The following is a 57,671-nucleotide window of genomic DNA, read 5'->3' as shown; positions in this document are numbered from 1 at the left end:
TTCTCACCAATCAAATTGAAAAATTATGGGATGTTCGCAAGGTAGCCGTTACCCAAATCGCGAACGACCAATTACCCAACAACAATTTACAACAAAAAATTTGTGCATAAGGAAGGCAATACAATGGCAACAAAAACTGCAGACTATATTTGGTTTAACGGTGAAATGGTTCCTTGGGCAGAAGCGAACGTTCACGTACTGACTCACGCAATGCACTACGGTACATCTGTGTTTGAAGGGGTACGCTGTTACAACACGCCAAAAGGCCCGATTGTCTTCCGTCACCGCGAGCACGCACAACGACTCAAAGATTCCGCAAAAATTTACCGCTTCCCTATTCCTTACTCTGTTGAGGAGATCATGGAAGCGACCCGCGAAACTCTGCGCCAGAACAAACTCGATAATGCGTACATTCGCCCACTGGGCTTTGTGGGTAATGTAGGGCTCGGTGTATGCCCACCAGCAGATACCGAAATGGAGCTCATCATTGCCGCTTTCCCTTGGGGTTCTTACCTTGGTGAAGAAGCGCTAGAAAATGGCGTTGATGCAATGATTTCTAGCTGGAACCGCGCCGCACCTAACACTATCCCAACCGCAGCTAAAGCGGGTGGTAACTACCTTTCTTCTCTATTAGTGGGCGGTGAAGCTCGTCGCCACGGCTACGATGAAGGCATTGCACTCAGCGTTGATGGTTACCTATCAGAAGGTGCCGGTGAAAACATCTTTGTCATCAAAGATGGCGTTATCACGACGCCTCCTGCGACCAGCGCAATCCTGCCGGGTATTACTCGTGATTCCATCATGACGCTAGCGCGCGAAATGGGTTATGAAGTACGTGAAGCAAACATTGCTCGTGAAGCACTGTACCTTGCGGATGAAGTATTCATGACGGGTACAGCAGCAGAAGTCGTACCGGTAAGTACAGTAGATAAAATTGAAGTGGGCAGCGGTAAGCGCGGCCCAATCACCAAAGCGGTTCAAGAGGCATACTTCGGTCTGTTTAATGGCACCACAGAAGACAAATGGGGTTGGTTAGATTACGTCTACCCTGAAAAACAGAACTCAGCCAAGTAGTAGAGGAACTTAATATGCCTAAATACAGATCGGCCACCACCACCCACGGCCGTAACATGGCGGGTGCGCGCGCATTATGGCGAGCAACAGGTGTAAAGGAAGAAGATTTCGGTAAGCCTATCATTGCTGTTGTGAACTCATTTACCCAATTTGTACCGGGCCACGTGCATTTAAAAGACATGGGTCAACTGGTTGCGGGTGAAATTGAAAAAGCTGGCGGTATTGCCAAAGAATTCAACACGATTGCAGTTGATGATGGCATCGCGATGGGTCACGGTGGCATGCTTTACTCGCTACCATCACGTGAGCTAATTGCTGACTCAGTAGAGTACATGGTCAATGCCCACTGTGCTGATGCCATGGTATGTATCTCCAACTGCGACAAAATCACACCGGGAATGATGATGGCGGCGATGCGCCTTAACATTCCGGTTATCTTTGTGTCAGGTGGCCCAATGGAAGCGGGGAAAACCAAGCTTTCTGACCAACTGATCAAGCTCGACCTCGTTGATGCCATGATTCAAGGAGCTGACCCAACCGTATCTGATGAACAAAGCCAACAAGTAGAACGCTCTGCATGTCCAACTTGTGGTTCATGTTCAGGGATGTTTACCGCCAACTCAATGAACTGTTTAACCGAAGCGCTTGGTCTGTCTCAGCCGGGTAACGGCTCAATGCTAGCAACGCACGCCGATCGTGAGCAACTGTTCATCAATGCCGGTAAGCGCATTGTTGAACTCACCAAACGTTACTACCAACAAGATGATGAATCAGCCCTGCCACGCAACATTGCTTGCCGCGCTTCTTTCGAGAATGCGATGGCACTGGATATTGCCATGGGCGGGTCAAGTAACACGGTGCTTCACTTATTGGCAGCCGCTCAAGAAGGTGACATCGATTTCAACATGACAGATATCGACGAGATGTCTCGCCGCGTACCACACCTTTGTAAAGTTGCACCATCAACCCAGAAATACCACATGGAAGATGTACACCGTGCAGGTGGTGTCATGGCCATTCTTGGTGAACTTGATCGCGCAGGTCTTATCAATGGTGAAACCCATACCGTACTTGGTATGACCATGCAGCAACAGCTCGCTGAATACGACATCATGCAAACAGACAACCCTGACGTATTGCAGTTTTTCCGCGCAGGCCCTGCTGGCATTCGAACCACTAAAGCTTTCTCACAAGATTGTCGCTGGGATCGCTTAGATGATGACCGTGAGAATGGTTGTATTCGTAAACGCGAACATGCCTTTAGTCAAGAAGGTGGCCTAGCGGTACTTTCAGGTAATATCGCCGTTGATGGCTGTATCGTAAAAACGGCCGGGGTAGATGAAGAAAACCTAACCTTCCAAGGCCCTGCAATTGTATTTGAAAGCCAAGATACCGCGGTTGAAGGCATTCTTGGTGGCAAAGTAAAAGCAGGCGAAGTGGTCGTGATTCGTTACGAAGGGCCAAAAGGTGGCCCGGGCATGCAAGAAATGCTCTACCCAACCACTTACCTGAAATCGATGGGGCTTGGTAAAGCTTGTGCGCTGTTAACTGATGGTCGCTTCTCTGGTGGTACATCGGGCCTATCAATCGGTCATACCTCACCAGAAGCAGCAAGTGGCGGTACAATTGGTTTAGTAAAAGACGGCGACATCATCACAATTGATATTCCTAACCGTTCGATCACCTTAGATGTACCTGAAGAGGAATTAGCTGCACGTCGTGCTAAACAAGATGAGTTAGGCTGGAAACCTGCCAACCGTCAACGTGAAGTTTCTTTTGCACTAAAAGCGTATGCAAGCATGGCAACCAGTGCCGATAAAGGCGCGGTGCGCGATAAGTCTATCCTTGAGGGCTAGCCCATGAGTGATGCTAATTCACAACCCAAACAATCTGGCGCAGATTATCTGCGTCAGGTTCTACGCGCCCCTGTCTATGAAGTCGCGACGGTCACTCCACTGCAAGAGATGCCTCGCCTTTCAGAACGGATTGGTAACTCAGTACAAATCAAACGTGAAGACCGCCAGCCTGTTCACTCGTTCAAGTTACGCGGTGCATACAACATGGTCGCTAGCCTAACAGAGCAGCAAAAAGCCGCAGGTGTTATTGCTGCTTCTGCCGGTAACCACGCTCAGGGCATGGCGCTGTCTGGCACAAAATTGGGTATCAAAACGACTATCGTGATGCCGAAAACCACACCCGATATCAAAGTCGACGCGGTGCGAGGCTTTGGTGGTAATGTGGTCTTGCACGGCAGCAACTTTGATGAAGCCAAAGCAGAAGCCGAACGTCTATCCGCGCTTCATGGTTACACCTTCGTGCCTCCTTTTGACCACCCATTAGTGATCGCAGGCCAAGGAACAATTGGCATGGAGATGTTGCAGCAAAACGGTCATCTCGATTACATCTTTGTTCCTGTCGGTGGCGGCGGCCTAGCCGCTGGTGTCGCGGTATTAGTTAAACAGCTAATGCCTGAAATCAAAGTGATTGCCGTTGAACCAGAAGACTCTGCTTGCCTAAAAGCGGCATTAGATGCGGGAGAGCCAGTGGTGCTTGACCAAGTCAGTATGTTTGCAGATGGTGTGGCGGTTAAACGCATTGGTGAAGAGACCTTCCGTCTTTGTCAGCAATACATTGATGGCCATATCAGCGTTTCAAGTGATGAAATCTGCGCCGCTGTGAAAGATATCTTTGAAGACACCCGAGCGATCGCTGAACCGTCAGGCGCTTTGGCGCTAGCAGGATTGAAGAAATATGCCGATCAACAGCAACTTCAAGGTAAACAATTAGGCACGGTACTTTCAGGTGCCAACACCAACTTCCATGGCCTACGTTATGTTTCTGAACGATGTGAACTTGGTGAGAAGCGTGAAGGTTTACTGGCCGTGACGATTCCTGAACGTCAAGGTGCGTTCTTTGAGTTCTGTAACATCATTGGTGGCCGAGCCGTAACAGAGTTTAACTATCGCTACAACGATGACTCACTGGCGAACATTTTTGTTGGTGTACGTCTCAATGGCGGCCAAGAAGAACTGGATAATATCATTCAAGATCTTCGCGCTGGCGGTTACCCAGTGGTTGACCTCTCAGATGATGAAATGGCGAAACTACACGTTCGCTACATGATTGGTGGTAAGCCATCTAAACCACTCAAAGAAAGACTCTATAGTTTTGAGTTTCCAGAATATCCGGGCGCATTACTTAAGTTCTTAAGTACACTCGGAACGCATTGGAACATCAGCTTATTTAACTATCGCAACCACGGCGCAGATTATGGCCGCGTATTGTGTGGTTTTGAGCTAGACGACAGCGACTTAACCCGCTTCTCTGCTCACTTGCGCGAACTGGGTTATCAATGCAAAGACGAAACCGATAATCCTTCCTACCAGTTCTTTTTGTCTTAATCTTCGTATAAAAGCCAGTCGATTGACTGGCTTTGTTCTATTCTCAATAAGTTAGCTAAACACTCCATGCGCTTAACGCATAAACAAAATGATAAAGTTTCATTTCAGTCATAGACAAAACACGACTAAACTAACCCTAATTTAATTGCTGCATACATGCGGAGATATCTAATGTTTAACGCTCTGATCCTAAATCAAGAAGACAAACGCACTCTAGCGACCATCGAGCAAATCGAAGAAGAACAACTGCCAGAAGGCGACGTACTGATTGATGTCGATTACTCTTCTCTGAACTACAAAGATGGCCTAGCTATTACAGGTAAAGGTAAAATCATCCGTAACTTCCCTATGGTTCCGGGCATTGACCTAGCTGGTACAGTCGTCAGTTCTGAAGATGGTCGTTACCAAGCGGGTGACAAAGTGGTATTGACTGGTTGGGGCGTTGGTGAAAACCATTGGGGTGGCATGGCACAACGTGCGCGTCTAAAAGCAGATTGGTTAGTACCACTACCTAAAGGTCTAGACAGCAAGAAAGCGATGATGGTCGGTACAGCAGGCTTTACTGCCATGCTTTGTGTTCAAGCCCTTTTAGATGCTGGCGTAAAACCAGAAGCAGGTGAAGTTCTTGTTACTGGCGCAAGTGGCGGCGTTGGCTCAGTAGCAGTATCACTACTTTCAGCTCTAAGCTACAAAGTTGCAGCGGTAACAGGTCGCATAGAACAGAACGGCCCACTACTAGAGAAGCTTGGTGCAAGCCGCATCATTGACCGTGCGGAGTTTGAAGAGCCAGCTCGCCCGCTTGAGAAACAAGTATGGGCAGGTGCAGTGGATACTGTAGGCAGCAAAGTACTAGCAAAAGTTCTCGCTCAAATGGATTACAACAGTGCAGTGGCAGCATGTGGCCTAGCAGGCGGCTTTGATCTACCAACCACTGTAATGCCATTCATTCTGCGTAACGTTCGCCTACAGGGTGTTGATTCTGTTTCATGCCCAACAGAGAAACGTATTGCTGCCTGGGAAAAGCTGGTTGAACTACTACCAGAGAGCTACTTTGAACAGGCGTGTACAGAAGTGGCACTAGAAGAAGCACCGAAATACGCAGAAGACATCACTAATGGCCAAGTAACAGGCCGAGTAGTGATCAAACTATAATCGATAGCGTATTGAGTTAGATTAAGAGCCAGCAATGCTGGCTCTTTTGTTATCTGAATGATTTAGAATTACACGCTACTCTAATCCCATATCTTCAATACGTTTGGCAATCAGGCGGCTACATTCTTCTTTCACAATGCCTCTCAACCATTCTTGGGCTGGAGAGTGCTCACAGCGCGCATGCCAAATCATCGAATAATCAAAAGGCGTAAACTGGAATGGTAATGGCTTAACCACCAAATCATAACGCTCTGATACCAAATACGCTAAATCGGCTGGCACAGTAATAATCAGCGGCATGGTATCGACAATCGCGAGCGCCGCTTCTAAATGATACGCGCGTAACACCATCTTACGTTTAGGCTGGTCGACCAAGGCTTGCTCAATCAGCGCTTTTACGCCATCACTGATTGCAATCATCGCATGGGGATAACTCAGGTAATCCGCCAAGTTCATCTCTTTATCCGCTAAAGGATGTTGTTTCGATAGCAAACAAAATACGCCAACTCGACCTAAGTTTTCACTGCGTAATGGATCAACAGGACCGGTAGGGCGACAAATGGCTAAATCAGCGCCTTCGTAGGTAAGTTGATCGGCTAAGCGGTCATGTTGCAAAGGTAAAAAGTTAAACGATACATTGGGCGCTTCTTGATAAATACGAGGCAGCGCAAATGGCAAGATGGTTTGCATCGCATAGTCAGTGGTCGCAATCGTGAATGTTTGGTCGCAGCTTTGTGGGTCAAACTCCATTGGCGCTAACAACTGACGCAGAGACTCTAGTGGCTCACCTAATGCTGCATCAATTTCTAGCGCTTTTTCAGTTGGAATAAGTTGCTGCCCTTGCCGAGTAAACAAAGGATCATCAAGTAACGTCCTTAAACGTCCTAGCACACGACTCATGGCTGACTGACTCAAATTGAGACGAGTTGCCGCCTTGCTAACACTGCTTTCTTCAATCAGCACGCGCAGTGCGACTAACAAATTCAAATCTCGACGATAGATGTCTTCTAGTTCCACTTTAGCGACCCACTCAACATGATTAGACTAAGTGTATGCTTTAGGGAAAAAAAAATCCCGCCTTTCGGCGGGGAAGCCCAAGAAAACTGGGGATAGTGTCGGAATAGAGTTTTGGCGGAATTAGTAGCTACTATCTTGTGTCGGTTAGTCAGCACTCTTTAGAAGAAGATTCTTGCCACTGGCGTATTTCAAGCCAAATCCCTACAATTGTGGCTGCAACGCCAACTAATGGCATCAAAGAACCTTCCGTTGATGAACGTGTGACAAGAGTGCACAAAGCAATAAAACAAAGAACGGAATAAATAGAAAGCCTATCGAGCGTGGTTAGCATTCCAGTTCCTTTTTATTTTTGTTACCAGCTTGTTAATTAAATTAAAACAAAATGATCCTTTTGCCAAGTGATTATTGAATATTTTTTCTTCACTAGTATTATCTACCGCCTAAATCGAGCAACACAGATATGACCATGACAATGAATTCAGAGCAGGTAACACATACCCTAGAGGCAGAAGGATTACGCTGCCCGGAGCCCGTAATGATGGTCAGGAAGACAATTCGCAACATGCAAGATGGTGAAGTGCTGTTAGTTAAAGCAGATGACCCATCAACCACTCGAGATATCCCAAGCTTTTGTCGCTTTATGGATCACCAATTAATTGATGCACAAACGGATCAACTGCCTTATCAGTACCTAATTAAAAAAGGCTTAAGCTAAGCAATTCTAGTGGATTAGCAGATAGCAAAACGGCTGCCCGTGGCAGCCGTTTTTGTTTGTTCTGTTATCAATTACTCATCATACTCAAGAGTGCGAATTTCAGATTGCAGCTTGTTGATCTGCTTTTGCATCGAACGCATCTCCTGATGCATCGGAATAATATGTGCAACGCGAATCCAAGATTCTACCGTCAATCCAGCTAAGATAATCGCTCCTGCTACCATAGGTAGCCACATATCTGTCAGCACCATTCCGAGTAATGTAAGCGCCAAGCCAAATGTGAACAAATAGCTCTGACTTTTTGGGGTCATCCCCATGTAACGTGTCAGCATAATGTTGCCCTCCGCCACTGTTGTTATGATTAAAGTAGCATGACAATTGTGACACTAATATGTCAGCGGTCACGCATTTCACCGAATTTACTTAAGAGTTTGAACAAACTCACTTTTCTTATTTCGACACCCGATTATCAGGTATAAAAAAGACCCTAATCTAAGATTAGAGCCTTTTAGGTTTATATGTTGAGCTTTTGTAAGCTAATGAATTAGCTACGTGGTTTTAGGTCTAGCACGTGTAATAGGCGTTCTGGTGTGCCTTCCCAAACCATTGGACGACCTTTTGGATTATCCTCTGTCCACCAGCCTGTAAAGCGAGTGGTGTTGTATTGATAGAAGTTAGGTCCTGACAATACAGGCACCGTCACTTGGTTTTCGGCAATCAGCTTCTGAATGTCATGAGCAATGTTTTGCTGCTCTTGGCTATCCGCTGTTTTGTAAAAACTATCAAGCAAGCTATCTAGCTTAGTATTCTTCCAGTGGTGCATCGCAAAGCGCGGCATACCTTCAGACGCTTGTAGGCGCGAGTGGTAACCACTATCCCAGTATTTGTGCGGAGTTGGACCATGGAAGTAGTTGGTGTAAGCGATATCGTAATCCGCACCTAGCATGCTCTTATTGTAGATAGAGAAATCAGGTGTACGCGCTTTCACTTTAATACCGACTTCAAGCAACTGCTCAGAAGCCAGCATGACTGTGTTGTTGAAGTCAGTCCAACCTTGAGGCGATTGAATGCTTAGCTCAAACTTCTCACCAGATGGCGATTCAACAAAACCGTCATTATCAATATCTTTATAACCCGCCTCTGCCAATAGCGCTTTCGCTTTCTCTGGTGAGTAAGTCATAAATGGTTTGTACTGATTGTGAACAGCTTCATCAGACCAAGTTTCAAACGCATAGCCTAGACCAGACGCAAAGTCGTTTAATACCGCGTTGCCGTAGTTCGCAATATCAATCAGAGTTTGACGGTCAATCGCCATTGAGAAGGCACGACGGAAATTAATGTCGTTCAGTACTTCATGTTTCACTTTGTCTTTTGATGCGTAGTTAAACATAAATGCCTGAGTTCCCGCTGGTGGATACCAGTAACCGTGGTTCTTCGAGGCTTTAAGATAGGTCTGATCAATATCAGGAATGAATGAGCCCGCCCAGTCGATGCGAGAGTTCATCAACTCACCCAACACTTGGTCATTGTGGTTCATTTGAGGCACACGCAGACAATCTACATCAAGATTATCATTGTCCCAGTAGTTCGGGTTACGACATTGAAGGAATAGCGTAGAAGTAAACTTAGGCAGCTCAGTAAATGGCCCTGTTCCCACTGGATTCGGGTTCATAAATGCCGCAGGGTCTTCAACTGACTTCCATTGATGCTCAGGCACAACCGGAACTTGCGCGATTTCATAACCAATATTGGTGTTCACTTTATCTAAGTTGAAACGCACTTTGTAAGGACCTAGCTTTTCAACCGACTTCACTTTGCTATTGATCCCGCGATCATCAATATTTGGGTTTTTACGCACCAAATCAAACGTGAATACCACATCATCTGCGTCGAACGTTTCACCATCAGACCAAGTCACGCCTTCACGCAAATCAAACGTAATACTCAGCAGGTCTTCACTTAGCGCAAAACCTGTCGCCAAACGATACTCAGGCACATTGCCTTTAAGCTCGTTGAAAATCACCAATGGCTCAAAGATAAAGTCTCGAGCGGTATGCAGACGAGACACAGCATAAGGGTTGAAGTTACGAATAAGCGATGGGTTGTGGTTTGGGATGATTGTCAGCTGAGACATCTTATCTAAATCAGCTGCCACAACCGAACTTGCAGAAAACGCGATTGCTGATGCAACCACGGTAGATAAAAGCGTTGTTTTCATAGCGATACCTTATGAATAAAATCGCATAGAAAATAACGAGATTAATTTACGACATCAATATGACGAAAATCTAATAAAAAACATGGCGTTGCAGGTTTATTGCAAAATTTTGCTGTTTGATAATTGAACAACAACTTTGGTCATCAAATTGAGGAATATTTGAGCACTAAGTCATCTATTTCTGTCGAGTTTGATGAAAGATTACAACAAATCGCACTTACTCGAATTAGACACAATTCTGATTAAAATGCGACCAGATTAAAATATCCACCTGACCGCACGTCATTCATTATCAATGATAAGGCAAATTTAAGAGAAGAACGCTGCACCAATGGCTAACGCAACGAAGATGGCGCAAGTTATTTTACGAATGAGAGCTAAAGGCAATCTCTCAGCCGAGAAGTTACCCATCAACACCACGGGTACGTTCGCCACCATCATACCAAGCGTCGTTCCTATCACGACCAATGCCAAAGCATCCGCATATTGCGCGCCGATAATCGAAGTCGCAATTTGCGTTTTATCGCCGATCTCTGCGATGAAAAAAGCCATAAAACTGGTCAAGAAGGCACTTTTACCTGAGTAGGTTTCATTTTCATCAATTTTGTCTGGTACTAATACCCATACAGCCATCGCTAAAAAGCTGGCTGCGATACCCCATTTGAGGATTTCTGGAGAAACATGATCAGCCACTACTACCCCCAACCATGCCGCTAAAGCATGATTGGCCAGTGTTGCCAATAAGATGGCCAAAATAATTGGCACGGGTTTACGAAAGCGACTGGCTAACAGCAAAGACAACAGTTGGGTTTTATCCCCGATCTCGGCTATCGCTACAGTCGTTAAAGATATAGCTAGAACGCTCACAACATTGCTCATATTAGGGCGGGGATTATTATTATTTTTCCAAAGACAAATCCCACTCCCCACCCTGGTTTGTGATGATTTGTCTAAGGTCTTGCTAAACCCATCATGGGATGATGAGTCTCGAACGCCATGGTGATTTGGCACCAAGTATGTTGACGAACGAACGTTTCAACAAGGTTGTTGAATGAGTAAGCTACTCCCCAAAGACGGCGCAATTCTAATCAGTAAAATAATGAGTTGCAAGCCGAGAAACCTAAGCCTAAAGCCGTTATCAGACTCACTTAACGGCAGTTTTGGTAGAAAATTTTGTCTTTAGAGCAAACTAAACGCTTTTGCCTATGAAATAAGCAAGATTCCCTCTACTACCACGCACGATATCTCGGTATACTTGATCGTTATTTTCATTAAATTCATTTAGAAGAATCGCGCGAAGCAGGCTATGCAAAAATACGATATCAAAACCTTCCAGGGAATGATCCTCGCGCTGCAGGATTATTGGGCACAAAACGGTTGTACCATCGTTCAACCTCTAGATATGGAAGTAGGTGCGGGTACCTCTCACCCAATGACATGTTTACGTGCACTTGGCCCAGAGCCAATGTCTACGGCATACGTTCAACCTTCTCGTCGTCCGACCGATGGTCGTTACGGTGAAAACCCGAACCGTCTGCAGCACTATTATCAATTCCAAGTAGCTCTAAAACCATCTCCAGACAACATTCAGGAGTTGTACCTAGGCTCACTTGAAGTGCTTGGTATCGACCCACTTGTTCACGACATTCGTTTCGTTGAAGACAACTGGGAAAACCCAACTCTAGGCGCTTGGGGTCTAGGCTGGGAAGTATGGCTAAACGGCATGGAAGTAACTCAGTTTACTTACTTCCAACAAGTCGGCGGCCTTGAGTGTAAGCCAGTAACAGGTGAAATCACTTACGGTATCGAACGTCTAGCAATGTACATCCAAGAAGTAGACTCTGTTTACGATCTTGTATGGAACGTAGCACCAGACGGCAGCAACGTGACTTACGGTGATATCTTCCACCAAAACGAAGTGGAGCAATCAACCTACAACTTCGAGCACGCTGACGTAGATTTCTTATTTAGCTTCTTTGACCAATGTGAAAAAGAATCTAAAGAGCTACTAGAGCTAGAAAAACCTCTACCTCTGCCAGCTTACGAGCGCATTCTTAAAGCAGCACACGCATTCAACCTTCTTGATGCGCGTAAAGCTATCTCTGTTACAGAGCGCCAACGTTACATCCTTCGTATTCGTAACCTAACTAAAGCGGTTGCAGAAGCGTACTACGCATCTCGTGAAGCACTTGGCTTCCCAATGTGTAAGAAACAAGGCGAGGAGAAGTAATCATGGCAAAAGAATTTCTAATTGAGCTAGGTACTGAAGAGCTACCACCAACGCAACTTCGTACGCTAGCAGAAGCTTTCGCAGCAAACTTCGAAGCAGAGCTTAAAGGCGCAGACCTAGCACACGAAGGTGTGAAATGGTACGCGGCTCCTCGTCGTCTAGCACTTAAGGTTGCTGGTCTTGCTGAAGGTCAAGCTGACAAAGTAGTTGAAAAGCGTGGTCCTGCGGTTTCTGTGGCATTCGATGCTGACGGTAACGCGACTAAAGCAGCTCAAGGTTGGGCTCGTGGTAACGGCATCACAGTTGAGCAAGCTGACCGTCTAGTAACAGACAAAGGCGAATGGCTTCTTTTCAAACAAGAAGTAAAAGGCCAAGCAACGACTGAAATCGTTGTTGAGCTAGCAGCAAAGGCACTGGGTAACCTACCAATCGCGAAACCAATGCGTTGGGGTAACAAGACAACTCAGTTCATTCGCCCAGTTAAGACTCTTACCATGCTAATGGGTTCTGACCTGATTGAAGGTGAGATCCTAGGTGTGGCATCTGACCGCACTATCCGTGGTCACCGCTTTATGGGTGAGCAAGAGTTCACTATCGATTCTGCAGAGCAATACCCAGCGATCCTAGAAGAGCGCGGTAAGGTAATGGCAGATTACGAAGCACGTAAAGCGATCATCCTTGCTGATTCTCAAAAGGCAGCGGAAGCGGTTGGCGGTATTGCTGACCTAGAAGATGACCTAGTTGAAGAAGTAACCTCTCTGGTTGAATGGCCAGTCGTTCTTACTGCGAAGTTTGAAGAAGAGTTCCTAAAAGTGCCTTCTGAAGCTCTGGTTTACACCATGAAAGGTGACCAAAAATACTTCCCAGTGTATGACGAAAACAAGAAGCTACTGCCTAACTTCATCTTCGTTTCTAACATCGAATCAAAAGAGCCTCGATACGTAATCGAAGGTAATGAGAAGGTTGTACGTCCACGTCTAGCGGATGCAGAATTCTTCTTCAACACTGACCGTAAGCGTCCTCTTATCGACCGTCTACCTGAACTAGAACAAGCTATCTTCCAGAAACAGCTTGGTACTATCAAAGACAAAACAGACCGCATCACAGAGCTTGCTGGCTACATCGCTGAGCAAATCGACGCTGACGTTGAAAAGTCTAAGCGTGCGGGTCTTCTAGCCAAGTGTGACCTAATGACATCGATGGTATTTGAATTTACAGATACTCAAGGCGTAATGGGCATGCACTACGCAACTCACGATGGTGAAGACGAGCAAGTTGCACTGGCACTTTACGAGCAATACATGCCTCGTTTCGCGGGTGACGACCTACCAAGCACGGGGATCTCATCTGCTGTTGCAATGGCTGACAAGCTAGATACGATTGTTGGTATCTTCGGTATTGGTCAAGCACCTAAGGGCTCTGACCCATTCGCACTTCGTCGTGCGTCGCTAGGTGTACTACGTATCATCGTAGAAAACGGCTACAGCCTAGACCTAACAGACCTAATCGCAAAAGCTCAGTCTCTGTTCGGCGATAAGCTGACTAACGCGAACGTTGCAAACGACGTTATCGACTTCATGCTTGGTCGCTTCAACGCATGGTACAAAGACGAAGGCTTCAGCGTGGATATCATCCAAGCTGTACTGGCTAACCGTCCAACGAAACCAGCAGACTTCGACCAGCGCGTGAAAGCGGTATCTCACTTCCGTGAGCTAGAAGCAGCAGAAGCCCTAGCCGCAGCGAACAAGCGTGTAGGTAACATCCTAGCGAAATTCGACGGCGAACTAGCAGCAGAAATCGACCTTGCTCTTCTACAAGAAGACGCAGAGAAGACGCTAGCAGAAAGCGTTGAAGTGATGACTGAAGCTCTAGAGCCTGCATTTGCGACAGGTAACTACCAAGAAGCACTAAGCAAGCTAGCTGACCTACGTGAGCCAGTAGATGCATTCTTCGATAACGTAATGGTAATGGCTGACGACGAAGCTCTGAAGAAGAACCGTCTAACGCTACTGAACAACCTGCGTAACCTATTCCTACAGATTGCTGACATTTCACTACTGCAAAAATAAGCAGCATTGAAATGAAATAGAACGAAGGGGAAACCAGTCATGGTTTCCCTTTTTTATTGCCGACTCAAAAGCAGATGAATTTATAAATCGATTTGTGAACTAGGCAAAGTTTTGTAGCAGGAGAAATGGTCATATCACTCGGATTGTAGAGGGTCAGGTTTGTTATAACTGAGGCGTTTATTCGGGGGAAGGACACAATGAAGAAAACCATATTAGCGCTCTCTATCAGCCTACTTAGCGCTTGTAGCCAGTTTGAAAGCAATACACCAGATAACGCCATTCTACTCACGATTGGAGACCATACCGCTCAATTTCAGGCCAATGAGCAAGGCTTACTCATTGCAGAGCAAATGCTTGAAAAAGGCCAATATTCGGTTGCTATCGCAGATAACCAAAACAGCTGTGGCAGTCGCTATGCACTCGCAGACACTGGGCGAATTAAGTTCAACCAGCCGCTTAAAATGGATAACTGCACTGACAATCCAGCGATGCCATTACGCATATATAAATCGAGCACTTACCAATTTACTCTCAATCCCGATAGTAATGAACTCACTGTCACGGCAAAGTCCAAACAACCACAAGTTGTTCAATATGCTTGCCCTGTTGCCACTGAGGTGGCTAAAACCATCAATGTCTCTAAGACCTTCACCGATGGGACAGTGATTCAAGATGCCCTATCAGGACAACAAGCCATCGTCGAAAATGGCTCGATAACTCTGCAACCCGCACCAATGAGCCAAGGATTGTTATTACTCGAACCAGTAAACCACCCCATCGAACCACCATTTAGTTGGGATAACGCTACGGTCTACTTTGTGATGACCGATCGTTTCTACAACGGCAATCCAAACAATGACCAAAGCTACGGCCGCAGCAAAGATGGCGAACACGAAATCGGCACATTCCATGGCGGCGATCTAGCCGGCTTAACCCAAAAACTCGACTACATCGAATCTCTCGGCGTCAACGCAATTTGGATAACCTCACCGCTTGAGCAAATCCATGGCTGGGTTGGTGGGGGCAGTAATGGCGATTTCAAACATTATGGTTACCACGGCTATTACCATCAAGATTGGACCAAATTAGACGCCAACATGGGTACCGAAAATGAACTCAAAACCTTCATTGATACTGCTCATAGCAAGGGGATCCGTGTCATTTGGGATGTAGTGATGAATCACACCGGTTATGCCACCTTAGCGGATATGCAGGAATTTAGTTTCGGCGAGCTCTATCTTGATGACCAAGAAGCCAAACAGGTTTTAGGTGAAAAATGGACTGATTGGACACCCAAGCAAGGCCAAAACTGGCACAGCTTTAACGACTACATCAAATACAACGATGGCGAAGCATGGGACAAATGGTGGGGTAAAGATTGGCTGAGAACCGATATCGGCGACTATGATGCGCCGGGCTATAACGATATCACTATGTCGCTAAGCTTCTTACCGGATCTCAAAACTGAGTCGAATCAAAAAACCGGATTACCAAACTTCTACCGCAATAAAGAAACCAATGCGCAAGAGAGTGAGCAAACACCACGCCAACACCTAATCACTTGGCTATCTGATTGGGTACTTGAGTATGGTATTGATGGCTTTCGCGTCGACACCGCCAAACATGTTGAGATGCAAGCATGGGCTGAGCTGAAAGCTAGCGCCAATCAAGCACTGGCAGAATGGAAGCAAAACAACCCAGATAAAGCCTTAGATGACCTGCCCTTTTGGATGACTGGCGAAGTGTGGGCACACAGCGTGGTAAAGAGCCCATACTTTGATAACGGCTTCGATTCGGTTATTAACTTTGAGTTCCAAACCGACATCGCGCCGAAAGCACTCAAATGTTTTGCCCAACTGGATAAAGAGTATGCTCGTTACGCTGAACGCATTAACCAAGATCCTGAGTTTAACGTGCTGAGCTACCTTTCATCACACGACACTCAGCTCTTTTGGTCTCGCAGCCAAAGCATCGACAACCAAGCTCGTGCAGCAAATGCCCTAATGCTTGCTCCGGGTACGGTGCAGATATTTTACGGAGATGAAATTGCACGGGATGTGAGTTTTGCCGGTTCTGATGGCCACCAAGGTACCCGCTCCGATATGCCATGGGAGCAGATTACAGGAGAGAGGCAAGCGCTATTGCAACATTGGCAAAAGCTCGGAGAGTTCCGCCAGCGTCATCCTGCCATCGCTCAAGGCAAACATATTACTCGCCATCAACAAGGCTATTACGCATTCGAGCGTCAATATCAAGATGACAAGGTGTTAGTGGTTTATACCGGAGAGTAACGCCAAATTACCTAAGGGAAGCTTCGGCTTCCCTACTCTTTTTACCCCACCAGCATTTGATACTGTTATATCAGCGCTGTTTTAAATCACTTTTAACAACCCTGCTTATAACCAGAGAAAAGCACTTTTATCTATTATTCGATGAATTTGTGCTTTGCGTCTCATAGCCATTGCGGTATGTTCAAGGATTATTCGATTCGTCAGCCAAGCCCTGACGTGGACTAACACGAAGCAAACGCAATGAATTAGGTTTAACGACAGATGCAGTTCTCTCAATTTGGTGAAAAATTTAATCAGTACTCGGGTATTACCCAACTTATGGATGATTTGAATGATGGATTACGCACGCCGGGTGCCATCATGCTCGGAGGAGGCAACCCTGCCGCCATACCAGCCATGCTCGATTACTTTCACCAAGCCAGCGAGACAATGCTCGCCAATGGCGAACTGGTCGCTGCACTTGCCAACTATGATGGCCCACAAGGCAAAGACAGCTTTGTAAAAGCACTCGCTCGATTGTTCCAAGAAGCTTACGGTTGGGAAATCAGTGAAAAGAACATCAGTTTAACCAATGGCAGCCAAAGTGGTTTTTTCTACCTATTCAATCTACTTGCAGGTAAACAGCCAGATGGATCACTTAAAAAAATTCTTCTGCCTTTAGCACCAGAATACATTGGGTATGGGGATGCGGGCATTGATGAGAATATCTTCATCTCTTACCACCCTGAAATCGAGCTATTAGAAAACGGACTATTTAAATACCATGTCGATTTTGAGCAATTAAAAGTCGATGATTCGGTCGCTGCGATCTGCGCATCACGCCCAACCAACCCAACGGGCAATGTGCTGACAGATGAAGAGATTCAAAAGCTCGATAAGCTCGCGCGTGACAACAATATCCCATTAATTATCGATAACGCGTATGGTCTGCCTTTTCCAAACATCATCTTCGAAGATGTGAAACCGTTTTGGAATGACAACACCATCCTTTGCATGAGTCTATCTAAGCTCGGCCTTCCTGGTGTGCGCTGTGGAATTGTTATCGCCAATGAAGAAGTCACCCAAGCGATGACCAATATGAATGGTATTATTAGCTTAGCACCGGGGAGCTTAGGCCCTGCTATGGCTAATCATATGATTGAGCAAGGTGACTTACTCAAACTTAGTGAAAACACCATCAAACCGTTTTACCAAAACAAATCACTGCGTGCTGTCGAACTCTTACAACAAGCAATACCCGATTCACGATTTCGTATTCATAAGCCTGAGGGCGCGATTTTCTTATGGTTATGGTTTGATGAACTGCCAATCACCACCATGGAGCTGTATAAACGCCTAAAAGCAAGAGGCGTACTGATTGTTCCGGGTGAATATTTCTTTATCGGCCAAGAAGACGAATGGGATCACGCCCATCAATGCCTGCGTATGAACTACGTTCAAGATGACGACAAAATGAAAGCAGGCATTGCTGTTATAGCCGAAGAAGTGAAGAAGGCTTATCTAGAGCAATAAAAAAAGAGCGAGCCATTTCTTGGCTCGCTCATTACAGCAAGATATTAATTACTCAACTAACAGAGTAAATAGTGAGTTTTGTACATCTGGCGTCCAATCAGCTTGGGATACATGCGCCACGTCTACAACATAACGCTCACCTTTGTAAGCCACCTCGTCACCCACTTTATAATCCACATTTACGGTCCAAAGCGTTGTCGGCATGGCATTCAACCATAGCGTAGATGTAGAAGATGGCGCCCAGTCAGCTTGCGCGGTATGCGCGCTTGCCGCCTTATACACAATGCCTTGGTAAGTAACGTGCTCAGACTCAGCGTAAGCTGTCCCTACTGCCCAAGCCGGTGCATAGTTATCGATGGTATCAAACACATAACCCGCCTCTTTCGCTAATCGAATGAACTCCGCTAGCTTAGGTAGGTTTTTACTACCCATACCACGATGGCCATCTTCAAACAGCCAGTCATGAGTTAGCGCAATCACTTTGTCTTGGCGCAGACTACTGTCACATGGATGACCATGCGATTTAGAGTTGATTGGTTCAATATTAATAGGCGCACAGGTGTTGATAGTATTTTCAACATACTGCAAAAAAGTAGCAGCATCAGTAAGTGTGTTAGCAGGCTCTGCAACACCCCAGTTTTCTGGAGCCCAGTCAATATCCCAACCATGCATTAGATAGTTTTCCCCTGACAGAATGTCTGCCAACTGGATACTGGATTTAACGCTGTTAGATGGGTTATCAGTGTCACATACGTAACCAGGTTCCCAAGGCTTGAGATCATCTGAAGTGGCACACAAACCATGAGATTGTAACTCCCTACTTGCTCGCCAAGCATTTGTATAAGGTAAACGAGCAAAGTGTTTTTTATAATTTGGATAACTGTCGATGGTTGGGATATAGGATTTGTTTACGTCAATATTCTTTGAAAACATTGAGGCGTCAAACACAGGGTCTTGGTAAGAGTTGATTTGATGATCACCAGTGGCATTACATTCAGCGGCACTATTAGGGCCGAACTCTTCCACACAGTTATGAACCATATGATTGTAGCTGTGGTTTGCAACCATATGACCCGTATCCAGCGCATACTTAAGCGCTTCTAGTGCGCGATCTTCATTTTCATCACCGATACCATCTAGGTGCCAAGCATTGAAGTAGAAAGTCGCTTTAATACCAGCTTCATTCAATACATCTAAAACCGGAATCGTGGCATTAACTGGGCCATCATCAAAAGTCAGGTAAATAGTGCCTTTTGGAGACGCTTGAACTGTCATCGCGCTCGCTAATAATAAAGAGACACAACTTGCTGTAACGGCCGCCTTTTTAAATTTCATTGAATATCCTTTTTACAATTAATAAAAACTGTAAAAAGTATGGAAAAGAAAAACATCTCTTCCATTTGAGCGATGTAAAAAACCTAGTGTATTTGCCACTTATGTTCACAAAATCACGGTCTTTACTACTTAACTAACTCGCGAATAACAAAAGAAAATGACAACTTAAATATATGATTTTTATCAATAAATAACTTTATCTATAGTTAATACGATCAAAAAAGGCCTTTATAAAAAGGCCTTTTGTCTCCGATTAACTAAGTATAGTTACTTAGCCTTCGATGAGCTTGCTACCATTGATCGCAATCTTACGCGGTTGCATCGCTTCTGGGATTTCGCGTTCTAGGTCAATGTGCAGCAGACCATTTTCCATGCTTGCACCGACCACTTTTACGTAGTCTGCCAGTTGGAATTTACGCTCGAAATCACGCTCTGCAATACCTTGATAAACGTATTGTTTGCCTTCTTCAGCTTTACGCTCACCTTTTACAATCAACATATTTTCTTTTTGAGTCAGATCGAGCTGGTCATCAGCGAAGCCAGCAACTGCCATCGTAATACGGAAGTTGTTCTCGTCTTTTTGCTCAATGTTGTAAGGAGGGTAACCGCCAGAAGAATTTTTGGCTGTGTTGGCTTCCATCATGTTGAATAGACGGTCAAAGCCAATTGCGTTGCGGTAAAGTGGAGTGAAATCTACAGTTCTCATAATACTATCCTCTAGTAAGCAATAGTCTTAGTCGTGAGTTTACGCGGATCTGTTTTGTACAGGTCGGCGCCGACCAAGGGACTCATTCACTACTCCTCGGGCTCTCTTAGCGCTGGGACGTAGACATGAATCAAGTTCAATTGTGTGCTTTCAAGATTATCCTCTCCTGAGCGATGTCTATTCAGCGATTCCAGAAGATCTGTTTCTTCTCTATTGAGCAAGACAGTCATCCTCTTCACTACTAGATATGTGGATAGCTCAAATCAGTTTCAAGGGATTATTTTAAATTATTTCTCCACACCTTTATTTTTCAACACCTTACAAATACAAAAAAGCACCATCCAAAGGACAGTGCTTTAAAATAATTTAGTGTTTTGAGGCGAAGCTATTTCGCTTTAGTTCAAGGAAGAGGCGCAGAGCATACGAAGGTATGTGAGCACCTCTGACACAGAAATTAAGTGAAATAGCAAAGTATCAAAAATACTAAACGTCTAGGTTAGCTACTTTCAATGCGTTTTCCTCGATGAAGTTACGACGAGGCTCAACTTGGTCACCCATTAGCGTGGTGAACAGTTGGTCAGCACCGACTGCATCTTCAATCGTTACTTGCATCATACGGCGCGTTTCTGGGTCCATGGTAGTTTCCCAAAGCTGATCTGGGTTCATCTCACCTAGACCTTTGTAGCGCTGTAGGCTTAGGCCACGACGTGATTCTTTAATCAACCACTCAAGTGCTTCTACGAAGCTTACTACTGGCTGAGTACGCTCACCACGTTTGATGTAAGCACCTTCTTCGATTAGACCGTCTAGCGCTTCAGATAGATCCGCCAGTTTGCCGTATTCTTTCGAGTTAAACAGATCAACGCTTAGTGCGTAATCATGTGTCACACCGTGAGTACGAACCACAATTTTAGGTAGATTTAGGCCAAGCTCAGCGTGTTGCTCTACTTCGAAGCTGTACTGGCTAGCACCTACTTCTTTCGCATTTAGCTGTTCAACTAGCTGCTTAGTCCAAGCTTCAACAGCGGCTGCATCGTGGCATTGTTCTGCTGTTAGACGCGGCGTGTAGATGAGTTCGTGAACCAATGCGTGTGGGTAACGACGGCTCATACGTTCAGCCAGCTTAATGCCTGCGTTATATTGTTGAACGAGCTTCTCTAGAGCTTCACCAGAAAGCGCTGGCGCTTCTGCATTCACGTGTAGAGATGCATTATCAAGTGCTAGTGCCACTTGGTATTGGTTCATTGCGTCTTCATCTTTGATGTACTGCTCTTGCTTACCTTTCTTCACTTTGTAAAGCGGTGGCTGAGCGATGTACACATAGCCACGCTCGATAAGCTCTGGCATTTGACGGTAGAAGAAGGTCAATAGTAGCGTACGGATGTGCGAACCATCGACGTCGGCATCGGTCATGATGATGATGTTGTGGTAACGCAGTTTGTCTGGGTTGTATTCGTCACGACCGATACCACAACCTAGAGCGGTAATCAGTGTCGCTACTTCTTGTGAAGAAAGCATCTTGTCGAAACGCGCTTTCTCTACGTTCAGGATTTTACCTTTCAGTGGAAGAATCGCTTGGTTCTTACGGTTACGGCCTTGTTTTGCGGAGCCGCCTGCCGAGTCACCCTCCACTATGTATAGTTCAGAGAGTGCTGGGTCTTTTTCCTGACAGTCTGCCAGTTTACCTGGAAGACCTGCTAGGTCTAACGCGCCTTTACGACGAGTCATTTCACGAGCTTTACGCGCTGCTTCACGAGCACGCGCTGCATCGATGATTTTAGTACAAACCATCTTCGCTTCTGTTGGGTTCTCTACTAGGAACTCCGACAGTTTTTCACCCATTGCAGATTCAACCGCCGATTTCACTTCAGAAGAAACCAGCTTGTCTTTTGTTTGGCTTGAGAACTTAGGATCCGGCACTTTCACTGATACAACAGCAGTTAGACCTTCACGGGCATCATCACCAGATGTCGCTGTCTTCGCTTTCTTCGAGAAGCCTTCTTTGTCCATGAACGAGTTCAAGGTACGGGTTAGGGCCGCACGGAAACCAGCAAGGTGAGTACCACCATCACGCTGAGGAATGTTATTGGTGAAACAGTAGATGTTCTCTTGGAAACCATCGTTCCATTGCATCGCCACTTCTACCGAGATGCCATCTTCACGTTCATAGTCGAAGTGGAAAATCTTCTCGATGATTGGCGTCTTGTTGGTGTTTAGGTGGTCAACAAACGCTTGAATACCACCTTCAAACATGAAGTGATCGCTCTTGTCTTCTTCACGCTCATCTTTAAGCATGATAGAAACACCAGAGTTTAGGAAAGATAGCTCACGTAGACGTTTTGCTAGGATGTCGTAATGGAACTCGGTGTTTGAGAAAGTTTCACCACTTGGCCAGAAACGGATTTGCGTACCTGTTTTATCCGTATCACCTACAACCGCTAGTGGCGCTTGTGGCTCACCGTGATGGTAAGTTTGTGTATGGATGTGACCGCCACGATGAATCGTTAGGGTTACTTTTTCAGACAGTGCGTTTACTACTGAAACACCTACACCGTGCAGACCACCCGATACTTTGTATGAGTTGTCATCGAACTTACCACCCGCGTGAAGTACCGTCATGATTACTTCAGCTGCTGATACTTTCTCTTCTGGGTGCATTTCCGTTGGAATACCACGACCATCATCACTAACAGAAACAGAGTTATCCTCATGGATTGTCACAATGATGTCTTTACAGTGACCAGCCAACGCTTCATCAATTGAGTTATCCACCACCTCAAAGACCATGTGATGGAGGCCGGTACCGTCGTCCGTGTCGCCGATGTACATACCTGGACGCTTACGAACAGCATCCAGACCCTTCAGTACTTTAATACTCGATGAATCGTAATTTTCAGACATGAGTTATCTTCCGCTATTTATACTGGCTCTATTGTGCCATGTTCCACATGGAACATCTTGCCATTATCGTCGTTCATATCGTCGATTTGGCTTTCGGTAATAGAGCTTACAAAAACTTGAGCCCCCGTCTCTTTTAAGCAGTCCGCTAGGCGCTTACGACGTTGACTATCTAATTCCGATGCAAAGTCATCAATGAGATAAATGCATTGCTTTCCGGTCATTTCGGTTAGGTGCTGCCCTTGCGCGACACGCAGCGCACACACCATCAGTTTTAACTGACCCCGTGAAAGCACATCTTCAACTGGTGTACCGTTCACTTTTATGCGCAAATCCGCTTTATTTGGCCCACTAAAGGTGTAACCAAGCGATTGATCACGCTCGAAGTTGTTTTCGAGGATGCTTTGATAAGGCGTGTCCTTATCCCAGCCACGATAATACTTCAATTGAATATCAAATTCTGGCAAAAATGTGCGACATATTTGTTCTGCTTTGGCGGTCATTAGCTCAACATAGTGAGCACGCCATTGGCTAATGTTCTCAGCCAAACGAGCCATCTCTTGATCCCAGTAACTGAGCTCGCGATAGCTACGCGCAGTTTTCAGTAACGCATTGCGTTGTTTGTTCAAACGCTTAAAACGTCCCCATGCATCATAAAATGCCGATTCGGTATGAAACACACCCCAATCAATAAATGCACGGCGATGTTTAGGCCCATCGGTGAGTAAATCAAACCCTTCCGGGTGAATTAACTGTAGCGGTAGAACCTGTGCCAGTTGAGCAAGCTTTTGCCCAGACTGACCGCCTATTTTAACCTCTGTCGAGCCATCACGCTGCTTATTAATGCCAATTGGTAGCTCAAATTGATCCGAGTTCAAAAAACGGCCATGTACAAACAGCTCATCACACTCATTTTGGATGACTCGTCCAGTCAACGAGCTCTTAAATGAGCGGCCATGGCCGAGCAAGTAGATGGCTTCCAGCACGCTGGTTTTGCCACTTCCATTTGGGCCAATAAGAAAGTTAAAGCCTGCTGATAGTTCAATATCACAGGCTTTAACGTTTCGAAATTGCTGAATAATAAGACGGGTAAGCGGCATGCTAGAGTCGAATCGGCATTACCACGTACATAGCGCTATCGTCATCGGCATTTTCAATCAATGCACTCGCATTGGCATCAGACATAGACACTCGCACTTTTTCACAGCGCAGCGTATTAAGAACATCCAATACATAGCTCACATTGAAACCAATCTCGATCGCTTCGCCTTCAAAGCTCACATCCAACATCTCTTCTGCTTCTTCTTGCTCAGGGTTGTTGGCGGTAATGCGCATTTCGCTGTCCGCTAAGTTTACTCGGACGCCGCGGAATTTTTCATTCGAAAGAATCGCGGCACGAGAGAAAGCTTGACGCAATTCGTCACAGCTTGCTTCTAGCGTTTTGGTGGTGGTTTGCGGCATTACTCGGCGATAGTCAGGGAATCGACCATCCACCAGCTTAGAAGTAAATACGTAGTTGTTCACTTCTGCACGTAGGTTAGAGCTACCAATTTGCAGCACAACCGGCTGTTCAGGTGCGTCTAGTAACTTAACTAGCTCTTGAACACCTTTACGTGGCACGATGATTTGCTTTTGAGCAAAGTCAGCGCCTAGCTGAGTTTGCGATACCGCCATACGGTGACCATCCGTCGCGACACTACGTAATATTGTCGATTCAATTTCAAACAACATACCGTTGAGGTAGTAACGCACGTCTTGGTTTGCCATTGAGAACTGAGTTTTCTCAATCAATGCACGCAGCTCACCTTGTGTCAGTGACACTTCTACTTCACTTTGCCAATCTTCAATGTTTGGAAAGTCATTAGCAGGTAATGTTGATAGAGAGAATCGGCTACGGCCAGAGCGCACTTGAACGCGATCACCTTCAAGAACAAAGGTGATAACTGATTCATCAGGAAGACCACGGCAGATATCAAGGAATTTACGTGAAGGTACGGTCACACTACCCGCTTCAAAGTCACCTTCTAGGGTGACTCGACTGATCAGCTCCACTTCTAAATCCGTGGCTGTCATCGATAGCGTGTTGTCTTCAACCTTGATAAGCAGGTTGCCCAAAATAGGCAATGTCGGTCGACCACCTAAAGCACCTGAAACCTGCTGTAGCGGTTTCAAAAGGTGGCTACGTTGAATGGTAAATTTCATAATGCGCTCTTATTAAAATTCGTTATTGCGGTGGCATCACTGCCACAAAGCCACTGACTAGAATACAGCGAATTAAGAAGAAAGGGTACGAATCAAGTTCGAGTAATCTTCTTTAATGTCGTGGCTCTCTTCACGCAGTTGCTCAATCTTACGACATGCATGTAACACTGTCGTATGGTCACGACCACCAAATGCATCACCAATTTCTGGCAAACTGTGGTTAGTCAGCTCTTTCGCCAGTGCCATTGCAAGCTGACGAGGACGCGCGACTGAACGAGAACGACGCTTGGACAATAAGTCTGCAACTTTGATTTTGTAGTATTCTGCGACGGTCTTTTGGATGTTATCAATCGTCACTAGCTTTTCTTGTAGAGCCAGTAGATCGCGCAGCGCTTCACGAACAAAATCAATCGTAATAGGACGGCCGGTAAAGTTCGCATTCGCGATTACGCGGTTCAACGCCCCTTCAAGCTCACGAACATTTGAGCGAAGACGCTTGGCAATAAAGAACGCCACTTCATCCGCAAGATGAATTTGGTGATCTTCTGCTTTCTTCATCAAAATAGCGACGCGGGTTTCCAGTTCCGGAGGCTCAATAGCCACCGTTAGACCCCAACCAAAGCGAGATTTAAGACGATCTTCTACACCACTGATCTCTTTAGGATAACGGTCAGAGGTAAGAATGATCTGTTGATTACCTTCAAGCAGTGCGTTGAAAGTATGGAAGAATTCTTCTTGAGATCGCTCTTTATTAGCAAAGAACTGAATATCATCGATAAGCAATGCATCAACACTACGGTAGTAACGCTTGAACTCTTCAATCGCGTTGTTTTGTAGTGCTTTAACCATGTCTTGCACGAAACGCTCAGAGTGCATGTAAACCACTTTGGCATTCGGCTTGTTATCCACAATGGCATTACCTACTGCGTGCAATAGGTGAGTTTTACCTAAACCTGTACCGCCATATAGGAATAGTGGGTTATATGCTGCGCCCGGGTTATCAGAAACCTGACGGGCCGCCGCTAAACCAAGTTGGTTAGACTTACCTTCAACAAAGTTATTGAACTTATGCTTTGGGTTAACGTTAGAACGATGGTTAATGTTCGCAACGGCTTGTGCGTCATCATCCCAAGTTTTATGTACTGGCTTACGTGCTTGCAGTTGCGCGGGCGCTGAAGACTCTGCAGCTACGTCTGCAGGAGTACGCTTTGGTGCTGGAGCAGGCGCACTAACACGGCGGCTACCCACTTCAAAACGTAGACTTGGAATATCGTTACCGCAGTATTCCTGCAATAAACGATTAATGCTGTTGAGATACTTATCGCGAACCCAATCCAATACAAAACGGTTGGGTGCAAATAAAGTGAGCGTATTGTCATTGAGCTCCGCTTGTAACGGACGAACCCACATACTGAATTCTGTAGCTGGTAGCTCTTCTTGAAGCTGTTGCAAACATTGCAACCAAAGCGAAGATGACACAGTGCCCCCACTCGAAGTAATAGATCGGAAAAGACTGGCGATTTTACCTGTTGATAACCGAGATCGCCAGCAAATGATCGACGATCCAGTGAATAAGATCTAAGTTATTCACAATATTTTCGACTTAATTCGATAGATCCCCACATCTCGTCCCTTTTTTACCCACACATTGATCCACATTTGCCCATTTTCAGCCAGATCCTAAAATTGGTGATAACTCTGTGAATGAAAGTTTTTTCGATCAGGTTATCCACACCTTCGTCTTAACTCTTTTTCCAACGTCTAACCTTTTAAACAGGTTCTATTTACAAACTTATTACTAAGCCATCTAGGTTATTGCTCTTGGTTATTTATCTAATTCAGTCAAGAACAGTAGTATTTATCCCCATAATTACATGGAGTCACACTATGAAAAACTGGATTAAAGCTGCAGTTGCAGTTATCGCTCTCTCTGCAGCCACAGTACAAGCCGCGACAGACGTAAAAGTCGGTATGTCTGGACGCTACTTCCCATTCACTTTCGTTCAACAAGATAAGCTACAAGGCTTTGAAGTGGATCTATGGGATGAAATTGGTAAACGTAACGATTACAACGTGGAATACGTAACAGCAAACTTCTCTGGTTTGTTTGGTCTACTAGAAACCGGTCGCATTGATACGATTTCAAACCAAATTACCATGACAGACGCTCGCAAAGCGAAATACCTATTTGCTGACCCATATGTGGTAGACGGAGCACAAATCACCGTCCGTAAAGGGAACGATGACATTAAAGGTGTGGCAGATTTAGCTGGAAAAACAGTCGCGGTAAACCTAGGTTCAAACTTCGAGCAACTGCTGCGTAGCTACGATAAAGACGGCAAGATCAACATCAAAACCTACGACACAGGCATTGAGCATGATGTTGCATTAGGTCGTGCAGATGCGTTTATTATGGATCGTCTATCAGCACTAGAGCTGATCAAAAAAACGGGCCTACCACTACAACTGGCGGGTGAACCATTTGAAACCATTCAAAATGCTTGGCCATTCCTAGATAACGACAAAGGTAAAGCCCTGCAAGCTGACGTTAACAAAGCTCTCGCTGAGATGCGCGCAGATGGCACTTTAAAAGCAATTTCAGAGAAATGGTTTGGTGCGGACATCACTCATTAATTGGTTATCCCTAGCCCAAGATATTCGTTCAAAGGCTAAAGTTAAGTAAGTTGTTTTTAAGGTGGAATGTTTTATTCCACCTTTTATTTTCTCTAATTAGGTAAGTTTATGGGATTCGATTTTAATTACATGCTGGATCTGATGCCGATTCTACTCAAATATCTCGGCACCACCATGGAGATGGCTACATGGGGATTGGTCTTTTCACTGATCTTAGCGGTAGTTATCGCCAATATACGTGTTTTTCGCCTCCCAGTGCTTGATCAGTTAAGTCAACTCTACATCAGCTTTTTCCGCGGGACGCCGCTGTTAGTGCAACTGTTCTTGCTCTACTACGGCTTACCACAAGTTTTCCCGGCTTTGGTTGGATTAGACGCTTTCAGCGCGGCCGTTATCGGCTTAACGCTGCACTTTGCTGCCTACATGGCGGAAAGTATTCGCGCCGCAATCATCGGTATTGATCGCAGCCAAATGGAAGCCAGCTTATCGGTGGGTATGACAACTTCTCAAGCTATGCGCCGCATTATCTTGCCGCAAGCGACCCGCGTTGCCCTGCCATCATTGATGAACTACTTCATCGATATGATTAAATCGACCTCGCTCGCTTTCACACTTGGCGTGGCGGAGATCATGGCCAAAGCGCAGATGGAAGCTTCATCAAGCTTTAAATTTTTCGAAGCCTTCTTAGCTGTCGCCCTTATTTACTGGGGTGTCGTCGTTGTTTTAACTCGGGTACAAATTTGGGCAGAAGAAAAACTCAATAAGGCGTATGTACGATGATCAAACTAAACAATATTCATAAAAGCTTTGGCGATACCGAGGTACTCAAAGGCATTGATCTTGAAATCAATAAAGGTGAAATTATCGTTATTATCGGCTCTAGTGGTACAGGTAAATCGACATTGCTTCGCTGCGTTAACTTTCTAGAGCAAGCCAACCAAGGCACGATCAGTATTGACGACGTCAGCGTTAACAGCGAAAAACATACTCAAGCTGAAGTGCTCGCCCTACGCCGTAAAACCGGTTTTGTATTTCAAAACTACGCTTTATTTGCTCATATGACAGCAAGACAAAACATCGCTGAAGGTTTAATGACTGTGCGAGGTTGGAAAAAAGCCGACGCATTAGCGCGCGCTCAACAGATACTAGATGACATCGGCCTCGGCGATAAAGGTGACAGCTACCCAGCGGCATTATCAGGTGGTCAACAGCAACGCGTAGGCATTGGCCGAGCAATGGCATTGCAGCCAGAGTTACTATTGTTTGATGAGCCAACCTCCGCCCTCGATCCTGAATGGGTCGGTGAAGTATTGAGTTTAATGAAGCACTTAGCGACTCAGCATCAAACCATGCTGGTGGTGACACACGAGATGCAATTTGCCAAAGAAGTAGCGGATAGAGTGATCTTCATGGCTGATGGTCATATCGTTGAACAGGGATCGCCGCAAGAAATCTTCGATAACCCGCAAGATCCCAAGCTAAAAAAATTCCTTAACCAAGTGGGAATAGAGTAAAGATCAAGCATAAGGATCGTATGATCCTTGAGATTTTGCTCACACTACGTATAATCGCCCGACCGGAATTTCACATGCATGAATCGTTGACACGATTTGTGAGTGTGATTACAATTCCGCCTCTTTGTTGAGAGGCGTCGGTTTGTCCTCTTTATATATAAAGAAGATATTAATGCCCACGCCGGGTTAACTAAGAACCTAAAACTACTGATCAGTAAAGGTATTTAACATGAAACGCACTTTTCAACCTTCAGTTCTAAAGCGCAAGCGTACTCACGGTTTCCGTGCACGTATGGCTACTAAGAACGGTCGTAAAGTAATTAATGCACGTCGTGCAAAAGGCCGTGCGCGCCTGTCAAAATAATCACTAGAATATTTTGAATACGTACGCGTTCAATCGGGAGTTACGCTTGTTAACTCCCGAGCATTATCAAAATGTCTTCCAGCAAGCTCACCGAGCTGGCTCACCTCATTTCACCATCATTGCTCGTAATAACAACCTATCTCACCCTCGATTAGGTTTAGCCGTTCCGAAAAAGCAAATCAAAACTGCTGTTGGTCGTAACCGCTTCAAACGTCTCGCACGAGAAAGTTTTCGTAACAAACAACATCAACTTCCTAATAAAGATTTTGTTGTGATTGCCAAGAAAAGCGCGCAAGATTTAAGCAATGATGAATTGTTCAAGTTGTTTGACAAGCTATGGCAACGACTGTCTCGCCCCTCGCGTGGATAACAATCGGCCTCGTCCGACTTTACCAAGGTCTTATTAGTCCTCTTATCGGACCGCGCTGTCGTTTCCAACCAACTTGCTCCAGTTACGCTATAGAAGCGTTGAAAGCTCACGGTTTTGTAAAAGGATGTTGGTTATCCGGCCAACGTCTATTAAAATGCCACCCTTTAAGTGATGGGGGCTTCGACCCCGTACCACCAGTTCAAAAACGAGACAGAGATAAATAACGATGGATTCTCAACGTAATATCCTGTTGATCGCGCTAGCATTGGTTTCTTTCCTATTGTTCCAACAATGGCAAGTAGCAAAGAACCCAGCACCGCAGCCGGTTGAACAGGCTCAATCAAGCAGCACTGTACCTGCACCATCTTTTGCCGACGAGCTCGACCCAGCGCCAGCTCAACAGGCAACAGCGAAAGCTATTACTGTAACAACGGATGTACTAACTCTGTCTATTGATACGGTTGGTGGCGATATCGTTAAAGCTTACCTAAACCAATACGATGCTGAACTGGACTCAGAAGCAAACTTCGAACTATTGAAGAACGATGCTGGTCACCAATTCATTGCACAAAGTGGTCTAGTAGGTCCTCAAGGCATCGACCTTAGCAGCACAAACCGTCCTAACTACGCAGTAAGCGCTGACAGCTTCACAATGGCTGACGACGCAAACGAACTGCGTATTCCGATGACTTATGCAGCGAATGGTCTTGAGTACACCAAAACATTCATCCTAACTCGCGGCAGCTACGCTGTTAAAGTTGAATACGATGTTGTGAACAACTCTGGCAACAACGCGACTTTCGGTATGTACGCTCACCTACGTCAAAACGTAATGGATGATGGCGGCAGCATTACTATGCCAACATACCGCGGTGGTGCTTACTCAACTGAAGACACTAACTACAAGAAATACAGCTTCGATGATATGCAAGATCGTAACCTGTCTCTTAACCTAGCTAATGGCCAAGGTTGGGCAGCGATGATCCAGCACTACTTCGCATCGGCGTGGATTCCAAACGACGCACCAAACACCAACATCTACACTCGCGTGATCGGCAACCTAGCTGACATCGGTGTACGTATGCCTAACAAGACTATCGCAACTGGTGACGAAGCGAAATTTAGCGCAACACTATGGGTTGGTCCTAAACTACAAAGCCAAATGGCAGAAGTAGCGCCGCACCTTGACCTAGTAGTTGACTACGGTTGGTTATGGTTCATTGCGAAACCACTACACACACTGCTTTCGTTCATTCAAAGCTTTGTAGGTAACTGGGGTGTAGCAATCATCTGTCTGACCTTTATCGTTCGTGGTGCGATGTACCCACTGACTAAAGCGCAATACACCTCGATGGCGAAAATGCGCATGCTGCAACCTAAACTGCAAGCAATGCGTGAGCGTATTGGCGATGACCGTCAACGTATGAGCCAAGAGATGATGGAGCTGTACAAGAAAGAGAAGGTAAACCCACTGGGTGGCTGTCTTCCTCTTATCCTACAGATGCCTATCTTCATCGCACTGTACTGGGCACTAATGGAATCGGTAGAGCTACGTCACTCTCCATTCTTCGGTTGGATCACTGACCTTTCAGCGCAAGACCCGCTATACATCTTGCCGCTACTGATGGGTGCTTCAATGTTCATGATTCAGAAGATGAGCCCAACAACGGTTACTGACCCAATGCAACAGAAGATCATGACCTTCATGCCAGTCATGTTCACCGTGTTCTTCCTGTTCTTCCCATCAGGTCTAGTTCTTTACTGGTTGGTATCGAACATCGTAACACTTATCCAGCAGTCACTAATTTACAAGGCTCTGGAAAAGAAAGGCTTACACACTAAGTAAGTTCTAATCCAAGACAAAGGCGACCAAAAGGTCGCCTTTTTTATTGGAGCTGATTACAATTCAGCTAATTGATATTTATTGCCCAAGCGGCACAGCTAAACACAGGCACTTTTTATGACTACAGATACCATTGTCGCCCAAGCAACCGCACCAGGTCGTGGCGGTGTGGGTATTATCCGCGTTTCTGGCCCACTGGCAGAAAAAGTTGCATTGGAAGTAACCGGCAAAACACTGCGTCCACGTTACGCTGAATATTTGCCTTTTACCGATGAGCAAGGCAATCAACTTGACCAAGGCATCGCTCTTTACTTCCCAAACCCGCACTCTTTCACTGGTGAAGACGTTCTTGAGCTGCAAGGCCATGGCGGCCCTGTAGTAATGGATATGCTCATTAAGCGTATCTTAAAGATTGACGGTATCCGTACTGCAAGACCCGGCGAGTTCTCAGAACGAGCATTCCTTAACGATAAGCTCGACCTAGCGCAAGCAGAGGCAATAGCAGACCTTATCGACGCAAGTTCTGAAGAAGCGGCTAAATCAGCCCTACAATCGCTCCAAGGCGCATTCTCTGGACGCATCAATACCCTAGTTGAATCATTGATTCACTTGCGTATCTACGTAGAAGCCGCGATCGACTTCCCAGAAGAAGAAATCGACTTTCTAGCCGATGGAAAAGTGGCAGGAGACTTACAAACCATTATTGATAACCTTGCCTTGGTTCGCCAAGAAGCAAACCAAGGTGCCATCATGCGTGAAGGCATGAAAGTGGTTATCGCTGGTCGTCCAAATGCGGGTAAATCAAGCTTGCTGAATGCCTTATCAGGCAAAGAGTCGGCAATTGTAACTGACATTGCCGGAACAACCCGCGATGTACTGCGTGAACACATCCATATTGACGGTATGCCGCTGCATATTATCGACACCGCTGGTCTACGTGATGCTTCTGACGAAGTAGAGAAAATCGGTATTGAACGAGCTTGGGATGAAATTGCTCAAGCTGACCGAGTATTATTTATGGTGGATGGCACCACAACCGAAGCGACTGATCCGAAAGATATTTGGCCAGATTTCGTAGATCGTCTACCTGATAGCATCGGCATGACAGTGATCCGTAACAAAGCGGATCAAACCGGTGAAGACCTTGGGATCTGTCACGTTAATTCACCCACTTTGATCCGTTTATCAGCCAAAACAGGTCAAGGTGTGGATGCCCTACGCACCCACCTAAAAGAGTGTATGGGCTTTGCTGGTGGCCACGAAGGCGGCTTTATGGCTCGTCGTCGTCACCTAGAAGCACTGGAAAAAGCTGCGCAGCACCTAGACATTGGCCAACAACAATTAGAAGGCTATATGGCAGGTGAAATTTTGGCAGAGGAACTGCGTATCGCTCAGCAACACCTAAATGAGATCACTGGCGAGTTTAGTTCAGATGACTTATTGGGACGTATTTTCTCATCCTTCTGTATTGGTAAATAACAGTCTTACGCAGCCAAGCGCTGCGTTTATACCAACCGCGCTTAGCGCTGCTATTGGTATCAACAAAAGGAACCCGCATGATCCACATAATTACAGGTAGTACCCTTGGTGGTGCAGAGTACGTTGGTGATCACATCAGTGATCTATTAATTGAAAAAGGTCATCAAACTGAAATTCACAATCAGCCAGATCTCACCAATATCAACGCTGATGGCACTTGGATTATCGTTACCTCAACCCATGGTGCGGGCGACTACCCGGATAACATCAAACCTTTCATCCAAGCACTTCAAGACACACCACCAAAGATGAGTGACGTGACATATGCTGTCGTTGCGATTGGTGATTCAAGCTATGACACCTTTTGTGCTGCGGGTAAACACGCACATGATCTACTTGAGGACATCGGTGGAACGGCACTTACAGAGTGCTTTACTATCGATATTTTGGCTCATCCGGTGCCAGAAGACGCAGCAGAAGCTTGGTTAGAACAACATATTGACCGCTTCTAAACCTTCCAAATACTGTAAACGGTCAGCTTTGCTGGCCGTTTTTTTTTACCTAAAATCCTCTCTGTGGATAGTTATCCCACTTCTCACGCTGTTTAAGTGCTTATATTTTAATCAACCAGACTGTGCATAAGTATCACTTTATCCGGTGATTAACCTATAGTTATCCCAAGAATAACTTTTACCCTTGCGACCCCCTGTGTATAACCATCGATTTTGATCCCAGTTAATCCTCGATCTGATCAAGGTAAGATCACATGATATGATCCAAATAAGATCCATGATCTTGTTGATCATTTTTTAGTTATCCACAGAATTAGGCGATCTTAATAATAGATCCAATAAAAGATCATATATATAGATCTTATATATATTTACTTTGCTCACCTAAAATGAAAATACACAAAAGCGATTTTCTCTCTACATGAAAGCAGGTAGAATATCGCTCTTTTATCTGTCTACATCTCTCGTGAATATCAGAGGTCAGTTCATGCTTTATCACGAAAACTTTGACGTCATCGTTGTTGGTGGCGGTCACGCAGGAACGGAAGCCGCACTCGCATCAGCGCGTACAGGGCAAAAAACCCTCTTATTGACTCATAACATCGATACTTTAGGTCAGATGTCATGTAACCCAGCCATTGGCGGTATCGGCAAAGGTCACTTAGTCAAAGAAGTGGATGCAATGGGTGGTTTGATGGCTCAAGCCATTGATCATTCTGGTATTCAATTCAGAACATTGAACGCATCAAAAGGCCCGGCAGTAAGAGCAACTCGTGCTCAAGCAGATCGCGCCTTGTACAAAGCGCATGTTCGTAACGTGCTAGAAAATACAGATAACCTCACTTTGTTCCAACAATCCGTTGATGATCTGATTGTTGAAAATGATCAAGTACGTGGAGTTGTGACTCAAATGGGTCTTAAATTCCGCGCTAAGTCGGTTGTATTGACCGTTGGCACCTTCCTTGGGGGTAAGATTCATATTGGTATGGAAAGCTCCTCAGGAGGCCGTGCAGGCGATCCTCCGTCAATTGCTCTTGCGGATCGTTTACGCGAATTACCATTCCGAGTGGATCGTCTAAAAACAGGTACACCACCGCGTATTGATGCTCGTACTGTTGATTTCTCAGTACTTGAAGCACAACACGGTGATAATCCAACACCTGTTTTTTCATTCATGGGAAGCCGCAGTCAGCAGCCACGCCAAATTCCATGTTTTATTACTCATACCAATGAGCAAACTCATGATGTGATTCGTGCTAACCTCGATCGTAGCCCGATGTATGCTGGTGTGATTGAAGGTATTGGCCCACGTTACTGTCCTTCGATCGAAGACAAAGTGATGCGTTTTGCGGATAAAAACAGTCACCAAATCTTCATTGAACCAGAAGGTCTAACGACGCATGAGCTATACCCAAATGGTATCTCCACCAGCTTGCCGTTTGATGTTCAAGTGCAAATCGTTCGCTCGATGAAAGGTTTTGAGAACGCACACATCGTGCGCCCTGGTTATGCCATTGAGTATGACTTCTTCGACCCACGTGACTTAAAACACACCTACGAGACGAAATTCATCTCTGGTCTATTCTTTGCTGGCCAAATTAACGGTACAACTGGTTACGAAGAAGCCGCCGCGCAAGGTTTAATGGCTGGTCTTAATGCTAGTTTGTTCAGTCAAGACAAAGAGGGCTGGAGTCCGCGTCGTGATGAAGCTTATGTTGGCGTCTTGATTGACGATCTTTCTACCATGGGTACTAAAGAGCCTTACCGTATGTTCACGTCACGTGCAGAATACCGCTTACTACTTCGTGAAGATAACGCCGACTTACGTTTAACTGAGCAAGCATACAAGCTTGGTTTAGTGGATGAAGCCCGTTGGTCTCGTTTCAATCAAAAGATTGAGAATATTGAGCTTGAACGTCAGCGCTTAAAATCTACGTGGATGAATCCAAAATCGGAAGGCGTCGATGCGCTTAACCAATTGCTAAAAACACCAATGGCACGCGAAGCGAGCGGTGAAGATCTTCTGCGTCGTCCTGAGATCACGTATACACAGCTGACTGGACTTGAAGCATTCCAACCCGTTATCGATGATCAACAAGCAGCAGAGCAAGTTGAAATCCAAGTGAAATACGAAGGTTACATCAAGCGTCAGCAAGACGAAATTGAGAAGTCTCTACGCCATGAGAACACCAAACTGCCGTTTGATTTGGATTACTCGAAAGTGAGCGGTCTTTCAAATGAGGTTGTGGTGAAGCTAAGCGATGCGAAACCTGAAAGCATCGGTATTGCGTCACGTATCTCAGGTATTACGCCAGCAGCCATTTCTATCCTATTGGTACATCTAAAAAAACATGGTCTTCTAAAGAAAGGTGAGGAAGCTTAATGACTCAGTTACGTCAAACGCTTGATCAACTTATTGGTCAAACAGAACTTGAAGTTTCAGAGCTTCAGCGCGAACAGCTTGTTGGCTATGTTGAGATGCTGCATAAATGGAACAAGGCCTACAATCTGACTTCTGTGCGCGACCCGAAAGAAATGTTGGTAAAGCACATTTTGGACAGCATAGTGGTTAGTACTCACTTACAAGGTGAGCGTTTTATTGATGTTGGCACTGGACCAGGGCTGCCTGGTATTCCTTTGGCGATTATGAATCCAGATAAATCATTCGATTTACTAGATAGCTTAGGCAAACGCATTCGTTTTATTAAGCAAGTTGTTCATGAGCTGAAGTTAGAAAACGTGACTCCGATTCAAAGTCGTGTTGAAGAGTATCAACCTGAAGAGAAGTTTGATGGTGTACTAAGTAGAGCTTTTGCTTCGATGGTGGATATGGTTGAGTGGTGTCATCACTTGCCTAAAGAGGAGACAGGTCGTTTTCTTGCTCTTAAGGGGCAATTATCACAGGATGAGATTGCGCAGCTCCCAGAGTGGAGTAATGTGACCGATATCAAACCTTTGCAAGTTCCTCAATTGGAAGGTGAGCGTCATCTAGTAATCTTATCGCGCAAGGATTAATAGCGAGGTAGATCGTGGGAAAAATTGTAGCCATTGCCAATCAGAAAGGCGGAGTTGGTAAAACAACAACTTGTATTAACTTAGCTGCGTCTATGGCCGCAACTAAGCGTAAGGTATTGGTGATCGATCTTGACCCGCAAGGTAACGCAACCATGGCCAGTGGTGTCGATAAGTATCAAGTCGACGCTACGGCATATGAATTATTGGTTGAAGATGTACCATTTGAAGAAGTGGTATGTCGTAAAACCTCGGGCAATTACGACCTAATTGCTGCGAACGGCGACGTCACCGCGGCTGAAATCAAACTGATGGAAGTGTTTGCACGCGAAGTACGCTTGAAACATGCGCTTGCCTCGGTTCGCGATAACTATGATTTCATCTTTATAGATTGTCCTCCTTCTCTAAACCTTCTTACAATCAACGCTATGGCCGCAGCAGATTCTGTGTTGGTGCCAATGCAGTGTGAGTATTTCGCACTTGAAGGTTTAACCGCGTTAATGGATACCATTAGCAAGCTAGCCGCTGTTGTAAACGAGAATCTAAAAATCGAAGGTTTGCTGCGTACTATGTATGACCCTCGAAATCGGCTATCCAATGAAGTATCCGACCAATTGAAAAAGCACTTTGGCGACAAAGTGTACCGCACTGTTATTCCTCGTAACGTTCGTCTTGCAGAAGCGCCAAGCCATGGTAAGCCTGCAATGTACTACGACAAATACTCAGCAGGCGCAAAAGCATATTTAGCCCTAGCCGGTGAAATGCTTCGTCGTGAAGAAGTCCCTGCATAAAACACTAACCTAAGGAATCAAAATCATGTCTAAACGTGGTTTAGGTAAAGGGCTTGATGCTCTTCTTTCGACGAGCTCTCTAGCCCGAGAAAAACAGCAAACAGCAATTCACAGCCAAGAGCTTTCAAGTAATGGTGAGTTGACTGAGCTAAGCATCACCAGTTTGCGCGCAGGCGTTTACCAGCCACGTAAAGATATGGAACCTGAAGCGCTAGAAGAGCTAGCGGCTTCGATTGAATCGCAAGGTATCATCCAACCGATCGTGGTTCGTCAGGTTGAGATGGGTAAATATGAGATCATTGCTGGCGAGCGTCGCTGGCGTGCAGCTCGTAAAGCGGGTTTAACCCAAGTACCTTGTTTGATCAAAAAGGTTGAAGATCGTGCGGCGATCGCAATGGCACTGATCGAAAACATTCAGCGCGAAGATCTGAATGTTATCGAAGAAGCTCAAGCTTTAGAGCGCTTACAACAAGAGTTTGCTTTAACCCACCAGCAGGTGGCTGACGTAATTGGTAAATCACGCGCAAGCGTGAGCAATATTCTTCGCCTAAACCAACTGGAAAATGATGTGAAACAGTTGGTCGCAACGAAACAGCTAGAGATGGGGCATGCTCGTGCTCTAATCATGCTTCAAGGTGAGCAGCAAATAGAGGTTGCACAGCAGGTTGCGAAGAAAAACATGACGGTTCGCCAAACCGAACAGTTAGTAAAAAAGTGTCTTCAGCCGCAATCTGAGCAAAAAGATGTGCCACAAGACGTTGAGACACAACAAATGTCACAAAAACTAAGTGAAATGCTTGGTGCTAAAGTTGCAATTGTGCGTTCTAAGGGCGGCAAGGCTAAAGTGACTATAAATGTTGATGAGCCTGAAAAGTTGGCGCAATTGATTGCCAAGTTACAGAGCTAAGTGAGATACTTGATCTCAATCAATATATGTAAAAAACGAATTTTTGTGTAAAAGTTGTCGGTTTGTAAACAAAATTGTAACTTTTTGCGGTGTTTTCATTGCATTCAGTTCGACTCACCGTATAATTTTTGCCAATTCCTCAGCGCCTAGATGTATAGCTGTGGATTTACTAGAGGTACGAATACATGGTAACTGCGTTGGCTAGACCAGGGCGAGAGCTTGCTAAGCAATTGTTAATGATTCAGCTTGGCGCGGTTACGTTAGTGGCAGCGGGAATGGCTGCAACTGTAAGTCTACAATGGGGACTTTCTGCATTGATTGGTGGCGGCATTTTTGTCGTAGCTAATGCAGTGTTTGCTTTGTGTGCTTTCATGTTTAGTGGAGCACGCGCAGCAAAGAAAGTCGCGGCATCCTTTTACACGGGTGAAGTTCTAAAAATCCTAATTACAGTTGTTCTATTTTCGATTGTTTACATGTATATACAGGTGGAACTTGTTCCCCTAAAACTAACCTATTTACTGGCTCTAGGTATTAATATCTGTGCGCCAGTGCTATTCATTAACAACAAAAAATAGGATGAGTTATGGCTGCGCCAGGTGAAGCGCTAACACAATCCGGATATATTGCCCACCACTTATCAAACCTATCTTTAGCTAAGCTAGGTCTGGTAGCGGATGAAGCAAGTTTCTGGAATGTACATATCGATAGCCTGTTTTTTTCTTGGTTTACTGGTTTAATTTTCCTTGGAATTTTTTACAAGGTAGCGAAGAAAGCAACAGTAGGTGTACCGGGTAAGCTTCAGTGTGCTGTAGAAATGATCGTTGAATTTGTCGCAGAAAACGTCAAAGACACGTTCCATGGACGCAACCCGCTGATCGCGCCTTTAGCACTAACTATCTTTTGTTGGGTATTCTTGATGAACGTGATGGACTTAGTTCCTATCGACTTCTTACCTTACCCAGCAGAGCATTGGCTCGGGATTCCATACTTAAAAGTGGTACCGTCAGCTGATGTGAACATCACCATGGCTATGGCACTAGGCGTATTTGCTCTGATGATCTACTACAGCATCAAAGTGAAAGGTCTAGGTGGCTTTGCAAAGGAATTAGCATTACACCCATTTAATCACCCAGTAATGATTCCGTTTAACCTGCTTATTGAAGTGGTATCGCTACTCGCGAAGCCTCTATCACTAGGTATGCGTCTATTCGGTAACATGTTCGCAGGTGAGGTTGTATTCATTCTTTGTGCGGCAATGCTACCATGGTATTTACAATGGATGGGTTCACTACCGTGGGCTATTTTCCATATCTTGGTTATTACGATTCAAGCCTTCGTGTTTATGATGTTGACAATTGTTTACCTGTCAATGGCACACGAAGACAGTGATCATTAATTTTTAAAAGCTTTTTATTTGGGCACTAAGCCAACAACTATAAATTGGAGATAGTAATGGAAACTTTACTGAGCTTTTCTGCAATCGCCGTAGGTATTATCGTCGGTCTTGCTTCTCTTGGTACAGCGATTGGTTTCGCACTTTTAGGTGGTAAATTCCTTGAAGGTGCAGCACGTCAACCAGAAATGGCTCCTATGCTACAAGTTAAGATGTTCATCATCGCTGGTCTACTTGATGCGGTTCCAATGATCGGTATCGTAATCGCACTACTATTCACTTTCGCGAACCCATTCGTTGGTCAACTAGGTTAATCACTTTTAACTTCAGACAAGCTCGCGCTTGTCATTGATTAACACTAAGTCCAAATAGAGGGGTAGCTGTTGTGAATATGAACGCAACTCTGCTAGGTCAAGCAATCTCGTTCGCACTATTTGTGTGGTTCTGCATGAAGTATGTATGGCCGCCATTGATGCAAGCGATCGAAGAACGTCAGAAAAAAATTGCTGACGGTCTAAACGCAGCTGAACGTGCTGCAAAAGACTTGGATCTAGCACAAGCCAACGCTTCTGACCAATTGAAAGAAGCGAAGCGCACAGCAACTGAGATCATCGAGCAAGCCAATAAGCGTCAAGCTCAAATTCTAGATGAAGCTCGCACAGAAGCTCAGGCAGAACGCCAAAAGATTCTTGCGCAAGCTGAAGCTGAAATTGAAGCAGAACGTAACCGCGCACGCGATGAACTGCGCAAACAAGTTGCAACTCTGGCTGTAGCTGGTGCTGAGAAAATCCTTGAGCGCTCTATCGATAAAGAAGCGCAAAAAGATATTCTCGACAACATTACTGCAAAACTTTAAGTCTGGGGGCGCATATGTCTGATTTGACTACTATCGCACGCCCCTATGCTAAAGCAGCTTTCGACTTTGCAGTGGAGAAAGACCAGTTAGACCAATGGGGTCAAATGCTGTCTTTCGCCGCTGAAGTTGCGAAAAACGAACAAGTAAAAGAACTACTTAGTGGTTCTGTTTCTGCCGATAAACTGGCTGAAATCTTTGTTAGTGTTTGTGGCGAACAAGTTGATGAGCACGGTCAAAACCTTCTGAAGGTGATGGCTGAGAATGGTCGTCTAGCGGCCCTTCCTGATGTAAGCGAACAGTTCTTCGCTCTTAAACAAGAGCACGAGAAAGAAATCGATGTTGAAGTGACTTCAGCAAGCGAACTTTCTGAAGAGCAACTAGCGGGCATTAGCAGCAAACTTGAAAAACGCCTTGAGCGCAAAGTAAAGCTGAATTGCAGTATAGATGAGACCCTACTTGGTGGGGTTATAATTCGAGCCGGAGACTTAGTCATCGATAACTCAGCGCGTGGTCGTTTGAACCGCCTGAGCGATGCATTGCAGTCTTAATGGGGATTGGAGCATGCAACTTAATTCCACGGAAATTAGCGATCTAATCAAACAACGTATCGAGTCATTCGAAGTTGTTAGTGAAGCTCGCAATGAAGGTACTATCGTATCGGTAAGCGATGGTATCATCCGCATTCACGGCCTAGCGGACGTGATGCAAGGTGAAATGATTGAATTACCGGGTGGCCGTTATGCACTAGCACTTAACCTTGAGCGTGACTCGGTTGGTGCGGTTGTAATGGGCCCATATGCCGACCTTAAGGAAGGCATGAAAGTTACAGGTACTGGTCGTATTCTTGAAGTACCAGTTGGTCCTGAAATGCTTGGCCGTGTTGTTAACACGCTAGGTGAGCCTATTGATGGTAAAGGTCCAATCGAAGCAAAACTGTCTTCGCCTGTAGAAGTGATTGCACCAGGTGTAATCGACCGTAAATCGGTAGATCAACCTGTACAAACTGGTTATAAGTCAGTTGACTCAATGATCCCAATCGGTCGTGGTCAGCGTGAGCTTATCATCGGTGACCGCCAGATCGGTAAAACGGCAATGGCGATCGATGCAATCATCAACCAGAAAGACTCTGGTATTTTCTCTATCTACGTAGCAATCGGTCAAAAAGCATCGACTATCGCTAACGTAGTTCGCAAACTAGAAGAGCACGGCGCACTACAAAACACTATCGTAGTTGTTGCTTCTGCTTCTGAATCTGCTGCGCTGCAATACCTTGCACCGTACTCAGGTTGTGCGATGGGTGAATACTTCCGCGATCGCGGTGAAGATGCACTGATTGTTTACGATGACTTATCTAAGCAAGCGGTAGCTTACCGTCAGATCTCTCTACTACTAAAACGTCCACCGGGTCGTGAAGCTTTCCCTGGTGATGTTTTCTACCTTCACTCGCGTCTACTAGAGCGTGCAGCTCGTGTAAGCGAAGAGTACGTAGAAAAGTTCACTAACGGTGAAGTGAAAGGTAAGACTGGTTCTTTGACTGCTCTTCCTATCATCGAAACTCAAGCTGGTGACGTTTCAGCATTCGTACCGACTAACGTAATCTCGATTACCGATGGTCAGATCTTCCTACAAACTGAGCTATTCAACGCGGGTGTTCGCCCAGCTGTTGACCCAGGTATCTCAGTATCTCGTGTAGGTGGTTCAGCTCAGACAAAAATCATCAAGAAGCTATCAGGTGGTATCCGTACAGCACTAGCTGCATACCGCGAACTAGCAGCATTTGCTCAGTTCTCTTCTGACCTTGATGAAGCAACGAAGAAACAGCTAGACCACGGTCAAAAAGTTACAGAACTAATGAAGCAGAAGCAGTACGCTCCAATGTCTGTATTTGACCAAGCGCTAACTATCTTCGCTGTAGAGCGCGGTTACCTAGATGGTGTAGAACTTAACAAAGTTCTAGATTTCGAGGCGGCTCTACTATCGTACGCTCGCGGTCACAACGCTGAACTAGCGGCTGAGATCGACAAGTCTGGTGCTTACAACGATGAAATCGAAGCGCAGCTAAAAGCTATCGCTGACGATTTTGTAGCAACCCAAACTTGGTAATAGGTCGGTGGCAGTAATGCCACCAACTAATGGAGAGTAACGATGGCCGGCGCAAAAGAGATACGTAATAAAATCGGTAGTGTTAAAAGCACGCAGAAAATTACGAAAGCGATGGAAATGGTAGCAGCTTCAAAAATGCGTCGTTCTCAAGACGCAATGGAAGCTTCTCGTCCATATGCTGAAACAATGCGTAAAGTGATCGGTCATGTGGCTAACGCAAACCTAGAGTACCGTCATCCGTACCTAGAAGAGCGTGAAGCTAAACGTGTTGGTTATATCATCGTTTCTACAGACCGTGGTCTGTGTGGTGGCTTGAACATTAACGTGTTCAAAAAAGCTGTCCACGATATGCAGGCTTGGAAAGAGAAAGGTGCTGAGGTTGAACTAGCGGTAATTGGTTCAAAAGCAACAGCCTTTTTCAATAACAGTGGCGCGAAAGTCGCTGCTCAGGTTTCTGGCCTAGGCGATAGCCCAAGCCTTGAAGACCTAATAGGTTCTGTAAGCGTAATGCTGAAGAAATACGATGAAGGTGAATTGGACCGTCTATACGTAGTATTCAACAAATTTGTGAATACTATGGTTCAAGAGCCAACGATCGATCAATTGCTACCTTTGCCTAAATCGGAAAGCGAAGAGATGCAGCGCGATCACTCATGGGACTACATCTATGAGCCTGAACCAAAACCTCTACTGGATACGCTATTAGTGCGTTACGTAGAGTCTCAGGTATATCAAGGTGTGGTTGAGAACCTTGCTTGTGAGCAAGCGGCTCGAATGATTGCGATGAAAGCTGCAACTGATAACGCGAGTAACCTGATTGAAGATCTAGAACTTGTGTACAACAAAGCCCGTCAGGCTGCGATTACACAAGAGCTATCTGAAATCGTATCAGGTGCTGCAGCGGTTTAAGCTTAGGTAAAACTAATTAGTTAGAGGATTAACGATGGCTACAGGTAAGATCGTACAGATCATCGGTGCGGTAGTCGACGTAGAGTTCCCACAGAGCGATGTACCAAAGGTATACGATGCTCTTAACGTAACTGAATCGAAAGAGCGTCTAGTTCTTGAAGTTCAACAACAGCTAGGCGGTGGCGTAGTTCGTTGTATCGTAATGGGTAGCTCTGATGGTTTACGTCGTGGAGTTGAAGTTGTAAACACTGGCGCTCCAATTTCAGTACCAGTAGGTACTAAGACCCTAGGTCGTATCATGAACGTTCTAGGTGACGCAATTGACGAGTGTGGTGAGATCGGCGCGGAAGAGACTTACTCTATCCACCGTGAAGCACCAAGCTACGAAGATCAATCGAATGAGATCGCGCTTCTAGAGACTGGCGTTAAAGTAATCGACTTGGTTTGTCCATTCGCTAAGGGTGGTAAAATCGGTCTATTCGGTGGTGCTGGTGTAGGTAAGACCGTTAACATGATGGAGCTTATCAACAACATCGCACTACAACACTCAGGTCTATCAGTATTCGCTGGTGTTGGTGAGCGTACTCGTGAAGGTAACGACTTCTACTTTGAGATGCAGGAAGCGGGCGTTGTTAACGTTGAGAAGCCTGAAGAATCGAAAGTAGCAATGGTTTACGGTCAGATGAACGAGCCACCAGGTAACCGTCTACGTGTTGCACTGACTGGTCTAACAATGGCAGAGAAGTTCCGTGACGAAGGTCGTGACGTACTACTGTTCGTTGATAACATCTACCGTTACACACTTGCAGGTACAGAGGTATCAGCACTGCTAGGTCGTATGCCTTCAGCAGTAGGTTACCAGCCAACTCTTGCAGAAGAGATGGGTGTACTTCAGGAGCGTATCACGTCAACTAAATCTGGTTCTATCACGTCTGTACAGGCGGTATACGTACCAGCCGATGACTTGACTGACCCGTCTCCAGCAACAACATTCGCTCACTTGGATGCAACGGTTGTACTTAACCGTAACATCGCTGCAATGGGTCTATACCCTGCGATCGACCCACTAGATTCAACATCTCGTATGCTTGATCCACTAGTGGTTGGTCAAGAGCACTACGACGTAGCTCGTGGCGTTCAGCAAACTCTTCAGCGCTATAAAGAGCTGAAAGACATCATTGCTATCCTAGGTATGGACGAGCTATCTGAAGAAGATAAGCAAGTTGTATCTCGTGCACGTAAGATTGAGCGTTTCCTAACTCAGCCTTACCACGTAGCGGAAGTATTTACAGGTGACCCAGGTGTTTACGTACCTCTTAAAGAGACTTTACGTGGCTTCAAAGGTCTACTAGCTGGTGAATACGATGACATTCCAGAGCAAGCCTTCATGTACTGCGGTACGATCGAAGATGCTATCGAGAATGCGAAGAAGCTATAAGGCTAACTAGGAGGCGATATGGCAGCAATAACCTTTCACCTAGACGTAGTAAGCGCTGAGAAGCAAATCTTCTCAGGTCGTGTTGAGACGTTTCAGGTGACCGGTAGCGAAGGTGAGCTTGGTATTTTCCATGGCCACACGCCGCTGCTGACCGCTATTAAGCCTGGTATGGTGCGTATTGTTAAACAGCACGGCCACGAAGAAATCATTTATGTTTCTGGTGGTATGGTAGAAGTTCAGCCGGGTACAGCGACTGTACTGGCTGATACTGCTATCCGTGGTGAAGAGCTAGACGCAGCTAAGGCAGAAGAAGCAAAACGTCGCGCTGAGGAGCAAATCCAGAATCAGCACGGCGATATGGACTTCGCACAAGCGGCCAGTGAACTGGCTAAAGCCATTGCTCAGCTACGTGTTATCGAGCTGACAAAGCAGCGCCGTTAATTGTCATTGACGGTGTCTAAAGTGTGATAAAGGCGGTCAATTGACCGCCTTTTTGTTTATTTATTGGCAGTAAATCATCCGTGAGCATTAACAGTGGTGCGAATCGTGTTTACAATAAGCCGCAAATAATTGGACGTCGAAAGGTTAATTAATGAAATTCAGTGCCGTAATTCTTGCTGCAGGCAAAGGAACGCGCATGTACTCCAACATGCCTAAAGTTCTTCATACATTGGCTGGTAAGCCAATGGCGAAACACGTGATCGATACTTGTGCTGGTTTAGGTGCTCAAAATATCCATTTGGTGTATGGCCATGGTGGGGATCAAATGCAAGCGGCATTGGAAGAAGAGCCGGTTAACTGGGTTCTGCAAGCGGATCAGTTGGGTACTGGTCACGCAGTTGATCAAGCGTCACCAAGTTTTGAAGACGATGAAAAAGTGCTAGTGCTTTATGGTGATGTTCCATTGATCTCGACGGAAACCATCGAGAGCCTGTTAGAAGCGCAGCCGAATGGCGGTATCGCGCTGTTAACCGTAGTGCTAGATAACCCAATGGGCTACGGCCGTATTGTGCGTCGCAATGGCCCTGTGGTTGCGATCGTTGAACAAAAAGACGCAACGGAAGAACAAAAATTAATTAAAGAGATCAACACCGGCGTAATGGTTGCGACAGGTGGTGATCTTAAGCGCTGGTTGTCTGGTCTCAACAACAACAACGCGCAAGGTGAATACTACCTAACTGACGTTATTGCTGCGGCTCACGCAGAAGGCCGCGCAGTCGAAGCAGTTCATCCGGTAAACGCAATTGAAGTGGAAGGCGTAAATGACCGTGCTCAACTTGCTCGACTAGAGCGTGCGTTCCAATCGATGCAGGCGCAGAAGTTGCTTGAGCAAGGTGTCATGTTGCGCGATCCAGCACGCTTTGACCTACGTGGTGAATTGCAATGTGGTATGGACGTTGAAATCGACGTGAATGTGATTATCGAAGGTAAAGTCTCTATCGGTGATAACGTTGTAATTGGTGCTGGTTGTGTACTAAGAGATTGTGAAATCGATGATAACAGCATTGTTCGTCCATACAGCGTAATTGAAGGTGCGACGGTCGGTGAAGACTGTACTGTAGGTCCATTTACGCGTCTGCGCCCAGGTGCTGACATGCGCAATGATTCGCACGTGGGTAACTTTGTTGAAGTGAAAAATGCACGTTTGGGTGAAGGCTCGAAAGCGAACCACCTGACTTACCTTGGTGATGCGGAAATCGGCCAACGTGTTAACGTCGGTGCTGGTGTAATCACTTGTAACTACGATGGCGCAAACAAATTCAAAACCATTATTGGTGATGACGTATTTGTTGGTTCTGATAGTCAACTTATCGCTCCCGTGACCATTGCCAATGGCGCCACCGTCGGTGCTGGCGCTACAGTAACCAAAGATGTTGCTGAAGGTGAACTCGTTATTACTCGCGCCAAAGAGCGTAAAATCGCTAACTGGCAGCGCCCAACGAAAAAGTAGCCAAACCTCAAAATTATCCGTTAAGGCAACTAATCTATCTCATTGTTTGTGATAGATTAGTTGTTAATTGCAGACGCCAATACGGATATGAGGTGGCAACATGGCAAATATCACACAGGACATCGATTTCGTTCGTCAGGCGACATTAGATACGATATCCGACACAATCATTAATCCTTCCCCCACTCATGGCTTTGGCCTGTTTCTAACTCAATCAAAACTAGAGAATACAGTTATTGGTCGCCTTGATGGCCAGTTGGTTTCTCGTGCTGACTACAGTGCTCTTCAGCAGCTTATCGCACCCAAAATCGAACCCTACCAAGATTACTTTTTCATGGAATGTACGTATTTGCCGGATGACCAGTTGATGGTGCGCAGTCTGAGAACCAAGTACAGTTACATCAACCATCATCGCCAGCCTAATATTGCGATTAACTTTGATACCTTAGAATTAGTGACATTAAGGGATATTGATAAAGGCGAAGAGCTGCTGGTGGATTACCGAAAAGAGTGGCTACCTGACAGTTACGTTAATGGTGAAAAAGGGCAGTATCTGTAATGGCGATATTTACTGTTATGTGTGTTCAGCCGCTGGAGATATCGGTTGAAGCCTTTAAAGTTATCTCTAAAGCCAAGGTGGCAGAATCGAACTATCAAATCCCATCGATCAGGTGGATTCGTGAATTCAAAAAGGTTCACCGCCGAAGTAAGCACTTTAACTCCCTGCTTTCTAAACCTGAGATTTGCAGTAAGTATCTGCGAGTCGATTTTAGTGACCCAAAATATTTTGTGTTTGGGCAATATGACCTTTCCCGATTTTTGGTTAAAGACTCGGCGAAGTTTGACCTTATCTATGATGAGCGGGTGTCTGCGATTTCCATAGTGACTGAGTTTTGTTTTGATATCGAAGAGAAATTCTTTGAACAGCTGTTTTCTGATACTGATTATGACGATGATAGGCACAATTTTTACAACGCAATTCGCAATGTGTTGGTGCAAGAAGAGGATGATAGTGAAATAGGCACTTGGATGAAAGAAGTGCGCCAGCATTGTTTGAGTGTGGTTTCCAAGCTGCTCTACGGCGGAAAAGTGACCGAAGATAATCGTCCTAAGTTCCTAAATAATACCGGTAATATTACGGTTCAGGTCAACGGTATCTCGCTTGAGAACAAAGCGAAGTATCGCGCGATGATTACGCATGCTAATCAGATGGCTGAACGAGTCCAAGACAATGCTTCTACATTGCTTTCAAATGAGGAAGTGGAGTTTGTCTTCCATGGGCGTTTCCATACCATTTTGAGTAGCGATCAAGAGTACTATGAGCGCTTTTTCCCGATTCAATATCATGCGCAGTTTATGTGGCATGCGGTGAGCTCGTTTAAAACAGTCATGGATGAATTAAATCGAGATCGGTTAATGGGGCGCTTTACCAATGGTGGAGAAATACAGCTGATTGATAGCTACATCAATAAGTTTGAGCTAGTGCGTATCCATAACCAAGATATGAAAATGTACTTTGAATCTGACAATGAGTTGGTCTTCAAAGGCATTGAAGTTAAGTGGACTATCAAAGAAACCTTAGATGAAGTGAACAACTACATCTCTTCGTTTAAAGAGTACATCGAGCGTTCGTATCAAAGGAAGGTAGAAAACGCTAACCGTCGGCAAAACAAAATCCTCTTCATTATTTCTTGTATTCAAATGTTGGGTTTAGTCAGTATCTGGGTTGATTACCTATCGCTGGCGAAAGTAGAAAGTTTCGTTGATTCGACGGGATTTGTCCGCGGATCAGAAAAAGACTTGTTACTTGCGTTCAATACGTGGTTTCCAATCTTATTGCTAGCATCGATGTTCTTCGTTGTATATCGAGTTCTGTTTAAAAAAGAATAGCCAAAAAGAGCCGCAATATGTGGCTCTTTTTGTTTGTGGGGATTAGGTTTGAGGCTGATTAAGCTTCATCTTCACTCACAACGCGAGCGTTATCTGGTGCAGTGAAGTGCTGTGACAGTTCGCGGTTTGAAACCACATAACCAATCCATAAACCACCCATACAGATGATGATCGCAATACCTGTTGCCATTTGAGCTTGGCTTGCCAGCATGGCTACCAGTGCACTCGATAAGCTACTCACACTGATTTGTAAGCTGTTTTGTAAACCTGCTGCCGTTGCAGGGCTTTGTTTAGCACTCGCTAGCGCGCGGTTTACTACAATCGGGTATAGCGCACCATTAGCCACAGCAATTAAGCAAAATGGCGCTAGAATTGGCCAAATCGAAGTGAGCTGCCACTGTGACGCTACAAAGATGAGTAGTGAAGCAACACTGAATAGACCAATCAGTTGACGCAATACTTTTTCATCGCCGTATTTTGCTACACCTACTTTGCCTAACCAACCACCAGCCATAAAGGCGATCGTTTGTGGAATGAAGCTTAGGCCAATATCGTTACTGTCATAGCCTAGCTGAGCCATAATTTCTGGCATACCCGTTAGGTAAGCAAAGAATGCCGCAGATGCAGTCGCAAACATCATCACGTTACCTAAATAGGTTTTTGAGCTAATGAGCGCGCGAATATCACTGCTAATTGAAGTTTGCTTCTCTTCAACTGCATCGGTTTGTTGACCCATCGTAGCCATAACCAGCAAGATACCCATGACGGTTAAAGCAAAGAAGATGCTATGCCAACCAAGATTTTGTGCCAACAACACCCCTAGCTGTGGTGCTAAAGCCGGTGATAGCGCAACTAAAGGCATGATAGTCGCAAAAATCTGTTGGCTAGAGCTTGAGTAGCGTTTGATGACCATCGCCTGCCAAATTACCGCTGGTGCACATACACCAATAGCTTGAATAAAGCGTAGTGTAAGTAATTGCCATACTTGGTCGCTAAATGCGAGGCCAAGTGAAGACAGGGTAAATAACACTAAGCCAACAGCAAGCGTGTTGCGATGGCCAAATTTGTCTGAGGCTAAGCCCCATAGTAGCTGACCACTTGCCATACCCACCAAAAAGACCGTTAGTGAAAGCGCAATTTGTTCTGGCCCGGTAGCAAAGTCGACTTCCATCATTTTAAATGCTGGTAAGTACATGTCAGTGGCAATGAAGCCAAGCATAGAAAGTGCTGATAGATAAAACAGCTGTAGTTTGGATACTTTCATCGTATTTCCGTTCAAAAAAATTCACACATTGTTATCTACTGGCGCCAGCCCTTTTGTTTGCCTTTTCATTCTATTTTTGGCTTTCTATAAAATGAAACGTTAATATTTGTAGTTATCAATCAAATTTTTTGAAAGGTTAATTTTTAACAGGTTGCTATGAGCGTATTTTCCCGCACATCTTTGAAGATGATTGACACTGTTGCTCGGCTGGGTAGTTTCACCGCTGCCGCAGAGACATTACATAAAGTTCCGTCAGCGATCAGCTATAGCGTTCGTCAAATGGAACAAGATTTAGATGTTGTTTTGTTTAAGCGTCTACCAAGAAAAGTAGAGCTCACACCTGCTGGTGAAGTGTTCTTGGCTGAGGCTAGAGCGATGCTGCGTCAAATGGAAGAAGTCAAAAGTCAGACTCGGCGTGCAGCGCATGGTTGGCAAAAAACGTTACGTTTAACCTTGGATAATGTGGTTCGCCTTGATCAGATGAAACCGATGATCGAAGCCTTTTATCAAACCTTTGAACACGCCGAGCTGCAAATCAACATGGAAGTATTCAATGGCTCATGGGAGGCCATTGCGCAAGGTCGAGCGGATATTGTGATTGGAGCAACGGCTGCTATTCCGGTTGGCGGTGATTTTGAAGTCAAGGAAATGGGCATTCTAGATTGGGCTTTTGTCATGTCTTCATGCCATCCTTGCGTGCGAGAACAGACGCTAACGGAAGAGTTTGTTAGCCAGTTCCCAGCGATTTGTTTAGATGATACGTCAAGCGTGTTACCCAAACGACACACTGTGCATTTCCCAAAACAGCGCCGGCTATTATTACCTAATTGGTATAGCGCCATTGAATGCGTAAAAAACGGTGTTGGGGTCGGTTATATGCCACGCCATATCGCGGCGCCATTGATTGAAGAAGGCGTGCTGGTGGAGAAGATTTTGCCAGAAGAAAAGCCGCTCAGTCATTGCTGCTTGGTTTGGCGTAAAGATGAAAACCATAAAATGATCGAATGGATGGTCGATTACTTAGGTTCAAGTGAACAGTTATATAACGACTGGTTAAGATCCTAAAATGAGCAAATAAAAAGATCGCCAAACATGTTGGCGATCTTTCTTCGTTCTCGGTTTATGGTCGCTCGAAAATGGTCGCAATACCTTGGCCCAAACCAATACACATGGTCGCTAAGCCATACTTGGCATCTTTCGCTTCCATCAAATTGATGAGTGTGGTCGAGATGCGTGCACCTGAACAACCCAATGGATGGCCTAGAGCAATCGCACCGCCATTTAGGTTTACTTTATCGTCCATCACATCGAGTAGCCCTAAATCCTTGGCGACAGGCAGTGATTGCGCGGCAAATGCCTCATTTAATTCAACCACATCCATATCTTCGATTGATAGCCCGGCACGTTTAAGCGCCTTTTGAGTTGCTGGCACGGGCCCATACCCCATGATGGATGGATCACAGCCAGCGATCGCCATCGCTTTCACCTTGGCTCGAATAGTTAAACCAAGTTGTTTCGCTTTCTCTTCACTCATGATCAGCATAGCTGAAGCGCCATCAGATAAGGCAGAAGAAGAACCTGCCGTAACGGTACCATTAGCAGGGTCGAATACAGGGCGCAGCTGAGCTAAACCTTCTACTGTGGTTTCTGGACGAATCACTTCGTCATATTCGAGTAAGGTCAATGTCCCATCATCGGCATGGCCTTCTGTTGGGAGGATTTCATTGCTGAATCGGCCTTCAAGTGTTGCTTGGTGTGCTCTTGCGTGTGAGCGTGCAGCAAACTCATCTTGTTGTTCACGGCTAATACCATGCAGCTTGCCTAACATTTCCGCGGTTAAGCCCATCATGCCCGCCGCTTTTGCGACGGTTTTAGACATCCCCGGATGAAAATCGACCCCATGATTCATCGGTACATGACCCATATGTTCCACACCACCAATTAAGCAGATTTCAGCATCGCCTGTCATAATAGCTCGCGTACCATCATGTAAAGCTTGCATCGACGAGCCACATAATCGGTTAACCGTAACAGCACCTATCTCAATGGGTAACCCAGCAAGTAACGCGGCATTACGTGCCACATTAAAGCCTTGTTCTAAGGTTTGTTGTACACAGCCCCAGTAAATATCCTCAATCTCATGCGGATTCACCTGTGGGTTGCGTGCCAATATTCCTTTCATTAAATGTGCAGAGAGATCTTCTGCACGAGTATGACGAAAAGCGCCACCTTTGGAGCGTCCCATAGGAGTTCTCAGACAGTCCACAATTACTACACTTCTTGTATTGATAGTCATTTTGTCCTCCTCCTAAATAGAACTTTGAGCTTGTGCACCGTAGAAGCTTTCATTCTTCTCGGCCATGTCAGTTAGCAATTGTGGTACTTGATATAAAGCGCCAAGTGATTGGTACTTACTCGCCATCGTAACAAAGTTGCTAATGCCGATATGATCAAGATAGCGGAACACACCGCCTCTAAATGGAGGGAAGCCTAAGCCATAGACTAATGCCATGTCGGCTTCTTGTGGGGACGCAATAATGCCTTGCTCTAAGCAGAGAACCACTTCGTTAATCATTGGAATCATCATGCGTTCGATAATTTCTTGATCGCTAAATGGCTGTGCCTCTCTGCTAACGTTTTGTAATAGAGTGAACACATCTTTAGAAAGCGCTTTTTTGGGTTTGCCCTTTTTGTCGAGTGTGTATTGGTAAAAGCCTAAGCCGTTTTTCTGACCAAAGCGTTCGGCTTGATAAAGCACGTCAATGGCGTCTTTCTCTTGTTTGGCCATGCGATCAGGAAAACCTTGAGCCATCACATCTTGTGCGTGATGAGCCGTATCAATCCCTACCACATCTAAAAGATAAGCCGGGCCCATTGGCCAACCAAACTGACGTTCCATCACTTTATCTACTTGAGTGAAATCCGCTCCGTCAGTTAGAAGCTTGCTGAATCCGCCGAAATATGGGAATAACACACGGTTGACGAAAAATCCTGGGCAATCATTGACTACGATCGGCGATTTGCCCATTTTAGCTGCGTAAGCAACCACACGATTGATAGTTTCATCTGAGGTATGTTCTCCACGGATGATTTCGACCAAAGGCATACGATGCACTGGGTTGAAAAAGTGCATACCGCAGAAGTTTTCTGGGCGAGTGAGTGATTTGGCGAGTAAGTTAATCGGAATGGTTGAAGTGTTTGATGTTAAGACCGTATCTTCGCTGACGTGTTGTTCCACTTCACTTAGAACTGCTGCTTTTACTTTAGGGTTTTCTACGACAGCTTCAACAATCACATCAGAATCGTCGATGCCTGCATAATGCAGACTTGGTGTAATAGATGCGAGAATACCGGCCATTTTAAAGCCATCAATTCGGCCTCGTTGTAGGCGCTTATTGAGTAGTTTTGATGCTTCGCTCATGCCCAAGTCTAGCGATGCTTGAGAGATGTCCTTCATCAATACAGGTACACCTTTTAGTGCCGATTGATAAGCAATGCCGCCACCCATAATTCCAGCACCAAGCACTGCTGCGCGTTCAGTTGCCTTGTTGGCCGATTTAGCTGCCTGCTTAGCCAGTCCTTTTATGTATTGGTCATTGAGAAATAATCCAACGAGAGCTTGCGCCTCATCCGACTTGGCCAGCTTAATAAATAGCTTTCTTTCAATATCTAATGCTTCTTGTCGTGCTGAACACGCCGCTTTTTCAATAGCGACTACCGCTGTCATTGGTGCAGGGTAGTGTGGGCCTGCTTTTTGTGCCACTAAGCCTTTGGCCATGGTAAAGCTCATGGTTGCTTCCATTTTGCTCAGCGTCAGGGCAGATGTTTTTTGCTGACGTCGGCTGTGCCAATCAACTTTTTCTTCAATCGCTTGTTCAAGAGTGGTCAGCGCTGATTGATATAAAGCGTTATTTTCAACCACGGCATCAAGCAAACCGACTTTTAATGCTTCGTCTGCTCTGAACGCTTTACCTTGCGTGATGATTTCCATTGCGCTGTCTGCACCAATCACACGCGGTAGGCGTACACAACCGCCAAATCCAGGCATAATGCCTAGCTTGGTTTCTGGTAATCCAATGCTGGTGGTTTTATCACCAATGCGAATGTCGGTAGCAAGTACACACTCACATCCGCCACCCAATGTGTGGCCTTTTAGTGCTGATACTGTAGGGAATGGCAAATCTTCCAGTTTGCTGAAAATCTGGTTAGCGAATTGAAGCCATTGATCGAGTTCTTCCTCCGGCTTGGCAAACAAACCGAGAAATTCTGTAATGTCGGCTCCGACAATAAACGAATCTTTATCTGAAGTGAGCAGTAATCCTCTGATATTCGATGATTGATTTAATACATCCAAAGATTCATCTAGAGACTTAAGCGTTGCAAGGTCGAGCTTGTTTACAGATTGAGGAGAACTGAAACAGAGTTCGGCAATGCCATCTTTGACTTCCTTTATATATAAGCTGTTGGCTTGGTAAATCATTGTCTATCTCCGTGACATACCATTTACGTTATTGGTAGCGATTAATTGTCGTTGTTATTGTTCTGGTAGGACCAGTTATCTTAGTGTGGACCTCAGTTTGTTTATTTTCAATACAATTTTTAAACAAGTGTTTAACATTGTGATTTGTATATAACTCGCGCTTTTTAGGTTTCGCTCGTGATAAACTTAGCTGGTTCTCGGAGAAACCAAGCTAAACCATGAATGACAAGCCCTATTTAATCCCTGCTGATTCGGTCACATTTGAAGAAGAGATAAAGAAAAGCATCTTTATTACTCATCTCGCACATACGCCATCTATCGAACAAGCAAAGCTGTTTATTGAACATGTAAAACAGAAGCACGCTGATGCACGCCATAATTGCTGGGGATTTGTAGCAGGACGACCAGAAGATTCAATGCAATGGGGCTTTAGTGATGATGGTGAGCCGTCGGGAACGGCAGGTAAGCCTATCTTGGCTCAGTTATCAGGTTCAGGAGTCGGGGAGCTCACTGCGGTGGTTACTCGTTACTCTGGTGGAATTAAGCTTGGCACCGGTGGTTTAGTAAAAGCCTATGGCGGTGGAGTTCAGCAGGCGCTTAAGCAGCTTCAAACTATAGAGAAAAAAATCACCACTAAAGTAAAGCTCCAGTTAGACTATGGTTTTATGCCTGTCGCACAATCTCTTTACAGTCAATTCGGTGTAGAAGAAATTGAGGCAATATATAGTGATGACGTCGAACTGATATTAGAAGTTGAGCTTCGACAATTAGAGGCGTTTCGCCAAACTATAGTGAATAAGAGTGGCGCGAAAGCTATCTTGACTTCACTGGAAGGGATTTAAAAGGAAGTCAGAAGCCGAGCTTCGTACATCATTAGCTAATGCAATTTCGATCTATTATTCGCATCGTAGGGCTGTTGCTCGCCCTATTTAGTGTTTCTATGCTTGCACCTGCCTTGGTAGCGCTTATCTACCGAGATGGCGCGGGTGTGCCTTTTGTTACCACTTTTTTTGTGCTGCTATTCTGCGGTGTAGTGTGCTGGTTCCCAAACCGACGCCACAAGCATGAGCTAAAAGCACGTGATGGTTTTCTTATCGTCGTTTTATTCTGGACGGTAATTGGCAGTGCAGGTGCGTTGCCATTCCTGTTATCGGATAACCCAAATATCTCGGTGACCGACGCTTTCTTTGAATCTTTTTCCGCACTGACGACAACTGGGGCGACGGTTATCGTTGGCTTAGACCATCTACCAAAAGCCATTTTGTTTTACCGACAGTTCCTACAATGGTTTGGTGGTATGGGGATCATCGTTTTAGCCGTAGCCATTCTTCCGGTTCTGGGTATCGGTGGTATGCAGCTATACCGTGCTGAGATTCCTGGGCCGGTAAAAGACAGCAAAATGACGCCAAGAATTGCAGAGACAGCCAAGGCACTTTGGTATATCTACTTGAGTTTAACTATTGCTTGTGCGGCAGCGTTTTGGCTTGCAGGTATGACGCCATTCGATGCGATTGGACATAGCTTCTCTACTATTGCGATTGGTGGCTTCTCAACTCATGATGCCAGCATGGGGTATTTTGACAGTTATGCTATCAATATGATCACGGTAGTGTTCTTGTTGATATCTGCATGTAACTACTCACTTCACTTTGCCGCCTTTGCTTCTGGTGGTGTGCATCCTAAGTATTACTGGAAAGACCCAGAATTTCGTGCCTTCTTCTTTATTCAGGCGCTGCTATTCTTAATCTGTTTTTTGATGCTGCTAAATCATCATTCTTATGATTCGGTTTATGATGCCTTTGATCAGGCGTTATTCCAGACAGTATCAATATCGACGACTGCTGGTTTCACGACAACAGGGTTTGCAGAATGGCCTCTATTCTTACCTGTATTGCTACTGTTCTCTTCTTTTATAGGGGGCTGTGCTGGTTCAACAGGTGGTGGCATGAAAGTTATTCGTATATTGCTACTAACCCTACAAGGTGCTCGTGAACTAAAACGATTGGTTCACCCAAGAGCGGTATATACCATTAAAGTCGGTGGTAGTGCGCTATCGCAGCGAGTTGTTGATGCGGTGTGGGGGTTCTTTTCTGCATACGCACTAGTGTTTGTTGTGTGTATGTTGGCATTGATTGCCACCGGAATGGACGAGCTAAGTGCATTCTCAGCGGTCGCAGCGACGCTTAACAACCTAGGCCCAGGCTTAGGAGAGGTTGCGCTGCACTTTGGTGAAATAAACGATAAAGCAAAATGGGTACTGGTTGTATCGATGCTATTTGGTCGTTTAGAGATCTTTACGTTATTAATTCTGCTTACTCCAACGTTTTGGCGTAGCTAAGGAAGCCGTGTGAAAAAAGCACTATTTCTTTATTCATCTCGAGAAGGCCAAACTCAAAAAATCCTTCGTTATATAGACGAACAGTTGCCAGAGTTTGAATGTGATTTGGTAGACCTTCATCAATTACCTGTCATCGACTTCAAGCAATATGAGCGAGTGTTGGTCGGCGCGTCTATTCGATATGGCAGACTGAACAAGAAGTTGTATCAATATATAGATGCGAATCTTGCTCAGTTGCAGTCCGCTAAGGTGGCGTTCTTTTGCGTTAACCTTACCGCGCGAAAAGAAGACCAAGGGAAAGATACCCCAGAAGGCAGTGCTTACATTAAGAAGTTTCTAACACTTTCTCCTTGGCAGCCTCCATTGATTGGCGTATTTGCCGGTGCTCTTTATTACCCACGTTATAGTTGGTTTGATAGAACAATGATTAAATTCATTATGAGCATGACTGGGGGAGAGACAGATACCAGTAAAGAAGTTGAGTATACTAACTGGGAAAAAGTGACTCTATTTGCCAATAAGTTTAAAGAATTGTAAAGAAAACTGCTTGTTTTGGCGCTTTTCGACTAACAATTAACCGAACAATCAAAAAGTGCGGAAAAATTGCAAAAAGGGGTTGCCAAGTAAAACGTGATCTCTATAATGCCCCCTCGCTGACACGGCAACGCTTCGAAAGAAACGAGAGCTGAGTTAGCAAGGTCAAATTAGCCAAGCAAAATGCTTGAAAGAAAGTTTGAAAAAAGTGGTTGACACTAAACTTTAACTCGCTAAAATGGCCGTCCGTTTCGAGCGAAGCTCAAACG

General features: G+C 45.3%; 53 protein-coding genes (1 of these 53 running past the window's edge). 39 read left to right on the top strand and 14 right to left on the bottom strand.

Going from position 1 to position 57,671, the window contains the following annotated elements:
• The 5 genes from ilvM to acuI form a co-directional block, all read left to right on the top strand.
• Positions 1–110, top strand: partial view of an acetolactate synthase 2 small subunit gene (gene ilvM / locus OH461_RS18865; RefSeq protein ID WP_260261626.1) — the final stretch only. It extends 175 nt beyond the left edge of the window; 110 of the gene's 285 nt are visible here — the last part of the coding sequence; the start codon falls outside the window, past its left edge; its stop codon occupies positions 108–110.
• Positions 111–123: 13 nt separating this feature from the next.
• Positions 124–1,074: a branched-chain-amino-acid transaminase gene (gene ilvE, locus OH461_RS18860; protein WP_270022090.1), complete on the top strand. Its 951-nt coding sequence runs from the start codon at positions 124–126 to the stop codon at positions 1,072–1,074.
• A 14-nt stretch (positions 1,075–1,088) separates the two neighbouring features.
• Positions 1,089–2,930, top strand: a complete 1,842-nt coding sequence (gene ilvD / locus OH461_RS18855) for a dihydroxy-acid dehydratase (protein WP_270022089.1) — start codon at positions 1,089–1,091, stop codon at positions 2,928–2,930.
• A gap of 3 nt (positions 2,931–2,933) precedes the next feature.
• The gene (ilvA, locus tag OH461_RS18850) at positions 2,934–4,475 is read left to right on the top strand and encodes a threonine ammonia-lyase, biosynthetic (protein ID WP_270022088.1); all 1,542 of its coding nucleotides are present in this window, start codon (positions 2,934–2,936) and stop codon (positions 4,473–4,475) included.
• Positions 4,476–4,646: 171 nt separating this feature from the next.
• Positions 4,647–5,627: an acrylyl-CoA reductase (NADPH) gene (acuI, locus tag OH461_RS18845; protein ID WP_270022087.1), complete on the top strand. Its 981-nt coding sequence runs from the start codon at positions 4,647–4,649 to the stop codon at positions 5,625–5,627.
• Between the two features lie 75 nt (positions 5,628–5,702).
• Here acuI and OH461_RS18840 read toward each other — a convergent pair whose 3' ends face one another.
• Both OH461_RS18840 and OH461_RS18835 read right to left on the bottom strand, forming a co-directional pair.
• Positions 5,703–6,644, bottom strand: a complete 942-nt coding sequence (locus OH461_RS18840; protein WP_270022086.1) for a LysR family transcriptional regulator — start codon at positions 6,642–6,644, stop codon at positions 5,703–5,705.
• Between the two features lie 148 nt (positions 6,645–6,792).
• Positions 6,793–6,975, bottom strand: coding sequence for a hypothetical protein (locus OH461_RS18835; protein ID WP_270022085.1), 183 nt, complete (start codon positions 6,973–6,975; stop codon positions 6,793–6,795).
• Between the two features lie 135 nt (positions 6,976–7,110).
• On the opposite strand from OH461_RS18835, the gene tusA reads away from it, so the two are divergent.
• Positions 7,111–7,359, top strand: coding sequence for a sulfurtransferase TusA (tusA, locus tag OH461_RS18830; protein ID WP_270022084.1), 249 nt, complete (start codon positions 7,111–7,113; stop codon positions 7,357–7,359).
• A 71-nt stretch (positions 7,360–7,430) separates the two neighbouring features.
• On the opposite strand, the gene OH461_RS18825 is transcribed toward tusA, so the two are convergent.
• The 3 genes from OH461_RS18825 to OH461_RS18815 form a co-directional block, all read right to left on the bottom strand.
• Positions 7,431–7,691: a hypothetical protein gene (locus OH461_RS18825; protein WP_270022083.1), complete on the bottom strand. Its 261-nt coding sequence runs from the start codon at positions 7,689–7,691 to the stop codon at positions 7,431–7,433.
• Between the two features lie 212 nt (positions 7,692–7,903).
• Positions 7,904–9,577 (bottom strand): ABC transporter substrate-binding protein, encoded by a 1,674-nt coding sequence (locus OH461_RS18820; RefSeq protein WP_270022082.1) that lies wholly within the window; start codon positions 9,575–9,577, stop codon positions 7,904–7,906.
• Between the two features lie 309 nt (positions 9,578–9,886).
• The gene (locus OH461_RS18815; RefSeq protein WP_270022081.1) at positions 9,887–10,444 is read right to left on the bottom strand and encodes a TMEM165/GDT1 family protein; all 558 of its coding nucleotides are present in this window, start codon (positions 10,442–10,444) and stop codon (positions 9,887–9,889) included.
• A gap of 439 nt (positions 10,445–10,883) precedes the next feature.
• On the opposite strand from OH461_RS18815, the gene glyQ reads away from it, so the two are divergent.
• From glyQ to OH461_RS18795, 4 genes are all read left to right on the top strand, one after another.
• The gene (gene glyQ / locus OH461_RS18810; RefSeq protein ID WP_270022080.1) at positions 10,884–11,807 is read left to right on the top strand and encodes a glycine--tRNA ligase subunit alpha; all 924 of its coding nucleotides are present in this window, start codon (positions 10,884–10,886) and stop codon (positions 11,805–11,807) included.
• A gap of 2 nt (positions 11,808–11,809) precedes the next feature.
• The gene (gene glyS, locus OH461_RS18805; protein WP_270022079.1) at positions 11,810–13,876 is read left to right on the top strand and encodes a glycine--tRNA ligase subunit beta; all 2,067 of its coding nucleotides are present in this window, start codon (positions 11,810–11,812) and stop codon (positions 13,874–13,876) included.
• Between the two features lie 197 nt (positions 13,877–14,073).
• Positions 14,074–16,167 carry an alpha-amylase gene (locus OH461_RS18800; protein ID WP_270022078.1) on the top strand — a complete coding sequence of 698 codons (2,094 nt, stop codon included), beginning with the start codon at positions 14,074–14,076 and terminating at the stop codon, positions 16,165–16,167.
• A gap of 261 nt (positions 16,168–16,428) precedes the next feature.
• Positions 16,429–17,679, top strand: coding sequence for a valine--pyruvate transaminase (locus OH461_RS18795; protein WP_270022077.1), 1,251 nt, complete (start codon positions 16,429–16,431; stop codon positions 17,677–17,679).
• A gap of 48 nt (positions 17,680–17,727) precedes the next feature.
• Here the strand turns inward: OH461_RS18795 and OH461_RS18790 are convergent, their stop codons facing one another.
• The 6 genes from OH461_RS18790 to dnaA form a co-directional block, all read right to left on the bottom strand.
• Entirely contained in the window at positions 17,728–19,014 is a 1,287-nt protein-coding gene (locus OH461_RS18790; protein ID WP_270022076.1) for a carbohydrate-binding protein, read from the bottom strand.
• 271 nt (positions 19,015–19,285) lie between these two features.
• Positions 19,286–19,720: an Hsp20 family protein gene (locus OH461_RS18785; protein ID WP_260261610.1), complete on the bottom strand. Its 435-nt coding sequence runs from the start codon at positions 19,718–19,720 to the stop codon at positions 19,286–19,288.
• Positions 19,721–20,203: 483 nt separating this feature from the next.
• Positions 20,204–22,621 (bottom strand): DNA topoisomerase (ATP-hydrolyzing) subunit B, encoded by a 2,418-nt coding sequence (gene gyrB, locus OH461_RS18780; RefSeq protein WP_270022075.1) that lies wholly within the window; start codon positions 22,619–22,621, stop codon positions 20,204–20,206.
• A 17-nt stretch (positions 22,622–22,638) separates the two neighbouring features.
• Positions 22,639–23,718 carry a DNA replication/repair protein RecF gene (gene recF, locus OH461_RS18775; protein ID WP_270022074.1) on the bottom strand — a complete coding sequence of 360 codons (1,080 nt, stop codon included), beginning with the start codon at positions 23,716–23,718 and terminating at the stop codon, positions 22,639–22,641.
• Between the two features lies 1 nt (position 23,719).
• Positions 23,720–24,820, bottom strand: coding sequence for a DNA polymerase III subunit beta (gene dnaN / locus OH461_RS18770; protein WP_270022073.1), 1,101 nt, complete (start codon positions 24,818–24,820; stop codon positions 23,720–23,722).
• A gap of 72 nt (positions 24,821–24,892) precedes the next feature.
• The gene (gene dnaA, locus OH461_RS18765) at positions 24,893–26,299 is read right to left on the bottom strand and encodes a chromosomal replication initiator protein DnaA (RefSeq protein ID WP_270022072.1); all 1,407 of its coding nucleotides are present in this window, start codon (positions 26,297–26,299) and stop codon (positions 24,893–24,895) included.
• 408 nt (positions 26,300–26,707) lie between these two features.
• On the opposite strand from dnaA, the gene OH461_RS18760 reads away from it, so the two are divergent.
• The 25 genes from OH461_RS18760 to OH461_RS18640 all read left to right on the top strand — a co-directional run bounded on the left by OH461_RS18760 (position 26,708) and on the right by OH461_RS18640 (position 48,786).
• A complete protein-coding gene (locus OH461_RS18760; protein WP_270022071.1) occupies positions 26,708–27,454 on the top strand; it encodes an amino acid ABC transporter substrate-binding protein in 747 nt (248 codons plus the stop codon).
• Positions 27,455–27,562: 108 nt separating this feature from the next.
• Complete coding sequence (locus OH461_RS18755; RefSeq protein ID WP_270022070.1) at positions 27,563–28,234, top strand: amino acid ABC transporter permease; 672 nt, start codon at positions 27,563–27,565, stop codon at positions 28,232–28,234.
• On the top strand, positions 28,231–28,968 hold the full coding sequence (locus OH461_RS18750) for an amino acid ABC transporter ATP-binding protein (protein ID WP_270022069.1): 738 nt from the start codon (positions 28,231–28,233) through the stop codon (positions 28,966–28,968). Before OH461_RS18755 ends, OH461_RS18750 begins: the two co-directional genes overlap by 4 nt.
• Positions 28,969–29,197: 229 nt before the next feature.
• The gene (gene rpmH, locus OH461_RS18745) at positions 29,198–29,332 is read left to right on the top strand and encodes a 50S ribosomal protein L34 (protein ID WP_006880025.1); all 135 of its coding nucleotides are present in this window, start codon (positions 29,198–29,200) and stop codon (positions 29,330–29,332) included.
• A 46-nt stretch (positions 29,333–29,378) separates the two neighbouring features.
• Entirely contained in the window at positions 29,379–29,702 is a 324-nt protein-coding gene (gene rnpA / locus OH461_RS18740; protein ID WP_260261602.1) for a ribonuclease P protein component, read from the top strand.
• A complete protein-coding gene (gene yidD / locus OH461_RS18735; protein ID WP_270022068.1) occupies positions 29,669–29,926 on the top strand; it encodes a membrane protein insertion efficiency factor YidD in 258 nt (85 codons plus the stop codon). The genes rnpA and yidD overlap by 34 nt, the downstream gene beginning before the upstream one ends.
• A gap of 2 nt (positions 29,927–29,928) precedes the next feature.
• Positions 29,929–31,548, top strand: a complete 1,620-nt coding sequence (gene yidC, locus OH461_RS18730; protein ID WP_270022067.1) for a membrane protein insertase YidC — start codon at positions 29,929–29,931, stop codon at positions 31,546–31,548.
• A 114-nt stretch (positions 31,549–31,662) separates the two neighbouring features.
• On the top strand, positions 31,663–33,024 hold the full coding sequence (gene mnmE, locus OH461_RS18725) for a tRNA uridine-5-carboxymethylaminomethyl(34) synthesis GTPase MnmE (RefSeq protein WP_270022066.1): 1,362 nt from the start codon (positions 31,663–31,665) through the stop codon (positions 33,022–33,024).
• 77 nt (positions 33,025–33,101) lie between these two features.
• A complete protein-coding gene (mioC, locus tag OH461_RS18720; protein WP_270022065.1) occupies positions 33,102–33,536 on the top strand; it encodes an FMN-binding protein MioC in 435 nt (144 codons plus the stop codon).
• Between the two features lie 487 nt (positions 33,537–34,023).
• Positions 34,024–35,919 (top strand): tRNA uridine-5-carboxymethylaminomethyl(34) synthesis enzyme MnmG, encoded by a 1,896-nt coding sequence (gene mnmG, locus OH461_RS18715; RefSeq protein WP_270022064.1) that lies wholly within the window; start codon positions 34,024–34,026, stop codon positions 35,917–35,919.
• Positions 35,919–36,551 (top strand): 16S rRNA (guanine(527)-N(7))-methyltransferase RsmG, encoded by a 633-nt coding sequence (rsmG, locus tag OH461_RS18710; RefSeq protein ID WP_270022063.1) that lies wholly within the window; start codon positions 35,919–35,921, stop codon positions 36,549–36,551. The genes mnmG and rsmG overlap by 1 nt, the downstream gene beginning before the upstream one ends.
• Before the next feature lie 14 nt (positions 36,552–36,565).
• Complete coding sequence (locus OH461_RS18705) at positions 36,566–37,339, top strand: ParA family protein (RefSeq protein ID WP_270022062.1); 774 nt, start codon at positions 36,566–36,568, stop codon at positions 37,337–37,339.
• Positions 37,340–37,364: 25 nt separating this feature from the next.
• Entirely contained in the window at positions 37,365–38,246 is an 882-nt protein-coding gene (locus tag OH461_RS18700) for a ParB/RepB/Spo0J family partition protein (protein ID WP_270022061.1), read from the top strand.
• A gap of 185 nt (positions 38,247–38,431) precedes the next feature.
• Positions 38,432–38,821 carry a F0F1 ATP synthase subunit I gene (locus OH461_RS18695; RefSeq protein WP_270022060.1) on the top strand — a complete coding sequence of 130 codons (390 nt, stop codon included), beginning with the start codon at positions 38,432–38,434 and terminating at the stop codon, positions 38,819–38,821.
• A gap of 8 nt (positions 38,822–38,829) precedes the next feature.
• Positions 38,830–39,642, top strand: coding sequence for a F0F1 ATP synthase subunit A (atpB, locus tag OH461_RS18690; protein WP_270022059.1), 813 nt, complete (start codon positions 38,830–38,832; stop codon positions 39,640–39,642).
• Between the two features lie 56 nt (positions 39,643–39,698).
• Positions 39,699–39,953 carry a F0F1 ATP synthase subunit C gene (gene atpE / locus OH461_RS18685; protein WP_002540812.1) on the top strand — a complete coding sequence of 85 codons (255 nt, stop codon included), beginning with the start codon at positions 39,699–39,701 and terminating at the stop codon, positions 39,951–39,953.
• 71 nt (positions 39,954–40,024) lie between these two features.
• Positions 40,025–40,495 (top strand): F0F1 ATP synthase subunit B, encoded by a 471-nt coding sequence (gene atpF, locus OH461_RS18680; protein WP_270022058.1) that lies wholly within the window; start codon positions 40,025–40,027, stop codon positions 40,493–40,495.
• 14 nt (positions 40,496–40,509) lie between these two features.
• A complete protein-coding gene (atpH, locus tag OH461_RS18675) occupies positions 40,510–41,043 on the top strand; it encodes a F0F1 ATP synthase subunit delta (protein ID WP_270022057.1) in 534 nt (177 codons plus the stop codon).
• A gap of 13 nt (positions 41,044–41,056) precedes the next feature.
• Positions 41,057–42,598 (top strand): F0F1 ATP synthase subunit alpha, encoded by a 1,542-nt coding sequence (atpA, locus tag OH461_RS18670; RefSeq protein ID WP_260261588.1) that lies wholly within the window; start codon positions 41,057–41,059, stop codon positions 42,596–42,598.
• Positions 42,599–42,640: 42 nt separating this feature from the next.
• A complete protein-coding gene (atpG, locus tag OH461_RS18665; protein ID WP_260261587.1) occupies positions 42,641–43,507 on the top strand; it encodes a F0F1 ATP synthase subunit gamma in 867 nt (288 codons plus the stop codon).
• Positions 43,508–43,541: 34 nt separating this feature from the next.
• Positions 43,542–44,945 carry a F0F1 ATP synthase subunit beta gene (gene atpD / locus OH461_RS18660; protein ID WP_270022056.1) on the top strand — a complete coding sequence of 468 codons (1,404 nt, stop codon included), beginning with the start codon at positions 43,542–43,544 and terminating at the stop codon, positions 44,943–44,945.
• An 18-nt stretch (positions 44,946–44,963) separates the two neighbouring features.
• Positions 44,964–45,386, top strand: coding sequence for a F0F1 ATP synthase subunit epsilon (locus tag OH461_RS18655; protein ID WP_260261585.1), 423 nt, complete (start codon positions 44,964–44,966; stop codon positions 45,384–45,386).
• Between the two features lie 151 nt (positions 45,387–45,537).
• The gene (gene glmU, locus OH461_RS18650) at positions 45,538–46,896 is read left to right on the top strand and encodes a bifunctional UDP-N-acetylglucosamine diphosphorylase/glucosamine-1-phosphate N-acetyltransferase GlmU (protein ID WP_270022055.1); all 1,359 of its coding nucleotides are present in this window, start codon (positions 45,538–45,540) and stop codon (positions 46,894–46,896) included.
• 100 nt (positions 46,897–46,996) lie between these two features.
• A complete protein-coding gene (locus OH461_RS18645; RefSeq protein WP_270022054.1) occupies positions 46,997–47,455 on the top strand; it encodes an SET domain-containing protein-lysine N-methyltransferase in 459 nt (152 codons plus the stop codon).
• Entirely contained in the window at positions 47,455–48,786 is a 1,332-nt protein-coding gene (locus tag OH461_RS18640; RefSeq protein WP_270022053.1) for a hypothetical protein, read from the top strand. The genes OH461_RS18645 and OH461_RS18640 overlap by 1 nt, the downstream gene beginning before the upstream one ends.
• 58 nt (positions 48,787–48,844) lie before the next feature.
• Here OH461_RS18640 and punC read toward each other — a convergent pair whose 3' ends face one another.
• Complete coding sequence (gene punC / locus OH461_RS18635) at positions 48,845–50,050, bottom strand: purine nucleoside transporter PunC (RefSeq protein WP_270022052.1); 1,206 nt, start codon at positions 50,048–50,050, stop codon at positions 48,845–48,847.
• Between the two features lie 156 nt (positions 50,051–50,206).
• On the opposite strand from punC, the gene punR reads away from it, so the two are divergent.
• Positions 50,207–51,115 carry a DNA-binding transcriptional activator PunR gene (punR, locus tag OH461_RS18630; RefSeq protein WP_270022051.1) on the top strand — a complete coding sequence of 303 codons (909 nt, stop codon included), beginning with the start codon at positions 50,207–50,209 and terminating at the stop codon, positions 51,113–51,115.
• 55 nt (positions 51,116–51,170) lie between these two features.
• On the opposite strand, the gene fadA is transcribed toward punR, so the two are convergent.
• Both fadA and fadB read right to left on the bottom strand, forming a co-directional pair.
• On the bottom strand, positions 51,171–52,346 hold the full coding sequence (gene fadA, locus OH461_RS18625) for an acetyl-CoA C-acyltransferase FadA (protein WP_270022050.1): 1,176 nt from the start codon (positions 52,344–52,346) through the stop codon (positions 51,171–51,173).
• Between the two features lie 12 nt (positions 52,347–52,358).
• Entirely contained in the window at positions 52,359–54,530 is a 2,172-nt protein-coding gene (fadB, locus tag OH461_RS18620) for a fatty acid oxidation complex subunit alpha FadB (protein ID WP_270022049.1), read from the bottom strand.
• Between the two features lie 218 nt (positions 54,531–54,748).
• On the opposite strand from fadB, the gene OH461_RS18615 reads away from it, so the two are divergent.
• Genes OH461_RS18615 through hemG form a run of 3 tightly spaced genes read left to right on the top strand, consistent with a single transcriptional unit; the run spans position 54,749 to position 57,405 of the window.
• On the top strand, positions 54,749–55,372 hold the full coding sequence (locus OH461_RS18615; protein ID WP_270022048.1) for a YigZ family protein: 624 nt from the start codon (positions 54,749–54,751) through the stop codon (positions 55,370–55,372).
• Between the two features lie 38 nt (positions 55,373–55,410).
• Positions 55,411–56,868: a TrkH family potassium uptake protein gene (locus OH461_RS18610; protein ID WP_270022047.1), complete on the top strand. Its 1,458-nt coding sequence runs from the start codon at positions 55,411–55,413 to the stop codon at positions 56,866–56,868.
• Between the two features lie 9 nt (positions 56,869–56,877).
• Entirely contained in the window at positions 56,878–57,405 is a 528-nt protein-coding gene (hemG, locus tag OH461_RS18605) for a menaquinone-dependent protoporphyrinogen IX dehydrogenase (protein ID WP_270022046.1), read from the top strand.
• The last annotated feature ends 266 nt before the right edge of the window (positions 57,406–57,671 follow it).

The sequence above is a fragment of the Vibrio sp. LaRot3 genome (genome assembly GCF_027587025.1).
Taxonomy (GTDB): Bacteria; Pseudomonadota; Gammaproteobacteria; order Enterobacterales; family Vibrionaceae; genus Vibrio.
Note: the sequence above shows the minus strand (reverse complement) of the source record. Positions and strands in the feature narration are given on the sequence as shown.

What these genes read in the sequence shown, in the direction of transcription:
- yidC (WP_270022067.1), top strand. Translation starts at nt 29,929, where the DNA reads ATGGATTCTCAACGTAATATCCTGTTGATCGCGCTAGCATTGGTTTCT.
- OH461_RS18835 (WP_270022085.1), bottom strand. Translation starts at nt 6,975, where the DNA reads ATGCTAACCACGCTCGATAGGCTTTCTATTTATTCCGTTCTTTGTTTT.
- OH461_RS18790 (WP_270022076.1), bottom strand. Translation starts at nt 19,014, where the DNA reads ATGAAATTTAAAAAGGCGGCCGTTACAGCAAGTTGTGTCTCTTTATTA.
- glmU (WP_270022055.1), top strand. Translation starts at nt 45,538, where the DNA reads ATGAAATTCAGTGCCGTAATTCTTGCTGCAGGCAAAGGAACGCGCATG.
- OH461_RS18645 (WP_270022054.1), top strand. Translation starts at nt 46,997, where the DNA reads ATGGCAAATATCACACAGGACATCGATTTCGTTCGTCAGGCGACATTA.
- yidD (WP_270022068.1), top strand. Translation starts at nt 29,669, where the DNA reads ATGGCAACGACTGTCTCGCCCCTCGCGTGGATAACAATCGGCCTCGTC.
- atpG (WP_260261587.1), top strand. Translation starts at nt 42,641, where the DNA reads ATGGCCGGCGCAAAAGAGATACGTAATAAAATCGGTAGTGTTAAAAGC.
- OH461_RS18795 (WP_270022077.1), top strand. Translation starts at nt 16,429, where the DNA reads ATGCAGTTCTCTCAATTTGGTGAAAAATTTAATCAGTACTCGGGTATT.
- ilvE (WP_270022090.1), top strand. Translation starts at nt 124, where the DNA reads ATGGCAACAAAAACTGCAGACTATATTTGGTTTAACGGTGAAATGGTT.
- mioC (WP_270022065.1), top strand. Translation starts at nt 33,102, where the DNA reads ATGATCCACATAATTACAGGTAGTACCCTTGGTGGTGCAGAGTACGTT.
- OH461_RS18785 (WP_260261610.1), bottom strand. Translation starts at nt 19,720, where the DNA reads ATGAGAACTGTAGATTTCACTCCACTTTACCGCAACGCAATTGGCTTT.
- OH461_RS18825 (WP_270022083.1), bottom strand. Translation starts at nt 7,691, where the DNA reads ATGCTGACACGTTACATGGGGATGACCCCAAAAAGTCAGAGCTATTTG.
- OH461_RS18800 (WP_270022078.1), top strand. Translation starts at nt 14,074, where the DNA reads ATGAAGAAAACCATATTAGCGCTCTCTATCAGCCTACTTAGCGCTTGT.
- OH461_RS18750 (WP_270022069.1), top strand. Translation starts at nt 28,231, where the DNA reads ATGATCAAACTAAACAATATTCATAAAAGCTTTGGCGATACCGAGGTA.
- rsmG (WP_270022063.1), top strand. Translation starts at nt 35,919, where the DNA reads ATGACTCAGTTACGTCAAACGCTTGATCAACTTATTGGTCAAACAGAA.
- OH461_RS18615 (WP_270022048.1), top strand. Translation starts at nt 54,749, where the DNA reads ATGAATGACAAGCCCTATTTAATCCCTGCTGATTCGGTCACATTTGAA.
- recF (WP_270022074.1), bottom strand. Translation starts at nt 23,718, where the DNA reads ATGCCGCTTACCCGTCTTATTATTCAGCAATTTCGAAACGTTAAAGCC.
- mnmE (WP_270022066.1), top strand. Translation starts at nt 31,663, where the DNA reads ATGACTACAGATACCATTGTCGCCCAAGCAACCGCACCAGGTCGTGGC.
- rpmH (WP_006880025.1), top strand. Translation starts at nt 29,198, where the DNA reads ATGAAACGCACTTTTCAACCTTCAGTTCTAAAGCGCAAGCGTACTCAC.
- atpB (WP_270022059.1), top strand. Translation starts at nt 38,830, where the DNA reads ATGGCTGCGCCAGGTGAAGCGCTAACACAATCCGGATATATTGCCCAC.
- OH461_RS18695 (WP_270022060.1), top strand. Translation starts at nt 38,432, where the DNA reads ATGGTAACTGCGTTGGCTAGACCAGGGCGAGAGCTTGCTAAGCAATTG.
- ilvA (WP_270022088.1), top strand. Translation starts at nt 2,934, where the DNA reads ATGAGTGATGCTAATTCACAACCCAAACAATCTGGCGCAGATTATCTG.
- atpH (WP_270022057.1), top strand. Translation starts at nt 40,510, where the DNA reads ATGTCTGATTTGACTACTATCGCACGCCCCTATGCTAAAGCAGCTTTC.
- glyS (WP_270022079.1), top strand. Translation starts at nt 11,810, where the DNA reads ATGGCAAAAGAATTTCTAATTGAGCTAGGTACTGAAGAGCTACCACCA.
- OH461_RS18700 (WP_270022061.1), top strand. Translation starts at nt 37,365, where the DNA reads ATGTCTAAACGTGGTTTAGGTAAAGGGCTTGATGCTCTTCTTTCGACG.
- punR (WP_270022051.1), top strand. Translation starts at nt 50,207, where the DNA reads ATGAGCGTATTTTCCCGCACATCTTTGAAGATGATTGACACTGTTGCT.
- mnmG (WP_270022064.1), top strand. Translation starts at nt 34,024, where the DNA reads ATGCTTTATCACGAAAACTTTGACGTCATCGTTGTTGGTGGCGGTCAC.
- atpA (WP_260261588.1), top strand. Translation starts at nt 41,057, where the DNA reads ATGCAACTTAATTCCACGGAAATTAGCGATCTAATCAAACAACGTATC.
- dnaN (WP_270022073.1), bottom strand. Translation starts at nt 24,820, where the DNA reads ATGAAATTTACCATTCAACGTAGCCACCTTTTGAAACCGCTACAGCAG.
- OH461_RS18655 (WP_260261585.1), top strand. Translation starts at nt 44,964, where the DNA reads ATGGCAGCAATAACCTTTCACCTAGACGTAGTAAGCGCTGAGAAGCAA.
- glyQ (WP_270022080.1), top strand. Translation starts at nt 10,884, where the DNA reads ATGCAAAAATACGATATCAAAACCTTCCAGGGAATGATCCTCGCGCTG.
- gyrB (WP_270022075.1), bottom strand. Translation starts at nt 22,621, where the DNA reads ATGTCTGAAAATTACGATTCATCGAGTATTAAAGTACTGAAGGGTCTG.
- fadB (WP_270022049.1), bottom strand. Translation starts at nt 54,530, where the DNA reads ATGATTTACCAAGCCAACAGCTTATATATAAAGGAAGTCAAAGATGGC.
- OH461_RS18640 (WP_270022053.1), top strand. Translation starts at nt 47,455, where the DNA reads ATGGCGATATTTACTGTTATGTGTGTTCAGCCGCTGGAGATATCGGTT.
- OH461_RS18610 (WP_270022047.1), top strand. Translation starts at nt 55,411, where the DNA reads ATGCAATTTCGATCTATTATTCGCATCGTAGGGCTGTTGCTCGCCCTA.
- fadA (WP_270022050.1), bottom strand. Translation starts at nt 52,346, where the DNA reads ATGACTATCAATACAAGAAGTGTAGTAATTGTGGACTGTCTGAGAACT.
- atpE (WP_002540812.1), top strand. Translation starts at nt 39,699, where the DNA reads ATGGAAACTTTACTGAGCTTTTCTGCAATCGCCGTAGGTATTATCGTC.
- punC (WP_270022052.1), bottom strand. Translation starts at nt 50,050, where the DNA reads ATGAAAGTATCCAAACTACAGCTGTTTTATCTATCAGCACTTTCTATG.
- OH461_RS18820 (WP_270022082.1), bottom strand. Translation starts at nt 9,577, where the DNA reads ATGAAAACAACGCTTTTATCTACCGTGGTTGCATCAGCAATCGCGTTT.
- acuI (WP_270022087.1), top strand. Translation starts at nt 4,647, where the DNA reads ATGTTTAACGCTCTGATCCTAAATCAAGAAGACAAACGCACTCTAGCG.
- tusA (WP_270022084.1), top strand. Translation starts at nt 7,111, where the DNA reads ATGACAATGAATTCAGAGCAGGTAACACATACCCTAGAGGCAGAAGGA.
- OH461_RS18760 (WP_270022071.1), top strand. Translation starts at nt 26,708, where the DNA reads ATGAAAAACTGGATTAAAGCTGCAGTTGCAGTTATCGCTCTCTCTGCA.
- OH461_RS18755 (WP_270022070.1), top strand. Translation starts at nt 27,563, where the DNA reads ATGGGATTCGATTTTAATTACATGCTGGATCTGATGCCGATTCTACTC.
- atpD (WP_270022056.1), top strand. Translation starts at nt 43,542, where the DNA reads ATGGCTACAGGTAAGATCGTACAGATCATCGGTGCGGTAGTCGACGTA.
- ilvD (WP_270022089.1), top strand. Translation starts at nt 1,089, where the DNA reads ATGCCTAAATACAGATCGGCCACCACCACCCACGGCCGTAACATGGCG.